The sequence below is a fragment of the Salinisphaera orenii subsp. halophila YIM 95161 genome (genome assembly GCF_003732545.1).
Lineage (GTDB): Bacteria > Pseudomonadota > Gammaproteobacteria > Nevskiales > Salinisphaeraceae > Salinisphaera > Salinisphaera orenii_A.
Window position 1 is genome coordinate 1 of sequence record NZ_AYKF01000076.1, and the last position, 45,266, is coordinate 45,266.

Consider the following 45,266-nt stretch of genomic DNA (forward strand, 5'->3'; position numbering starts at 1 on the left):
CGGTGAAGATGTCGAAGACCCGATATCCGCTCAATCGGCAAGCCGCGCCGCTTAAGTGAACGGCATTACGCCGGTGGCGGGCTTTGAAGGCGATCGTGAACGACCGCTCAGGTCATGGTCAGCACGACGCGGAAACGGGCGTCGTTGTTGATCATGCGGGCGTAGGCGTCGTTGACCTCGGACAGCGGATAGGTCTCGATCCGCGTCTGGATATCGCGCAGCGCCGAGAAGTCCAGCGTGTCCTCGGAGTCCCGCGGGGTGCCGCTCGGGTGGCCGGCCACGCTGCGGCGGGCCATCAGCAGCTGGAACGGCGAGACCTCGATGGGCTCGGGCGAAGCCCCCAGCACCAGCAGCCGGCCATTGACGCCCAGCCCGTCGACCACCGAGCTCATCAGCTTCGGATTGGGCGCGGTGGCCACGATCACGCGGGCGCCGCCCAGCGCCTGCAGGGCCTCGACCGCATCCTGGGCCTCGGTGTCGATGTAGGTGTCGGCACCGAGCTCCTCGGCCAGGGCCTTCTTGTCCGTGCCGCGCGACATGGCCACGGTGTGAAAGCCCATGGCGTGGGCGTACTGGATGGCCAGATGACCGAGCCCGCCGATGCCCTGGATCGCGACCACGTCGCCGGCCACCGCGCCGGTGTTGCGCATGCCGTTGTAGGTGGTCACGCCGGCACACAGCAGCGGCGCCGCGTCCACCGACGACAGGGTGTCCGGGATCGCGACCAGCGCCTCGGCCGGGGCGATCATGTATTCGGCGTAGCCGCCGTCATAGGAGATACCGCAGATCTGCTCGTTGGCGCAGGTGACGAAGTCGCCGCGGCGGCAGGACTCGCAGGAAAAGCAGTGCCCCCCGTGCCAGCCGACACCGACCCGCTGACCGGGCTGCCAGTGATCGACGTCATCGCCGAGCGCGTCCACGGTACCGGCGACCTCGTGGCCCGGCACGCGCGGGTACTCGAGCCCCGGGAAGCCGCCGTCCTTGACGAAGGCATCGGAGTGACAGATGCCGCAGGCCTCGATCTTCACCCGCACCTGATCGGGTCCGGGCTCGGGGATGTTGCGTTCGACCAGTTCGAAATCGGCGCCGGCGGCGCTGAGCTGTGCGACTTGCATGCGCGACATGACCGTTCTCCTTGTGCTGCATGACTGCGCGGTCCCGAGCCTAACACCGCGGTCCCGCCCGCGCGGCGCGCGGCCGGGTTACGCGCTACTACTGATGCCGGCCCGCGTCGGCGGCTGTTAGCGTTCTGCGTCCGAGGCATCCAAGCGAGAGCAACCATGGAACTGATGCACGAACAGGCCTATGTCGGCGGTCGCTGGATCGTGGCCGACGACCGTTCGACCACGGCCGTGGACGACCCCGCCACGGGCGAGACGCTCGGCCAGGTGCCCGCCCTGTCGGCGACCTACATGGACGGCGCGATCGACGCCGCGCATGCGGCCTTCGACGCCTGGCGGCAGCGCCCCGTGCTCGAACGCGCCGACGTCCTGCTGACCTGGTATCAGGGCATGATCGACCACCGCGAGGCGCTCGCGCGGCTGATGACCCGCGAACAGGGCAAGCCCATCGCCGAGGCGCGCGGCGAAGTCGACTATGCGGCGAGTTTCCTGCGCTGGTTCGCCGAAGAGGCCCGCCGCACGACCGGCGCCACCATCCCGCCGGAGGACCCGACGGTGGCCATCGGCACTCTGCGCGAACCGGTCGGCGTGGCGGCGGTGATCACGCCCTGGAACTTCCCGCTGGCCATGATCACCCGCAAGGTGGGCGCGGCCCTGGCGGCCGGCTGCACGACGCTGGTCAACCCGGCCAACGAAACCCCGTTCTCTGCGCTGGCGCTGGCTGCGCTGGCGGCCGAGGCGGGCCTGGACCGCGGCGAATTCAACGTCGTCACCGGCCCGGGCCGAACGTTTGCCGAACGCGTGTGCGCCGACGCCCGCGTCCGGGCGCTGTCGTTCACGGGCTCGACCGAGGTCGGCAAGTCGCTGATCCGTCAGAGCGCGGACACGGTCAAGTGCATGGCCATGGAACTCGGCGGCAACGCGCCGCTGATCGTCTGCGACGATGTCGACGTGGAGACCGCGGTCGATACCGCGATCGCCGCCAAGTTCCAGACCTCCGGTCAGGACTGCATCGCCGCCAATCGCATCTTCGTCCACCGCGCCCTCTACGACGACTTCCTCGATCGCTTCGTCGAACGGACGAACGCCCTGGCCGTGGGCAACGGCCTCGACGAGGCCAACGCCATCGGTCCGCTGATCCACGAAGGCGCGGTCGACAAGGCGCAGGGGCTGGTCGACGACGCCCGTCAGCAAGGCGCGCGCATCCTCGGCCGCGATCAGGCCGAGGCGCCCGGGCCGCGCTTTTTCATGCCCACGGTCGTCGCCGATTTCACCCCCGGGATGCGGGTATTCTCGGAGGAGGCCTTCGCCCCGGTCGCCCCGATCTGTGCCTTCGACGATGACGACGCCGTGATCGCCGCGGCCAACGACACCGTCTTCGGCCTGGCCGCCTATGTGCTCACGCACGCCGACGCCCGCATCCGCCGCTTCCTCCGCGGGCTCGACTACGGCATGGTCGGCGTCAACACCATGGACATCACCGGCCCGCACGTGCCCTTCGGCGGCGTGAAGCAGTCCGGTCTCGGCCGCGAGGGCGCCCATGTCGGCATCGAGGAGTATCTCGAGACCAAGTACTACTGCATCGGCGGCCTGCCGCAGGGATAACCGCGACGCAGGCGGATGCCGCGGCGCGCCATGGCCGCTGAACCCCGCGTGATCGGCGTCGACGGCTGCCGCGCCGGCTGGATCGCGGCGACGCCCGCCGGCCTGGCCGTCGGCCCGACGCTGGCCGGCCTGCTGGACACGCTCGGTGCGGATCCGGCACGCAGCGTGGTCGCCGTCGACATGCCGATCGGCCTGCCCGTCTGCGGCAGCCGCGACTGCGACCGGGTCGCGCGGGAACAGCTCGGCGGACCGCGCCGTGCCAGCGTGTTCGACACGCCGACGCGGGCGGCCGTGCACGGCGCCGCCTCCCAGGCCGAGGCCACCCGCATCAACCGCGCGCACGGCGGCGCCGGGGTCTCCGCCCAGGCCTACAATCTATTCGACAAGCTGCGCGAGGTGGATCGGCTGCTGCACGACGATCCGCGCTGGCGGGCGTCGATGGTCGAGGCCCATCCGGAGCTGTCGTTCGCGGCCTGGAATGGCGGCGAGAGCACGCGCCTGCAGCCGATGCCGCATCCCAAGACCGCCGCCCTGGGCGCCTTCGATCGCCTGACACTGGTCCTGGCACGCCACGACCGCCGCCTGCTCGAAGCCGTGCGCGCAGCCCATCCACGCAAAGCCCTGGCCGACGACGATATCGCCGATGCCCTCGCCTGTCTGTTCACCGCCGAGCGGGTGGCCGCCGGCCGCCATCAGGTGCTGCCGGGTCGCCCGGCGTACGACACCGAGGGCCTGCCGATGCGGATCTGTATCTGAGCGCGGCGCGCTCAGCCGACCAGCTGACCGAAGATGCGAAAACCGGCGATATAGGTGCCGGCCGCCGAGCCGATGGTCGAGAACACGAACACCAGCAGCGTGCGCGAGACGCGGTTGCGCCACCACCCGGCCGGCCGGGTGACGTCCGTCTTGAGGGTGGAGAAATCCCCCACCCGCGGCTTGCGCAGCCACAGCTCCGCGGCCGCCGTGACCATGCCGGCGCCGATGGTCGGGTTGAGGGAGGTCAGCGGCGCGGCGACGAAGGCGGTGAGCACGGTCAGCGGATGCGCCAGCGCGACCGCCGCCCCGAGCGCGGACAGGGCGCCGTTGATGAGCACCCATTCCACGACCATCTGCTGGCCGAGCCCGGTGTCGCGGGAGAAACCCAGGGCGAAACCGCAGACCACGAGCGCCACCACCACCCACGGGATCCACTTCACCCAGCGCGCCCCCGGCGGCACCCGGTCCAGTGCGGCGACGGTGGCCGCCGGGTCGTCCATGCCCGCTTCGAGATAGCCCGCCAGGCCCTTGAGGTGGCCGGCGCCGACGACGACCAGCGTGCGCGAAGCGCCGGTCTGCTGGAGCAGGCGCGCGGCCATGTAGCGATCGCGCTCGTCGATGAGCGCCTCGTGCAGGTCGGCGGACTCCTGCGCGAACTCGTTGAAGGTGGATTCGAGCATGTCGCCGCGCTTGAGCTTCTCGATGTCCGACTCCTCGATCTTCTCGCGCGAGAGCAGGCTCGCGAACAGGGCGCCAAGGGTGCTCAGCCGTTGCCACCAGGGGATGCGACGGTAGACGCGCTTGAGCGTGATGCCGATGTTGCGATCGACCAGCTGCAGCGGCAGGCCGGCCCGGGTGCTGGACTCGATCGCTGCGCGCATCTCGGCGCCGGGCTCGATGCCGAACTGGTCGGCCAGCCGCTGCTGATAGGCGCCCAGCGCCAGATTGGCGGCGACCATGCCGGCCTTGCCCTGGCGCAGCACCTGAAACAGGTCCATCTGTTCGAGTTCGCCCGAGCGGGTGAGGGCGGCGTGGCGCGCATCGCAGAGCTCGATGGCCACGGCGTCGTAGTCGCCGGACTCGATCTCTTGCCGGACCTCGTCCGCGCTGGCCCGGGAGACGTGGGCGGTGCCCAGCAGCAGATAGTCGCCCTCGGCGCGCGTCACGCGGCGACGGGGTCCGGCCTCCGCGCCGGCTTCTATGTCGTGGTCGCCTGGGCTATCGGTTTCAGCCATGCCTGTCCTTGCGCGCCGCACGGGCGCCGCGGCCGGTCGCGGCCCGCGGCCGCACCGGCGTGTCAGAAGTTGTTCGGGTTGCCCTCGACGATCGTGCCCCGGCCTTCGGTCTCGCCATCGCGCCGCCAGCTGACGCTGTCACCGTCGATGCGCACGTCGTAGCAGTCCGCCTGTGGGGCCTCGTCGTAATCGAAGCACATCCGGTCGCCGTCGATCCGCCATTCGGCCTCGTAGCCGGGGCCATGGATGGTGCCGTCCTCGGCGTAGTACTCAGTGTAGCTGCTGTCCGGCGACATGGTGCCGCCGACCGTGTTGCCGATGATGCGCGCGCGGATCCGCTCGGCGCTCGCGGTGCCGGCGCCGGACGACGCGCCGTCCTCGGTCGTTGCATCGGCGCCGGCGCTCTCGTCGTCGCTGTCGCAGCCACTCACGAGACCGACGGCCGACAGGGCCAGCAGCATCGCCGCAACCTGGGCGGCGCGCGAACGGACCGGATATCCGGGAAAGCTCATGCCATGTTCCAAAGGGCGTGGGAGCGCCGATGGTATCGGTTTCCGGCCGAAACCGTCAGGCCCGCGTGGCCGGGCTCCTGTACAGGACGATGGTTTGCCAAATATAATTAAGAATCGTTCTCATTCATATACAGCCGCGGTTCACTATCGCGGTCAGGGGGATTCACGTGCGACCGTTTTCGTCCAACGCTCATCCGCACCGCACCGCGCTGGCGTCGGCGCTGGCCGTCGGCCTCGCCATGGCGCCGCCGCCCGGACTCGCCCAGAACAGCGCAACCGCATCGGAGACGCTGTCGGAGATCAGCGTCGAGGGCGACAGCGACGTGCCCTCGGCCACAGCGCCGGTCGACGGCTACAGCGCCGAGCGCACGCGCTCGGCCACCAAGACCGACGCACCGCTGGCCGAAACCCCGCAGGCGGTATCGGTGATCGCCGCCGACCAGATCGACGCCCAGGGCGCACGCGATCTCCGCCAGGTCATGCGCTACGTCTCGGGCGTGGTCCCCGAACTGCGGGGCAATGTGGCCAGCCGTTATGACCAGCTCACGCTGCGCGGTTTTCAGCCGGATCTCTATCTCGACGGCCTCAAGCAGCTCAGCTACTTCTACACGATTCCCAAGACCGATCCGTTCCTGCTCGAGCGCGTGGAAGTCGTCAAGGGCCCTGCGTCCGTGCTCTACGGACAGACGCCCCCGGGCGGCCTGATCAATCTGGTCTCCAAGCGCCCCGTCGAGGACCAGGAGAACCGCTTCTATCTGGAGACGGGCAACGACAGCCGCCTGGGCGCCGGTTTCGATATCGGCGGCGCGCTCGACGAGGACGGCGACGCGCTCTACCGCGTGGTGGCCACCGGCAGCCGGCGAGACGGGCCCCAGGAGACCGTCGAGACGTCGAACTTCTCCATCGCGCCGTCGCTGCGGCTGCGACTGTCCGAGGACACGGAGTTCACGCTGCTGGGCAAGTACCGCAACGACCCGGACTCCGGCTCCTACGGCGCCCTGCCCTATCGCGGCACCGTCGACCCGCTGGGCGACGGCTCGAAGCTGGATCGCGATTTCTACGACGGCGACGAGAGTTTCGAGAGCTTCGACCGCAAGACGGTCCAGATCGGCTACGAATTCTCGCACTGGTTCAACGACAGCCTCGAGTTCCGTCAGAACTTCCGTTTCCGTGACGCCGAGGTCGACTATCGCAGCGTCTACGGCGCCGGCCTGGTCGACGACGAGACGCTCGCACGGGGGACCGCGGCTTCGCAGGAGAGCGTCAACGGCATCCTCGTCGACAACCAGCTGCTGGGCTACGCCGACACCGGCCCGGTCGAACATACGCTGCTGGCCGGTTTCGATTACCAGAACCTCGACGCGGACCGCTACTACGGCCTGGGCGCGGCGCCGTCCCTGTCGATCGCCGATCCGAACAACGATCAGGCGATCACGCCGCCGGCCCGCAGCAGCTACGACTTCGATCAGGACCAGATCGGCTTCTATCTCCAGGATCAGGCCAAGCTGGGCCGCCTGACGATGCTGGCCGGCGGGCGCTACGACGTCATCGACACGACCGCCGTCGGCCCGGACGGCACCAATCGCGACACGCGTACGGACCGCGCCTTCACCGGCCGGCTCGGCGCGCTCTACGCGTTCGACAACGGCATCGCGCCGTATGTCAGCTACGCCGAGTCGTTCCAGTCGCCGGCGACGAGCAACACCGCCGCCGGTATTCTTGACCCGACCGAGGGCGAGCAGTACGAGGCCGGGCTGAAGTATCAGCCGCCGGGCAGCGACGCCCTGTTCACCGCCTCCGCCTTCGAGCTGACGCGCACCAACGTGCCCACGACGGACCCGGCCACGCAGATCACCACCCAGACCGGCGAAGTCCGCATTCGCGGCTTCGAGATCGACGGCAAGGCCAGCCTGGCCAGCGGTCTCGACCTGTCGCTGGCCGCGGCCTATCTCGACTCCGAGATCACCAGCGCCGACGACGGCACCGAGGGCAACGAGTTCTCGCAGACGCCCGACTACACCGCCTCGCTGTGGCTCGACTACACGCAGCCGGGCGGTGCCTGGAAGGGCGCCGGCGCCGGAGTGGGCCTACGCTACGTCGGCGAACAGCAGGTCACCAACGACAACGACCTGCAGGTGCCGGACTACACCGTCGCCGACGCCGCCCTGCACTACGAGCTCGGCGGCATCAAGCCCGCCTGGGATGGCTGGCGTGTAGCCCTGAACGTGCAGAACGTGTTCGACAAGAAGTACGTCTCCTCCTGCGCGAGCCCGAATTTCTGCTACTACGGCTACGGTCGCGAAACCACGGCCACGGTGAGCTATCGCTGGCGTTGAGGATTCCGTCCACCCGTCACCACAACGCGGCCTTCGGGCCGCGTTTTTTTTGCCCGCGAGGGCCCAGACCACAGGAGAGCGAACGCCGCTTGCAGCTTCCGATCTTTTGTATATAATGCGAATTATTCGCATTCGCGAATGCGTCTTCGTTCGCCAGCCGGCGCGAGGCACCGCGCTCGCGAATGCGATTTGGGGAAACCTCCCACTCGGTGGATTGCGCGGCCTTCGGGCCGCGCTCTTTTAAGCGTGGGATGACGGTAGCACCGGCCGGCGGCCGCGCCGGCCAACAGGGGGACAGGATGACGTCGAACGAGGCCCACGCCCGCGGACTGCGCGCAGATCGCCTGTCGACGCCCGCGCCGTCACCACGGCTGGCGCAGCACTGGACGGCTCGAGCCGGCGCGGCGCCAAGGAGTATCCGATGACGCTTCGGGACCGACTGCGGGCACTCCATCCGATCTTTCAGCTCCACTGGCTGCTCGGCATCACGGCCGGCTCGGTGCTGGTGGTCGTCGGCGTGACCGGCGGCCTGATGTCGTTCCAGCAGGACATCCTGGAATGGCTCAATCCCGCCACCGTCGAACGCCTGCGTGCCGACACACCGCGCCTGTCGCCGCCCGAGCTCGTGGCGCGCTATCATGAGGCTCACCCGGAGCACCGGGTGTCATCACTGTTCTGGCGCCAGGACCGGCCGTATCCGCTGCTGATCGGCTATGACACGCCCGAGAGCACGGACCAGCGCGGCGGGCGCGCGCTCCTCGACCCCTACACCGCCGAACCGATGGCCCAGCCACGCGGGCAGTGGACATTCGGCCTCATCCGCCAGCTCCACGAGCGCCTGGCCGCCGGGCGCACGGGCCAGATCATCGTCGGCATCTCGACGATCACGCTCGTGGTGCTCTCGATCAGCGGGCTGTACCTGCGCTGGCAGCGACGGCCGCGTCAGGGCTGGCGCTGGCTCTGGCCGCGCGCGCTCGGCGGCAAGCTCGCCGGCGAATGGCATGCGGTGCTCGGCGTCTGGGCGCTCGTCGCCTATCTGCTGGCTTCGCTCACCGGGCTGATCTGGTCGTTCGACTGGTACCGCGACGGCGCAAACGCCCTGTTCGCCTCCGGCGAGACCGCCGCGCACCCCAGCCTCGAGGCGCCGGTCGCCGACCCCGACCTCGAACGGATCTGGGCAGGCATCGCCCCCGAGATGGCCGACGCGCTCTCGGTGTTCATCCGCCTGCCGGACGAACCCTCGGCCACGGTCGACGTGCACTATGTCCCGGGCGACGCCCAGCACCGTTTCGCCGACAGCGAGCTGTTCGTCCACCCCGGCACGGGCGAGATTCTCGGTCGCGAAAGCTTCGCCGAACTCGGCTTCGGCGACAAACTGCTGGCCAGCGCCTACGCCCTGCACATGGGCGCCTTCTTCGGCACGCCGGGCGTGGTGTTCATGATGCTCGCCAGCCTGGCCATGCCCGTGTTCTTCGTCACCGGCTGGCTGCTGTATCTGCGCCGACGCCGCATGAAAAGACAGGTGGCCGCGCCGACGCGGCGGGCCGTCGACGCCGCGCCGGGCGAGCAGACGGTGCTGGTGGCCTATGCCAGCCAGAGCGGGCTGGCCCAGCGTATCGCCACCCAGACCGCGAACACGCTGCAGCAGGGCGGCCGCGCCGTGCGCATGGCCGATCTGGGCGCGTTGACGCCGACCTGTCTGCGCGCACACCGACGCGCCCTGTTCGTGGTCAGCACCCACGGCGAAGGCGATGCGCCCGTGGCCGCGCGCCACTTCGACCGCCGTTTCTGTCACGCCGGCGAGCCGCGTCTCGAACAGCTCGACTATGCCCTGCTGTGCCTGGGCGACAGCGACTACGCCGACAGCTACTGCGCCTTCGGCCGGCGACTGGACCGCAGCCTGCGCGAACGCGGGGCCCGCACGCTGCTCACGCCGATCGAGGTCGACAAGGCCGATCAGCACGCGCTCGCCCGCTGGCACGCCGCGCTGGCCGGGCTGTTCGGCGTCGCCGCGGCCCGGGCCGAGCCGGCGTTCTCGCGCTGGCGGCTGGCCGAACGCGCGGTACTCAACCCCGCCAGTCTCGGCACGCCGACGGCCTGGCTGCGCCTGACCTGCGACGAGGCGCCACCCGGCGAGTGGCGCGCCGGCGACATCGCCGAGATCCGGCCGCATCATGCAGGCGCGCGGGTCGCCGCATGGCTGGACCGCCACGGGCTCGACCCCTGCGCGATGGTCGTGCGCGGCCACGTCGCGATGAATCTGCAGGATGCGCTCGCCGACCGGCAATTGCCCGAGACGGCCGACGCCGACGCCCGCGCCGATCTGCAGGCCTGGTACGACGGCCTGCCGCCCCTGGCCGCACGCGATTACTCCATCGCCAACATCGACGCCGGCCGCGGCATCGAGCTGGTCGTCCGTCTGGCATGCCACGACGGCGGCACCGGCGTGGCCTCGGGCTGGCTCATCGAACACGCGGCCCTCGGCGCGGCCGTCGACGTCCGTCTGCGGGCCAACCCCGGCTTTCGCGCCGATGCGGACGCGCTCGCCCGACCCGCCCTGCTGATCGGCAACGGCACCGGCATCGCCGGCCTGCGCGCCCATCTGCAAGCCCGCATCGCCGCCGGCCGCCACGACAGCTGGCTGATATTCGGCGAGCGCCAGCGTGCCCGTGATTTCTACTTCGCCGAGGAACTCACGGCCCGGGAGCGCGAGGGCCGGCTGCGGCTGGATCCGGTGTTCTCGCGCGACGGCGAGACGCGGCGTCATGTGCAGCACTGGCTCGCCGAACGGGCGGACGTCGTTCGCGAGTGGCTGGCCGCGGGCGCCATCGTCTATGTCTGCGGCAGCCACGAGGGCATGGCGCCGGGCGTGACCGCGGCGCTGGCCGAGATCGTCGGCGACGCCGGGCTGGACCGTCTGCATGCCGAAGGCCGGATCCGCATGGATGTGTACTGACGCCGCCGCCATACCGGCGGCCCGGCCAGCCGATGCTTCAGGAAACGACCGAACCACAACCCAGCACGCCAAGGGGGACCTCATGCCCACACCAACCGCACCCAACACCTCGCGACGACCGGCTCAGCGACCGTCGACGACCCTGCGAAAAGCGCTGACCACCCTGCCGCTGGTACTGTTCGCCGCCGGCGCGGCCGCCCAGAGCGAATCCGGCGAGACGCGGCTGGCGCCGATCAATGTCGAAGGCGCCGGCGTCGACAGTGCTTACGCGCCGGTCGACGGCTACGTCGCCGAGCGCAGTGCCACCGCCACCAAGACCGACATCCCGCTGATCGAGTCGCCCCAGGCGGTGAGCGTGATCGGCCGCGAGCAGCTCGAGGATCGCGATGCGGATACGCTGACCGAGGCGGTGGAATACAGCCCCGGCATCGCGGTGCTCAATCGCTTCAACAACAACATCATCGATTCGATCGGGATCAACATCCGCGGCTTTCAGGCCTCGGACGCCACCTATCGCGACGGCACCCGCCTGTTCGCCGGCCTGCCCTACGACGCGCCGATCGAGCCCTACGGCCTGGAGCGTATCGAAGTGCTGCGCGGGCCGGCCTCGGTGCTCTACGGCCAGGGCCAGCCGGGCGGCATAATCAACCTGGTGACCAAGCGCCCGACCGCCACGCCGCTGCGCGAGATCGGCCTGGAGATGGGCAGCGACCACCACAAGCAGCTCAAGGGCGACGTGAGCGGACCCATCGACGAGGACGGCCACTGGCGGTATCGCCTGACCGGGCTCATGCAGGACGCCGAGTCGCCGATCAACTTCATCGAGGACGATCGCGTCTATATCGCCCCGGCGCTGACCTGGGCGCCGAGCGCGCGCACCGAGCTGACCGTCCTCGCCGACTATCAGAAGAACGAATCCGACTACTACTGGACCGGCTTTCCGCGCGCAGGCACCGCCTACGACAGCGACAACGGCCGCATCCCCGAGGACCGCTATATCGGCATCCCGGGCCTCGGCGGCTACGAGTCGGAAGTCTATTCCGTGGGCTATCTGTTCGAGCAGCTCATCGGCGATCGCATCACCTTCCGCCAGAACGCCCGCTATCGCCATATCGACTACGACGTGGTCGACGTCTTCCGCGACTATTTCGCCAACCCCGACGACCCGGACGATCCGCTCTACCCACTGAACGAGGACCTCACCCAACTGTCTCGCGACGCGCGTCTGCGCTTCGACGAGGGCGATACCCTAACCGTCGACAACCAGCTCGTCACCGAGCTGTCGCACGGCAACTTCGACCACAGCGTTCTGGTCGGCTTCGACTACAAGACGCTGGACTACGAGGCCCGCAACAGCGGCTTTCGCAACCCGACCACCGACATTCCGCCGCTGGATCTCTACGATCCCGACTACAGTCAGGACTACGCCCTGCCGACCACCTTCACCCGCAGCCGCACCGAAGCCGACCAGTACGGCCTCTACGTGCAGGATCACGTCAAGTACGGCGACCACTGGGCGTTCACCGCCGGCGCGCGCCAGGACTGGGTCAAGGAAGAATCGCTGGGCGCCGACGAGAACGATCAGAACAACCTGAGCTGGCGCGCCGGGCTGGTCTATCTCGCCGACAACGGCCTGGCGCCGTATGCCAGCTATAGCGAATCGTTCACGCCACAGTACGGTGTGAACGAGGCCACCGGTGCCAGCTACGAGCCGATCAGCGGCGAGCAGTACGAGATCGGCCTGCGTTATCGGCCGATCGGCTGGAACGCCTCCTTCGAGATCGCGGCCTTCGATATCAGCCGCGAAAACGAACTGGTCGCCCTGCCCAGCAACCCGACCGTACAGGACCAGATCGGCGAAACGCGCTCGCGCGGCGTCGAACTGGGCGCGGAAATCGATCTCACGCGCGGGCTGTCGGCGATCGCCAGCTATACCTGGAACGAGGTCGAGGTCGTGGAAGCCGGCGGCGCCCAGGCCACCAACGGCAAGCGCGTTGTCGATCGCCCCGAGCATATCGCCAAGCTCTGGCTCGACTATGAATTCCAACGCCCCGTGCTCGACGGCCTGGGCATGGGCGCGGGCGTGCGCCATCGCGGCTCGGCGTTCAGCAACGCCGACAACACCGCACGCTACCCCTCGGCGACACTCGTCGATGCTGCCGTGCGCTACACGTTCGACAACGTGCGCCTGCAGGTCTCGGCCCGCAACGTCTTCGACGACGTGAAGGTCTATTGCACCGGCAACGAGCCGAGTTCGTTCTGTGATTACGGCGTCGGACGCAACGTTCTGGGCAGCATCACCTACCGCTGGGATTAGAGCAGTCGGGCCCCACGCCCGCCCGGACCGCGATATCGCGGCCCGGGCGGGCGTGACGGCCGGCGCCCTGCCAGCGCGGATCGCGTTGCGGCGCGGATTGCAATCAGCCGGGCGCCGCGACCGGCCACGGCGACTCCCGCACGCGGCGGCACGGCACGTCCGGGCGACTAATCGATCGGCCAGGAACGCACGATCGAGTCCTTCGACAGCGGTTACCGCCTCGACCGGGCCGCGCCGGCGGTTTGCGCCCCGCGCCGGTTGACACGTCTCCCGAGTGCCGCCGGCCACCGCACCTCGGGCGTGCAACCCCAAGGCGCCGATCGCAGCGCGCCACGATGACGACACGTGCCGCGTCGCAGGGCGCCTGGGGTCAAGGACTTCTGGGCGGTCCGAGTCGTCGGGCAGAACGCGCGTATACGAACAACGTGCCGCAATCCAGCGTTGCTACATGCCGGCGCGGCGCGGCTGCGCGACCCGTAAGACCTCTCGCCCTGCCACACAACAGCGCGCGGCCCGAGCTCGCATGACGGCGTGGTGGCCCCTAGCCGAAACGCTCGAGCTGGAAATCCAGATTCTGGCGTACCGCCGGCCACTCGATATCGATGATCGAGAACACCACCGTGTCGCGGTAGATCCCCTCGGCACTGACCTGGTGGTTGCGCAGCACACCGTCCTGCTTGGCCCCGAGGCGCGTGATCCCAGCCCGCGAAGCGCGGTTGTGCCAGTGGGTGCGAAACTCGACGGCGATCGCGCCGAGCGTATCGAAGGCATGGCCCAGCATCAGCCGCTTGCACTCGCTGTTGATCGCGGTGCGCTGAAAGCGCGCGGCGTACCAGGTGTAGCCGATCTCGGCGCGTCGATTGGCGGCGTCGACGTGACAGAAGCGGGTCGACCCGATCACCGAGCCGCCGGCGCGCTCGCGCACCGCGAACGCGAGCCCGCCCTGCGCGCGCTCGGCCGTCGCGGTCTCGATATAGGCCTCGACCGCATCGGGCTCGGGTACGAAGGTGTACCACAGTCGCCAGAGCTCGCCGTCGCGGGCCGCATCGGCGAGCGCCGGCGAATGCGCGGGCGCCAGCGGCTCGAGCGAGACATGTCGACCGGCCAGCGTGGTCGGCTCTATCCAGTGCGTCATCGGGCCATCCGTTGAATCATCGGCAGCCGAGAGCTTAATGCAGCGGTGCTGCGAGATGAAATTCACGCGCCGCGTTCGGGCGTGTCAGCCGGGCGTCGGCAGATTGCCATAGGTCCGCCGATGACAACGAGCGCTCGCCGACACCCGCATCGAAGCGACGCCGCGCCGCACCGAACCGCGCGGGGTCGTGGCCGTACCAGGCGTGGCGGCCGCCGCCACGGGCCGTGCCGCCGGCGGTCGCGGCGAGCGCCATTTGACGCGGACGCGGCCACCGCCTACAACAGCGCCATGCGATTCGGCGTCATCGGTGACATACACGGCTTCTGGGACGAACGCGACACCGCGTTCTTCAACGCCGCCGGCTACGACATGCTGCTGTTCGTGGGCGATTTCGCCCACGTGACCGGCAGCCGGCCGGTCGCGCGTCGACTGGCCGGCCTGACCACCCCGGCCTGGGCCATCCCCGGCAATCATGACGGCGTGACCCTGCCCCAGCTGCTCGCCGAGATCCGCGATCGGCCGTCAATGGCGCGTCTGGGCGCCATCGGCATGGGCCGACGCGTCCGGCGCATGGCGCAGGCCATGGCCCCCGTACGACTCGGCGGCTACACGCTGGAGACGCTGAGCGACGATCTGGGGCTGCTGATCGCGCGCCCGCACGCCATGGGCCCCGACCGGTTCTACTACCGCAGCTATCTGCAGCGCCGCTTCGGCGTATCCGACTTCGAATCGAGCGCGGCCCGCCTGGCACGCCTGATCGACGCCGCGCCGCGGGACCTGATCGTCCTCGCCCACAACGGGCCGTCGGGGCTGGGCGACGAAGCCACCGCCCCGTTCGGCTGCGACTTCAAGCCGGATCTCGGCGACTTCGGCGATCCGGACCTGCGCGCCGCCATCGCGCACGCCCGCGCGAGCGGACGCCGTGTGCGCACGGTGCTCGCCGGCCACATGCATCATCGCAGCAAGCACAGCGGCGCCTGGCGCCGGACCCACCTCCGCGAGGCGGAGACGCTGATGCTCAACTGCGCCCGCGTGCCCCGCATCGAGGCCGATGGCGCCCGGCGCCATCATGTCGCGCTCACGGTGACACCGGAGGCACTCGAGGCCGAGACCGTGTTCGTCGACGCCGCCGGCGATGTCGTCGAACGCACACCGATCGAGCCGCCGGCGGCCAGTAACGACGCGTCGCCGCTCTAGCCGCCCTGGCCGCCTGCGGCGAAAGCGCGACCCCGGGCGCTGTCATCGACCGCCCCGGGCGGGGCCGGGCACTAGCCCCGCTCGCGCACCGCCAGCCAGCGCAGTGGCACCGCCATGAGCAGGATCGAGGCCGCGACCGCGCCGTAGGCCGGGCCGTAGCCGAACAGCCGGCCCAGCTCGAGGCCGGCGGCCGGACCGAACGCGCCGCCGAGATCGCTGGACCACTGGTAGACCGACAGCGCCCGCCCGTGCAGGTGCCGCGGCGCAACATCGCCGAGCAGGGTCAGCATCGGGATGGTCAGCCCGCCGGAGCCCACGCCGATGACCAGCAGTGCGGCGACCGCGGTGGCCACCGATCCGGCCTGGCCCAGGGCGACCAGACCCGCAGCCACCAGCAGCATGGCCGGGAGCAGCAGCCGGGTGCGCGAGGACGCCCGGTCGAGATAGCGCCCGGCGGCCAGCGACGCGCTCGCCCGCGCGCCCATCAGCACGGCCATGAACAATCCCGCGCTGCCCTCGGCCCCGAAGCCGAACAGATACAGGGCCCGCTGGCCGACCAACACCGCGATGGTCGCCAGCAGCACCCCGGACACGGCGAAGAACAGCAGCGCGTTGGCGCCCCAGATGATGCGCAGCGTCGGCATCGCCAGCAGCGCGCGCCACTCCGCGCGACGCTCGGCCCGGCCGGCCGTGCGGCTGGACGGCGGCGCGCGCCGATCGACCCGGGCCGGCAGCACGCGGAGCGCGGCCAGCGCCGCCACCAGACTCAGGCCGGTGGCCGCGAGAAAGGCGGCATTGGCCGAGACCCCGTCGGCGACCAGGCCGCCGATGACCAGTCCGGCCGGCAGCCCCAGGCTGATGGCCGTGCGCACCCGTGCCGTCAGGCTGCCGCGACGTTCGACCGGGGCGATCGCCATCACTGCGGCCAGCGTGCCGACCAGCAGCAGCGACGAGCCGATGCCCCAGATCACGCGCCCGGCCAGAAACCACACCGCCGGAGAATCGGCGACGAGCGCGGCCGAAAAGGCCAGCGTGCCCAACGCCTCGATGGCGAGCCCGGCCGCGACCGGCCAGCGCGCGCCGAAGCGATCCAGCAGGCTGCCCGTGATCGGATTGAAACCCAGCCGCGTGATGCGGTTGGCCGACAGGATCAGCCCGACCATGAACCCGGAGATGCCCAGGTCCAGTCCGACGACCGGCAGGATCGGAAACACCACGCCGCCACCGACCCCGCCGAGGAAGGCGATCGCGGCGATGCCCCAGGCACGCGGGGCGACGGCGGAGCCGGCGCCGGCGGCGCTCAGGAGCCGCTGCCCGCCGACGGCTGCGGCCCGCTCGTGGCCCGGTCCGCGGCGCGGCCGTAGCGGCGGGCGATGACCGCGCACACGATCAGCTGGATCTGGTGGAAGATCATCAACGGCAGCACCACGGCGCCCAGCGCACCGCCGGCGAACAGCACCTTGGCGATCGGGATGCCGCTGGCCAGGCTCTTCTTGGAGCCGCAGAACAGCAGCACGATCTCGTCCTCGCGCGCGAAGAAGCGCCGGCCGACGGCGAAGGTCACCCCGAGCACGATCGCGAGCAGCACCGCCGAAACCAAGAGCAGCAGCAGCAGCGCCTGGAGGGGCAATTCCTGCCACAGCCCTTCGTTGACCGAGGCGCTGAACGCACCGTAGACCACCAGCACGATCGCGCCCTGATCGACGAACTTGACCAGCTTCGGATGCGCGCTCACCCAAGCACCGACCCAGCGCCGGGCGATCTGGCCGACCCCGAACGGCAGCAGGATCTCGAGCACGATGGAGGCGACCGCATCCAGCGAGAAGCCGGCGCTGCCCTGGCTGCTGATCAGCCAGCCGGCCAGCAACGGCGTGACCAGCACGCCCAGCAGGTTGGAGGCGCTCGCGCTGCAGACCGCCGCGGGCACGTTGCCACGCGCCATGGAAGTGAAGGCGATCGAGGACTGCACCGTCGACGGCAGCACGCACAGAAACAGCAGGCCGGTGTAGAGTTCCGGCGTCAGCCAGTCCGACAGCAGCGGCCCGCCGGCCAGACCGAGCACCGGAAACAGCACGAAGGTGGCCGCGAGCACGCACAGATGCAGCCGCCAGTTGGTCGCGCCCGCATACACCGCCTCGCGCGAGAGCTTGGCCCCGTGCAGAAAGAACAGCAACGCGATCGCGGCCGTGGTGATGTGGCCGTAGACCGCCGCCGGCGCACCGGATATCGGCAGCACCGTGGCCAGCACGATCGCGCCCACGAGCGCCAGAATGAAGTTATCCGGGAGAAAAACGGGTCGTTTCATGATGCAATTGTAGCGTTGCCGCAGGTCGCGTGTCGCGCTGCAGCATAGGCGAGCCCGGGCACCGATGACAGCCGCGCCCCTCCATGCGGCTTATACGACGGTGGAAACGATCAGCGCCCGCGTCCAGCCACAGCCGCGCGTACGGCGCCTACGGCGGCCGATGTCCCACGCGTCCTGACGTTGATACTGGCACCCGCCGCAAAAGCTGACGCATACCCGTTCCGGCTCTACGGACCGCGCGGGCCGGCACCGCACGCACCGGCGCGAGCTCGCTGCGTCACGACGCCGGTGTTCGCCAGGGCGACAGGCGTCGCCGCCCCGACGCTCGGCGACCTCGCTCGCGGGGCGACCGACGGCGACATCAGTCCGCGGCGTCGCGCTCCCGGGCGAGCAGCGCCCGCTTGCGCTCGACGCCCCAGCGATAGCCTGACAACCCGCCGTCGCTGCGCACCACGCGATGACAGGGCACGGCCAGCGCCAGCGGATTGGCACCGCAGGCCGCGGCCACAGCGCGAGCCGACCCCGGCGCGCCGATGGCGCGGGCGATCTCCGCGTAACTGGCCGTATCCCCGAGCGGGATCTCCGACAGCGCCCGCCAGACGCGGCGCTGGAACACCGTGCCGCGGATGTCCAGCGGCAGATCCAGCCCCAGCGACGGCGTTTCGACGAAACCCACCACGCGGGCGACATGCGCCGCGAATCCGTCCTCGTCCGCCACCAGCGAAGCGCGCGGGAAACGCGCCTGCAGCCCGCGTACCAAGGCGTCGGGATCGTCGCCGAGGGCGATGGCACAGACACCGCGCTCGGCGCCGGCGACGAGCACGGCACCCAGCGTCGCCTGGCCGACAGCGAAACGGATCGTGCTGCCCGCCCCGCCGCGGCGATAGCGCGACGGCGGCATGCCCAGGGCGCCGGTGGCCCGGGCGTGCCCGGTCCCGCCGGCATCATGACCGGCTTCGCCCAGCGCTCGGGCGACCGGCGCGCCGTCCGCCAACGCGCACCGCAGACGTTCATCGCGCTGGGCGCGCTCGTACTGATGCGGCGTCAGCCCGGTGTGTTCGCGAAACAGACGATGAAAATGGCCGCGACTGAGCCCGGCCGCCGTCGCCAGATCCGCCAGCGATACGCGGCCCGGCCCGGCGTCGATCCGCCGGCAGGCGCGCACGACCAACTCGCGGTGGCGCTCGGCGCGGCTTCGGCCGCTCGGCAGACAGCGCTTGCAGGGTCGATAGCCGGCCTCCGCGGCGGCCGTGCCGGTGTCGAAGAAGACCACGTTCGCGCGCCGCGGCTGGCGGGAGACACAGCCCGGGCGACAGTACACACCGGTCGTGCGCACGGCATAGACGAAGCACCCGTTCGCGCGCCTGTCGTTGGCGCAGACCGCCCGCCAGCGCGCGGCATCGCCATCGAAATTCGTCGACACCGCAGCCTCGCTCTCCTCGCTCATCGGACACGCTCCGTCACCGATCGCATGCCGTCAGTCTGAACCGGCGCCCCGCGGGTTGCACGTCCGATGTTGCGCGTTCATTCGTGCGGCGAGCGGCCGCTCGCCCGAAGGCACATCGGCTCCGGCCTCGGCGACCCCGTGTCGCCTGCTACGCAGGGCGCGGAGGCAAGACCGGCCGATACGTTCGCGCGTTCGCCTCGAACGCGATTCCGCCGACTTCGCCAACACCAGGGCATGCGCCGCGCGGCCATCTCCCCAACACACGGGCCGGCGATCCGCCGCGTGATTCGCGACACGGCAAGCCGACGCGCGATGCGCTCGCGTCGAACCTCCAATAAGCGGGCCGCAGCGGCGTTGCGGGCCCGCTCACGAACTCGACGGCCGAACGCCGCGAGCGCCCACGGACGCAGCAACCGACCCGGCCGCGCGGGCCCGCCGCGACGCGGGATCGGCTGGCCCATCGAACGGCCTGCGCTCCCTGCAGAGCCGGCCCTGATCGCCGCCTGCGCTCGCGGGCATCAGCCGCTGGTCCGTCGCGACCCGGCCTGCCGAAACGGCCCGAGTGTCGACCGCTCGCGCCGCACGCGGATGCCGCACCCGCGGCTCGGGTCAGCGTCGGGCGCGTTCGTACTGCGGTGGCCAATCGGCCTCGGCGTGGCGCAGTTCGGCGGCCGCGCGCAGCGGAAAGTGAGGATCGCGCAGGAATTCGCGGGCGAGCAGCACGCAGTCGGCCTGGCCCGAGTGCACAATGTGTTCGGCCTGCACCGGCTCGGTGATCAGCCCGACCGCGCCGGTGGCGATGCCAACCTCGTGACGGATGCGCGCGGCGAACGGGGTCTGATAGCCGGGCCCGGTCGGAATCACGGCATCCGGGGTGCTGCCGCCGGCCGAGCAGTCGACGAGGTCCACGCCCTCGGCCTTGAGCCAGTGCGCCAGCCGCACGGACTGCTCGATGTCCCAGCCGCCGTCGACCCAGTCGGTGGCCGAGATGCGCACGAACAGCGGCAACGCCTTCGGCCAGACCGCGCGCACGGCGCGCACGACCTCGAGCGGAAACCGGGCGCGGTTTTCCAGCGCGCCGCCGTAGTCGTCGTCGCGTTCGTTCGACAGCGGCGACAGGAACTCGTGCAGGAGATAGCCGTGGGCCATGTGGATCTCGAGCACGCGGATGCCGGCATCCCGGGCGCGCCGGGCCGCGTCGGCGAAAGCGGTCACGGTCTCGGCGATGTCGTCGGCGCTCATCGCTCGGGGCACGGGATGCCCCTCGGCGAAGGCCAGCGCACTCGGGGCCACGGGCGTCCAGCCGCGTTCGTCCGGGCCCAGCGGCCGACCGCCGCGCCAGGGGGCGTCGGTCGAGGCCTTGCGCCCGGCATGGGCGATCTGCATGCCGGCGACCGTCCCCTGGGCGTGCATGAAATCGACGATGCGACGGAACGAGTCGATATGCGCCTCGTCCCAGATGCCCGAGTCGTCCGGGGTGATCCGGCCATCCGGCGTCACCGCGGTGGCCTCGATCATCACCAGGCCAGCGCCGCCGACCGCCCGACTGCCCAGATGCACGAAGTGCCAGTCGGTCGGGTGCCCGTCCGCGCTGGAGTACTGGCACATCGGGGCGACGAAGATGCGGTTGCGGAAAGTGACTTCGCCCAGGGTCCAGGGGGAGAAGAGATCGCTCAAGAGCAGCTCCGGTCTGGGGTGACGTGTCGACGCCGGACGGCGTCTTTCCATGCATTCTACATCGGCCGCGGCGGGGGTGTATCGCCCTCCGTCTCACGACGCCGCGAAGCGCCGCTCGCGCCAGCGCAGCACGCCGGTGAGCATGGCGGGCAGGAACGTCACGGTCGTGAACATCGTGAACAGCAGGCCGAACATGACGATCGCCCCGAGGCCGCGATACAGCTCGGTGCCCGCGCCCGGCAGGAAAACGAGCGGGGCGAGGCCGAACGTGGTCGTGATGGTGGTCATCAGGATCGGCCGCAGCCGCACCTGCACGGCCTCGACCACGGCATCCGCGGCGGCCATGCCCCCGGCGGCGTTGGCCCGCGCCCGTTCCACGATCAGAATCGGGTTGTTCACCACTGTGCCCACCAGGATCAGGAAACCCAGCATGGTGATGAGATCGAAGGGCTGGGAGAGCGCGCCGATGCCGATCGCGGGCAGCCAGCTTCCGAGGGCATTCAGCAGCCAGAGTCCGACGATGCCACCGGCGATGCCCAGCGGCACGCTCGTCAGGATCAGCAGCGGATACCCCCAGTGGGAGAAGATCGCCACCAGCAGCAGGTAGCAGACCAGCAGGGCCACGATGTAGTTGCCGGTGAGCGCGTTGCGCGTCACCTCCAGTTCGTCCGAGGCACCGGAGATGTCGATGTCGACCGAGGACGGGATCTCGCCGGCGTCGCGCATCTCGCCGATGATGTCGCTCATCACGCGATCGACCCCGGCCTCCAGCGGCACATCCTCCGGCGGAATGATGCGCAGCGTCACCGTGCGCCGGCTGTCCAGTCGACGGATCACGTCGGTGTCCACGGTGGGCTCGACCCGCGCCAGCGCGGTCAGCGGCAGCACCCCGGCCTCGGGCGTGTAGATCGGCAGCCGCGAGAGCGCGTCGACGGCGTCGGGCTTGCCGCCGCCGTCATAGAGGTACATGTCGACCTTGTCGTCCGCGAAGAAATATTCGTCGACATAGGCGCCGTCGACCAGCGCCGAGACCGCATAGCCGATGGACTCCGCGTCCAGCCCCAGTTCGGCGATGCGCGGATAATCCGGCTCGACCCGCAGCAGCGGCTGGGCGAGGGTCAGCGTGGACGGCTCGGCGAGCAGCTGCGGATCGTCGAAGACGGTCTCGGCGCGGTCGTAGGCGGTCTCGGCCACGGCGTAGATGTCGGCGAGCTCCGGCGCCGAGATGTCGAGATTGATCGCCCGCGTGCCGCCGTCGTTGGAGGAGATGATCGAGCCGCGCGTGGAGAACGCCCGCATGCCCGGATAGGCCTCGAAACGCTCGTTGAAGGCCCGCATCAGCGCGGCCAGATCGCCGTCGTCGACCGGCTCCGAGATGATGCGCAGCTCGTTGGTCGACACGCTCATGTTCATGTAGGCGATCGGCGGCACCGCGTTGTCGTCGGCGGCGATGTCGCCGTCCTCGTCGACCACGTAATCGAGGAGCTCGGCCCGCAGTTCCTCGGCGATGCCCGCCATTTCGGTGAGGTTGTAGCCCGGCGGCGGCAGCATGGTCGAGAAGGTCTTGGCCTCCTCGCCGTCGGGCAGATACTCGGCCGGCGGCGTGAGCGCGTAGACGCCGAGGCCCAGCGCGCCGGCGATCGAGAGCATCGTGCCCCAGCGCCGCATCCGGCGCGCCACGATCCAGCCGGCCAGCGCCAGCACGCCCCGCGAGAAGCGCCCGGGCGCGGCGTCCACATCGGAGACCTGACGCGGCAGCACGCGCGCGGCCGCCGCCGGCACGACCATGATCGCGACCACCATGGAGGTCAGGATCGCCGCCGCAATGGCAATCGAAATGTCCGAATAGAGCTGGCCGGCCTTCTCGGTGATGAACAGCACCGGCGCGAAGACCATCACCGTGGTCAGCGTCGAGGCCAGCACCGCCGGCCAGACCTCGCGCACCCCGGCCACCGCCGCATCCCATCGCGAGCGCCCGCGGCGGCGCTCGCGCTCGATGTTCTCCAGCACGACGATGGTGTTGTCCAGGGTCATGCCGATCGCGAAGGCGATGCCGGCCAGCGAGATCACGTTGATCGTGCGGCCGAAGATCAGCAGGCCGATGAAGGCGGCGATCGCGCATACCGGGATGCCGAGCACGGTGATCAGCGTGGCCGGCAGCGACCGCAGGAAGAGAAACATCACGATGGCGGCCAGCACTGCGCCCAGCGCCAGATTGCGCCAGACACTGGCGATCGAGGCCTCGACATAGCGCACGTCGTCCGAGGTCAGCGCCAGGCGCATGCCGGCCGGCTCGGCGATGCGGGCGTTGATGTCCTCGACCGCGGCGGCCATGTCGTTCTTGATGTCGATCACGTTGAAGCCCGGCTGACGCCGGACCTGGAGGTTGATCACCTCCTCGTCGTTGAAGAACGACAGCTGGCGCTGCTCGGCGTGATCCAGCCGGATGCGGGCGACGTCGCCGAGCGTGGTCACGGCGTCGCCCTCGCGCTCGAGCACGACGTCGGACAGTCCCGAGATATCCTCGAAGCGGCCGACGGTGCGGATCAGGTAGCGCCGCTTGCCGGCGTCCATGTCGCCGCCGGAGAAATCCTGGTTGCGCTCGCGGATGGCGTCGCGCACATCCGCCAGGCCGATGCCCAGCGCGGCCAGCTGCGACGGGTCCACCGCGATGCGGATCTGGCGTTCGGCGCCGCCGCCGACCTCGACGTCGGCCACGCCCGGCACCCGTTCCATCCGTCGTCGGATCGAGTCGTCGACGAAATCGCGCATGAAGGCCATGTCCAGGCCCGCGGGATTGCCCTCCAGTGGCGCGACGTTGAAGTACATGAACGAGTTCTGGGAGAACGAGGCCGCGATGACCTCCGGCTCGTCAACGTCCCCGGGGTAGCTCGGCACCTGCATCAGCGCGTTGGTCACGCGGATGAGGGCTTCGTTGATGTCGGTCGAGAAGGGGAACTCGAGCTCGATCTCGGCCTCGCCGGTCTTGGCCTCGGCGGTCATCCGCTGCAGGCCGATGATGTTGGCGAGATACTCCTCCTGCTCGATCAGGATCTCGTTCTCGATATCCTGCGGCGTCGCCCCGGCCCAGCTGGTGTTGACCGTGATCGTGCGCACGGCCAGATCGGGGATCATCTGCACCGGGATGCGCATCGCCGCGAGCACCCCGAACAGACAGATCAGCAGCACGGTGATCGTGATCAGCGTGCCGCGCCGCATCAGCGCCTCGAACATGGGCTAGCCGCTCGTGCCGTCGGACAGTCGCAGCGACCGGTCGGTGGCGGTCGCGGGCCGGTCCGGACCGGCGCGCGGCTCGGCCAGGCGTACGCGCTGGCCGCGGGACAGGCTCTCGTTGCCGCGCACGATCACCCGGTCACCCGCCGACAGCCCCGACAGCACCTCGACCCGGTTGTCGGCGCTCCGACCGAGGCTGACCTGACGTTCCACGGCGCGCAGGCCCTCGTCGCCGGATTCGACGATCCAGACGCGCGTGCCGCCACGGGGCTCGCGCACCAGCGCGTCGCGCGGGATTACCAGCACTTCCTCCGGCGAGGTGATCTCGAAGAGCACCTTCGCCGACATTCCCGGCGTGAGGCGCCCTGCGGCGTTGTCCACGAAGATGCGGGCGAGAAAGGTCCGTGCCAGCGCGTCCGAGGCCGCGACCTTCACGTCCACCTTGGCCTCGAGTGTCTCGCCGTGCAGCGCTTCGGGCTGGATGCGCACCGGCATGCCGGCCTCGATCGCGGAGAAATACTGCTGGGGCGCGGCCACATCCATGCGCAGCCGCTCGGTCGCCACCAGGCCCACCACCGGCGTGGATTCGGCGACGTACTCGCCCGGCTCGACCAGGCGCTCGCGCACCGTGCCCGCGAACGGGGCGACGATCTCGTGGCGGTCGAGCACCTCGCGCTGGCGCGCCGCCTCTGCCCGCAGCCGATCCAGCGCCGCGGCCTGCACATCCACTTCGGAACGCCGGCTGGCCAGCTCCGTCTGCGAGATGGCGCTGCGCGCGGCCAGACGCTCGGCCTCGGAGGCCAGGCGCTCGGCCTCGGCCAGCTGCGCCCGGGCCTCGGCGACCGACGCCTCGAGCGTGTTCAGGGTGAGACGCGCCAGCGACCGGTCCAGGGTGATCAGGGTCTCGCCCGCGTCCACGCGATCGCCGGCGTCGACATCCACCCGCTCGACCAGGCCCGCGACCCGCGGCGTGAGCTCGGCGTCGCGCGGCGACGTCAGCGTGCCGTAGAGCGGCAGGGTCTGGCGCCAGCGCTGCTGTTCCACATCGACCGTCTCGACCATGGTCGGCGCCGCCAGCGCCGTGCTGCCGACGAACAGCATGACCAGCCAGACGGCGGCCCGACCCGTACTGAATGCGGCTTTCGGGCCGCAGACGTTTCCTGCGCCGAGCAATCGACGAATCACGTTTCCCCCATGCGAATGGTCCGGCGGCCCGCGATATGCGGGCCCGTCTCCTGGGCCTACGCATATAGAACCCGCAGCGACGCACAAGGTTCCGGATGGGCACGAAATTTCCTGCAACCCGCATCTTCGGGGGCCACGGTCGCCCGCGGAAACCGCTCGCCATGCGCGCTCATGCCGACGGCCGCTGCGCGCCGCCGGCCGGGCATATCGGCCTGCGCTCCCCGGAACGTCGTCACGCAGCGGCTGCGGCAGCCCGGGGACGCGCGCTGGCCGGCGCGGCGGTTTCATGCGTAAGCTGGTGACAACCCTTTCCGGCCCGCCTAGATCATGACCCGCACCCCAACCACGCTCGCCGCGCTATTCATCGGTCTGCTGACGGCGCTGGCCGCTCCGGCGGCCTTCGCCGCCGACGACGAGTCCGACGTCCGGGCCCTGGGCGCGAACCTCGAACACTACGACTATCCCTGGCCGGTCGAGCGTCACACGCTCGAGGCGCCGCAGGGCGAGGTGTCGATGGCCTATATGGACATCGCGCCGGACGACGACATCAGCGACCCGCCGGTGGTGGTGCTGCTGCACGGCAAGAACTTCTTCGGCGCCTACTGGGAGGATACGGCGCGCGCGCTGGCCGCCAACGGCTATCGGGTGATCGTTCCCGACCAGATCGGCTTCGGCAAGTCCGACAAGCCGGCCGCCTACAGCTACACCTTCCACCATCTGGCCGAGAACACGCGCACGCTGCTGGACGATCTCGATATCGACACCGCGACCGTCGTCGGCCACTCCATGGGCGGCATGCTCGCGGCCCGCTATGCGCTGATGTATCCGCAAGCGGTCGAGCGGCTGGTGCTGGTCGATCCGATCGGGCTGGAGGACTGGAAGGCCAAGGGCGTGCCCTATCGCGGCATGAACGCCTGGTATGCGCGGGAGATGAAAAAGGACTATGCCGCGATCAAGGCCTATCAGAAGAAAAGCTACTACGACGGCGAATGGAACGAGGACTACGCCGAGTGGGCTAAGGCGCTGGCCGGCATGTACGCCGGCGAGGACCGGGCGCGCGTGGCCTGGGCCCAGGCCGCGACCTACGACATGGTCTACACCCAGCCGGTGGTGCACGAATTCGGCCAGCTGACGGTGCCCACCACGCTGATGATCGGTACCCGCGACCGCACCGCACTCGGCAAGGACCTGGTCTCCGACGAACTGCGCGCCCGGCTCGGCGACTATCCCCGGCTCGGCCGGCAGACCGTGGCCGCGATACCGGAGGCGGAACTGGTGACCTTCGAGGGGATCGGCCACCTGCCGCCCATCGAAGCGCCCGAGCGCTTCCGCCAGGCCCTGTTCGACGCTCTCGGCACGCCCCACGACTAGTACCCGACGACCGTGCGGGTCGCATTCCCGCCCATCGTCGTGATCCGGCTCGGCGTCGGCGCTTGCAGTGCCCGGAGCCGGCGCCGTGCGACACCGGCCGGCGCGGCTTAGTGGGCGCCGCGATCCGGCACGGCGACTCGACGAGAGAGGGCCGGCCCCGAGGCGGCTCGGCGCCGAGCGCCCCGTCGCTTGCCGGCGAGTTGCGGATCGGCGTGCGATCCGCATCGACCCGCGCGCGCCGGTCGAAGGGCCGGAACACACGGCCCGGCGCATGGACGGCTGCACGCCGCGCGCAGTCGGTGCGGACGCCGCCACCGCCCCTGCCGATCATGCGCTGTAGGCTCAACGGCTTCGGCCATCCGACGCGCCGTGGTCGATGACCGATCGCGGGTCGCGGCTTTCGAAACGTGGATGCATTCCCAACGCCCGCGCCACTGGCGATTCCTCGCGTCGGGGCGGCCCGGCTGTCGCGGATGTCGGCTGGTCAGCCGTACTCACAGTCTCGTCGAGCGACTCGGGCGACCGTGCATGCGCTGTGGACGGCCTGTCGGGGCCGTCGACATACCCGACGACCGACCGCCGGAGCCGCCACGACGCGCGTCGGTCACGCCGGGCCGCGGCAATCCGTCGACTCCTTCGTCCCGGCGCACCGCCGATCCGCGCTATCCGCCGTCCCGCCAGGGCACGGCGCACGCCGGCGCGGCGACGCCGGCTAGAATGACACGCTGTCCGCGAACCGATACGCCATGACCATGACCGAACTCCATCAGCTGTCCGCCCGCGCGCTGGCGCGCGCGATCGCTACCGGCGAGACCGGCAGCCGCGCCGCGCTCGATCATTATCTCGAACGCATCGAACGCCTGGGCTCGCCGATCAACGCCGTGATCGCGCTCGACGCCGAGGGCGCGCGCGAACGCGCCGACGCCGCCGATGCGGCGATCGCCCGCGGCGAATCGTGGGGGCCGCTGCACGGCGTGCCCATGACCGTGAAGGACACCTACGAGGTGCGCGGCCTGCCGACGGTCGTCGGCGAACCCAAGCTGCGGGACTATGTCAGCGACCGGGACGCCGTGGCGGTGGCGCGTCTGCGCGCGGCGGGCGCGGTGATCTTCGGCAAGACCAACACCCCGCGGCTGGCCCAGGACGTGCAGACCAGCAACCCCGTCCACGGGACGACCCACAACCCCTGGAACCACGACCGCACCCCGGGCGGCTCCTCCGGCGGCGCCGCGGCCGCCCTGGCCGCGGGTCTGTCCGCCCTGGAGATCGGCTCGGATCTGGCCGGCTCGATCCGCACCCCCGCAAGCTGGTGCGGCGTCTACGGCCACAAGGCCAGCTACGGGCTGATCCCGATGCGCGGCCATGTGCCCGGGCCGCCGGGCACGCGGGCCGAACCGGATCTGTGCGTGGCCGGACCGCTGGCGCGCAGCGCCGACGATCTCGGGCTCGCACTGGAGGTGCTCGCCGGCCCGGATGCCGTGGATGCCACGGTGTGGTCGGCGCGCCTGCCGGCCCCCGGCCCGACCACCTTCGGCGACTTCCGCGTCGCCCACTGCTTCGACCACGCCTTCTGCCCGGTCGCGTCGGCCGTACGGCAACGACTCGAGGACGCGCTGGAGACGGCCCGCCGCGCCGGCGCCCGCGTGGCGGCGATCGACGATCTACCGGGCGGTTTCGAGACCGGCTACGACACCTACGACCGGCTGCTCAACGGGATGGTTGGTGCGGCCATCCCCGACAAGCTCTACGCCAAGGCGCGCCGCGGCGCACGCTTTCTGGGCCTGGCCGGCCGCGACAAGGGCCCCGGCACGCTCGCCAGCTTCACCCGCCGGGCCACCACCAGCCATCGCGACTGGATGGTCGCCAACGAAGCGCGCCACCGGCTGCGCGAGACCTGGCACGAATTCTTCCGGGACTGCGACGTGCTGCTACTGCCGAGCGTCTGTGTCCCCGCCATCGCCCACGACCACAGCGGCAACGTGCTCTCGCGGCGTATCGACGTGGACGGCCGCAGCCGCGGCTACACCGATCTGTTCCGCTGGATCGCACCGGCCACCGTGGCCGGACTGCCCGCCACCAGCGCGCCGGTGGGCGTCACCGCGGCCGGGCTGCCGGTCGGCCTGCAGATCGTGGCCGACTACGGCCGCGACACCACGGCCATCGCCTTCGCCCAGCATCTGGCCGCGGCCATGGGCGGCTTCAGCGCGCCGCCGACGTTTGCCTGACCTTCGTCACCAGCGGCTCCAGCGCCGGCCAGACGTGCTCGAGCAACGCCGGCTGGGCCGCGGCATCGGGGTGCACGCCGTCGTCCTGGAAAGCGCTGCGGTCGCGGGCGATCGGCGCCAGGAAGAACGGCACGTAGGCCACGTCATGACGCTCGGCCAGGGTCTCGAAACTCGCGTGGAAGCGTTCGCCGTAGTCGCGGCCGTAGTTGGTCGGGATGCGCATGCCCAGCAGCAACACCTCGGCCCCGGCCTCGCGGCTGGCCTCGATCATGGCCGCGAGGTTGGCCTGCATGGCCTCGAGCGACAGCGCCCGCAGGCCGTCGTTGGCGCCCAGCTCGAGCACGACGATATCCGGCTCGGTGCGGGCCAGCGCCTCGGGCAGGCGCTCGCGGCCGCCCGCGGTGGTCTCGCCGCTGACGCTGGCGTTGTGCACGGCCAGCGATGCATCGGCGGCGGCCAGACGCTCGCGCAGCAGGGCCACCCAGCCGGCGCTGCGATCGATGCCGTAGGCCGCGCTCAGGCTGTCGCCGAAAACCAGAATCCCGCCGGCTGCGTATACCGGCACCGTCGCGCCCAGCAACAGGGCGCACACGAGCAGGCGCCAGCCGCGCCCGCGCATCCGTGAATCATTCGTCCGGGGAAAACCGTTCAATGGCCTCTCCTGCATTGGTGGCCCGCGGCGTGGCCAAGACCGTCGCCAGCGGTGAGCGTACGCTCACGATACTCGACGACATCGAACTGACGCTGACTGGCGGCGACACGCTGTCGATCGTGGGGACGTCCGGCTCCGGCAAATCGACGCTGCTGGCCCTGCTCGCCGGGCTCGACGCCCCCAGCCGCGGCCGCATCGAGCTGCTCGGGCGCGACCTCACCGAGCTGGACGAGGACGCCCGCGCGGCCTGGCGTGCCGCGCGCGTGGGTTTCGTTTTCCAGTCCTTTCAACTGCTGGCCGGCCTGTCGGCGCTGGACAACGTGATCCTGCCGCTGGAACTGGCCGGTACGGATCTGACGACGGCCCGGGCCACCGCCCGCGACCTGCTCGACCAGGTGGGCCTGGGCGATCGCCTGACGCACACGCCGCGCCAGCTCTCCGGCGGCGAACAGCAGCGCGTGGCCATCGCCCGCGCCTTCGCCTGCCGGCCGCGGATCCTGTTCGCCGACGAACCGACCGGCAATCTCGACGGCGCCACCGGCGCGCATGTGGCCGACCTGCTGTTCGCCCTGAACGCCGAGCAGGCGACCACGCTGGTCCTGGTCACCCACGACGACACCCTCGCCGGACGCTGCAGCCGCAGCGCCCGGCTGGCGGACGGCCGGCTGCATGTCTGAGCGCGGCAACGAGGCGTCCGCCCTCGGTCTGGCCTGGCGCCATGGCCGGCGCTCCGCCGGGCGCGGCGAATGGCTGATTCTGCTCGTCGCGCTGGCGGTCGCGGTGGCGGCCGTGACCGCGGTCAGCCTGCTGACCGACCGCGTGCGCTCGGCCATGGTGCGTCAGGGCGCGACCACGCTGGCCGCGGATCTGCGGCTGTCGACGCGGGCGCCGCTGGAGGCCGATCGCGCCCGCGCGCTGGCGGCCACCGGCGTGGAGACCGCGGGAGTCACGGTCTTTCCGAGCACGCTCTCCGATGACGACGCGGTGACGCTGGTCTCGGTCAAGGCGGTCGAGCGGGCCTATCCGCTGCGCGGCACGCTCACTCTGCGGCGGGGACCGCCGGGCACGGCCACCGAGACCGTGGCCCACGGCCCGCCGCCGGGCCGCGTCTGGGTCGCCCAGCGCGTGCTCGACGAACAGAACCGCGGCGTCGGCGACCGGCTGCAGCTGGGCGATGCCGAGCTCACGATCGACGCCGTGCTGGTGACCGAACCCGACCGCGATCCGGGCTTTGCCGGCCTCGCGCCGCGGGTGATGATCGCCGCGGCCGACATCGAGGCCACCGGGCTGCTCGGCTTCGGCAGCCGGGCCGAGTACGCCACGCTGATCGCCGGCGACGCCCCGGCAGTGGCCGCGGCGCGGGCCGCGCTCGATGACGACCTGGCCGCCGGCGAACGCCTGCAGACGCCGGCGGAGTCGAACCGGGCCCTGTCGCGGGCGCTCTCGCGGGCGGATGTCTTCCTCGACCTCGCCGCCCTCGTGGCGGTGGTGCTGGCGGGCGTGGCCATCGCCCTGACCGCACGGCGCCACGCCGAGTCGCGGCTCGACGAGATCGCATTGCTCAAGACGCTCGGCGCCCGCCGCGGGCTGATCGCCCGGGTGCTGGCCTGGCAGCTGGTCCTGATCGGCGTGCTGGGCATCGCCGGCGGGTTGATTCTGGGCGCCGCGGCGCAGGCGGGCATCGGCCGCGTCATCGCCGGCGCCTTCGAGATCGCGCTGCCCGGCCCGGCCTGGAGCGGGCTCTGGCCGGGGCCGATCGCCGGCGCCCTGCTGCTGGCCGGCTTCGCCTGGCCGGCACTGGCGCGCGCCCGCCGGACACCGCCGGCGCGCGTGCTGGCCCGCGCCCTGGCCGACGACGATCGCCGGGCGTGGCGGATGCACGCCGGCGCGATCGCGAGCGTGGCCGTGCTCGCGGCGCTCGCGACCCGGGATGCAATGCTTACGGCCTGGGTGCTCGGCGGCGCGCTCGCCGGCGCCGCGGCGCTGGCGCTCGGCGCGCTCGGCCTGCTCTGGTGCGTCGAGCGGGCGCGCACCGGCCTGGGTGGACGGCTCGGGCCCGGCATCCGGCTGGGGCTGGCCGCGCTGTCGCGTCGACGCGCGGCCAGCGTGCTGCAGATCGTCGCCTTCGGCGTCGGTCTGATCATACTGTTCCTGCTGGTGATCGTGCGCGGCGATCTGCTGGCCGGCTGGCGTGCGGATATCGCCGCCGACGCGCCCAATCGCTTTCTGATCAACATCACGCCGGATCAGCAGCCGCGGGTGGCCGATTTTCTGGCCGAGCACGGCATCGAGGCGCCCGCCTTCTTTCCGCTCGTGCGGGCACGCCTGACCACGGTCGACGGCCGGGCGATCGAATCCGATCCGGCGCTGGCCGAGTCCGCCGGCGAGCTCGCCCGGCGCGAGCTGAATCTGTCGTGGACGGACACTCTCAAGGCCGACAACCGTCTGCTCGAGGGCCGCTGGTGGCAGCCGGCCGATCGCGGCGAGCCGCATGTGTCGATCGACGAATCGGTCGCCGAACGGCTCGGTGTCGGCATCGGCGACACGCTCGGCTTCGACCTCGCCGGGCGGACGTTCACCACCGAGATCCGGAGCATCCGCAGCATCGACTGGTCGAGCCTGGAGGCCAATTTCTATGTGCTCTTCCCGCCCGGCTTTCTCGACGATTATCCGAGCACCTACATCACCAGTTTCCATCTGCCCGACGACCGGCGGGCGGTGCTGGGCGATCTGGTCCGCGAGTTCAACAACGTCAGCGTCATCGATATCGCCGCGATCCTCGACCAGCTGACCACGCTGATCGACCGCGTGAGCCTGGCGGTCGAGCTGGTCTTCGGTTTCACCCTGGCCGCGGGTCTGGTCGTGCTGCTGGCGGCGATGCAGGCCAGCCGCAGCGCCCGCCGGCGCGAGGCGGCCCTGCTGCGCGCCCTCGGCACGCGCGCCCGCTGGCTGCGCCAGGCGGTGGTCGTGGAATGCCTGCTGCTCGGCGCCTGCGCCGCGGTGCTGGCGGCTGTCGTCGCCCAGATCGCGGCCGTCGTGCTGGCCACCCAGGTGCTGGACCTCGGCTACACCTGGCGGCCCGGCGTGTGGCTGGTCGCGGTGACCTCGGCGACGATCGCCATCGCGCTGGCCGGGCTGGCGTCGCTGGGCGATGTGCTGCGCCAGCCGGCCTGGACGAGCCTGCGCGCCGAAGACTGACGTCGCCGCACGAAAAAGGCGGAGCCCGTCGGACTCCGCCTGATGAGCGGCCACGCGACGCCCGCGCGGGGCGTCGCGGTCGCAGCCGTCTGCGACAGGCCTGCGGCGCGCTAGCCCTTGACCTCGATCCGCCGCGGCTCGCTCTGCGGCTTCTTGGCGATCGACAGGCGCAGCACGCCGTTCTCGGCAGTGGCCTCGACGTTGTCCTCGTCGGCGGTCTCCGGCAGCGAGAAGCGGCGCACGAAACGGCCGTAACTGCGCTCGATGTGGCGTGTCTGCTCGCCGCGACCGCCGTCGTTGTCGCCGGCCGCTTCCGCGGCCTTCTCGTGCGTGCTGCGACGCTCGCCCTTGAGCGTGAGCACGCCCTTGTCGAGGGTGACCTCGATGTCGGCCGGGTCGATGCCGGGGATCTCGGCGTCGATCAGATAGGCGTCGGCGTTCTCGTGTATGTCGACCGCGGGGCGCCAGCTGCCCCCGGCGAACGCCGGCACGGCGTCGGTCTCGCCGAGAAACATGCGGTTGATCTCGTCGTTGAACTGCTGCAGCAGGCTGCTGGTCGGCTGAAAGCGCTGGATTGCCATGTCGAACTCCTCCTGTGTGAATGGGCCTTGTTGCCTGTCCAGAACGATGGGCACGGCGCGACACGTTTCAACGGTTGTTTTATCGTTTTTCCGTAACGTCTTTGCTTCGTCCCGGGGGAACTGCTACAACCGCTGCATATTCCCTAACCCGCAATATGATTATGCGACCCACTATTCTCAGACTCCTCGCCGGCTCGGCCGCCATGGCCGGCGGCGTACTGGCCGCCCCGGCGGCGCTGGCCCAATCCTGCGACACCGCCGGGCTGGACCTGCCCGACGGCTTCTGCGCCACCGAGTTCGCCACCGACGCCCACCAGCCGCGTCATCTGGCCGTCGCCGACAACGGCACGGTCTACGTCAATCTCGCCAGCGAGGGCGACGACGGCGGCCTGATGGCGCTGCGCGACAGCAACGACGACGGCAAGGCCGACGAGCGCGCGACCTTCGGCAAGGGCGGCGGCACCGGGCTGGCCATCCATGATGGCTGGCTCTATGCCGCGACAGTGACCGACATCTACCGCTACCGACTGGGCGATTCGCTCACCCCGGAAGGCGAACCGGAACACCTCGTGACCGGCATGCCGGAGCAGGACTCGCACGCCGCCCGCGGCCTGGCGGTCGGCGACGACGACATGATCTACGTCAACAACGGCGCGCCGTCCAACGCCTGTCAGGAAGAGGATCGCTCGCCGGGCTCCAAGGGTCAGGACCCCTGTCCGCTGCTGGAGAATCACGGCGGCATCTGGCAGTTCTCGGCCACCGAGACGGGCCAGGAATTCTCGCCGGATGCGCGCTTCGCCACCGGTCTGCGCAACATGTTCGCGCTCGCCTTCCACGACGGCCAGCTCTACGGCGTGCAGCACGGCCGCGACCAGCTGCACTCGAACTGGCCGGATGAATTCACCCAGAAGCAGAGCGCACACCTGCCGGCCGAGGAGATGTTCGCCGTTTCCGAGGGCGACGACTTCGGCTGGCCCTACTGCTACTACGATCCGGATCAGGACAAGAAGGTGCTCGGGCCGGAATACGGCGGCGACGGCGAGAAGGTCGGCCGCTGCGACCAGTTCAAGGATCCCATCGCCACCTTCCCCGCGCACTGGGCGCCGATGGACATCGCGTTCTACAGCGGCGACGCCTTCCCGAAGGACTATCGCGGCGGCGCGTTCATCGCCTTCCACGGCTCCTGGAACCGGGCACCGAGCCCGCAGGCGGGCTATCGCGTAGTCTATCTGCCGTTCGAGAACGGCAAGCCGGCAGACGACCATCGTACGTTCGCCGAGGCGAAAGGCTTCACCGGATCGGACACGATCCGCTCGCCCGGCAGCGCCGAGCATCGCCCGGCCGGCCTGGCGACCTCCGCCGACGGCGCGCTCTATATCAGCGACGATCAGGGCAGCACGATCTTCCGTGTGACCCACGGCGGCGACTGAGCGCGCGCCCACGCGCGCGAATGCAAAAGGCCGGCACGTGCGGTGCCGGCCTTTTTTCGTGCGCCATCTTCCGGACCGCCGGCGAAATGTCGGACTACGCCGCTCGCGCCGAATGCCCTCGGCCCGCCGAAGCGTCGCGACCGACCTCCTCGTAGTCCCCCGGGGCGAAGCGCCACAGCCGCAGGCGATACTCCCAGTTGAAGCCGGGATAGAGCGTGGTGTTCTTGCCGGAGTCGGTGAGATACCAGCTGTTGCAACCCGAGGTCCAGGACGTGTGTTTCATCCGCCACTGGATGCCGCGGTTGAATCGATCCTGCACCCGCTGCTTGACGTCGACGAACTTCAGCCCGCGGCGCGCGACGTGCGCGATGGCCTGCAGGGCATAGTCCATCTGCTGCTCGGTGAAGGCCAGCACCGAGGTATGGCTCGGCCCGGTGTTTGGCCCCATCAGGAAGAACAGGTTGGGAAAGCCCGACACCGTCACGCCCTTGTAGGCCTCCGCGCCGTCGGCCCAGACGCGGTTGAGATCGACGCCGCTGCGGCCGGTCACCTCGAAGGGCGAGGCCGTGCTCGGCACCCGGAAGCCGGTCGCGCAGACGATCGCGTCGACCTCGATCTCGCGGCCGTCGCGGGTGACGATTCCGTGCTCGGTGATGCGCTCGGGCCCGTCGCCGATCAGCTCGACGTTGTCCTGCTGCAGGGCCGGATACCAGTCGTTGGAGATGAGAATGCGCTTGCAGCCGATCTGATAGTCCGGCGTGACCCGCCGGCGCATGGCCGGGTCGGCGACCTGCTTGCGGATGTGGCGCCGGGCGATCGCCTCGGCCTGCTTCTTGAACAGCCCGACATCCGAGATGATGAACGGCGCGAACAATTCGTTGAGCCAGTAGATGCGCAGCCGGCGTGCACGCAGCTTCAGCGGCGATTCGCTGTATTTTTCCTGTTCCGAATCCGGAATCGGCCGGTCCGGCTTGGGCATGATCCAGCTCGGCGTGCGCTGGAACACGGTCAACTGCGCGGCCTGGCCTGCGATCTCCGGCACCACCTGGATCGCGCTGGCGCCCGAGCCGATCACCGCCACGCGCTTGCCGGCGAGGTCGTAGTCGTCGTCCCACTGTGCGGTATGCATCAGCTTGCCGCGGAAGCCGTCCAGGCCGGCGATGCGCGGATAGGCCGGATCGGCGAGCGCGCCGACCGCGGAGATCACGAAGTTCGCGGTCAGGGTGTCGCCGTCGGCGGTGGTCACCGTCCAGATGCCGCTCTGCTCGTCGAACGTCGCCGAGACCACGGCCGTGTTGAAGCGGATGTAGCGACGCAGGTCGTATTTCTCCGTGCAGCGGCGGATGTAGTCGAAGATCTCCGGCTGCCGGCCGAAGGCACGCGACCAGTTCGGGTTCTGCTCGAAGGAGAACGAATACAGATGCGAGGCGACGTCGCAGGCCGCACCCGGATAATGGTTGTCCCGCCAGGTGCCGCCGACGTCGTCCGCGCGCTCGAGGAGAGTGAAGTCGTCGAGGCCGGCCTCCTTGAGGCGGATGGCCATGCCGAGGCCGGAGAAACCGGCGCCGATGATGACGACGTTCATGTCGGTGTCGACCGTGGTGTCGGTCGACAGCGGATTGAAGCGTGAAAGCAGGGAGGAGACGCCCATGATGCGTGCCACCGTTGGTCGAATGGATCGGCCGGTCTCGGGCCCCGGCGGATCTGAAAATACCAAGTTTCATTATTTCTGACAAGACACGATGTCACATTAAACGACTGGCGCCGCCAGCAGTCGCGGGTTACCGTATTGATAATGATTCTCATCATCTCACGCCGCGCGGACGCGCCCCGGCCGCCTCGTTCGACGCCGCCGTTCTAGGCGCGGATCCATGTACGCCGAGCACTTCCAGGGCCTGTTGACCGGTTTCGCCGACGCGCTCGTCGCCCGCCTGCCCGCGGCGCCGATCGTGCTCGACGGCAACCAGTTGCGCGAGCCGGATCACCTCGACGCACTCCTGGATCGCTACGCCGAATCCGCCGGCTGTCGCGAACGCCGCGCGACCGCCTCCCAGTGGTCGAAGTATTTCTTCAGCCGGCTGGGCATCGCGGTCACCGTGGTCCAGCTCGCCACCGACCGCGCGCTCGACGTCGATCTGGAGCGGCTGCGCATCGCCTTCGACGCCGACGGATTGCCGCAGCATTTCAGCGGCGTGCGCCCGCGCCCGGCACCCGGCGACAATTTCGACGGCCTGCTCGACGGCGCCTTCGCGCCGGTGATCGCCACACTGCACGAGCGCTCGGGCCTGGCGCCGCGGATCTTCGCCAGCAACGCCTCGATCTATTTCGAATGGGCGCTCGGCCAGCTGCGCGCCCAGGGTCGGGTGCCGGCGCCGCGCCTGGCCCGGGCCGAGAAGCTGATGGAGGTACGGCGGCGCAACGGGCACCGCAACATCCTCCACGCCCCCTACAAGCGCTTGCCGCCCGGCGCGCGCGACGGCGAGGGCGAACCCGTGAGCCACTGCCGCCGCCTGTGCTGCGTGCGCGACCTGGATGCACAATGGGGGCTGTGCGCGAACTGCCCGCGGGCGATCACGCTCGCGACCGGCACCCACGGCTGATCCGATGACCCTGCTCCGCCTCGTGCTGCGCGACTACCGCGCGGCATTCATCGCCGTCATGGCCGCGAGCATCGCCAGCGCGGCGCTCGGCATCGGCGTGATCGCCTTCATCAACGCCCGCCTGATCGAGACCGGCGACCACGCGCTGAGCGCCCTGCCCCAGTTCTTCGGCCTGATCGCGCTGCTGCTGGCGGTATCGCTGGCCGCCCAGCTGGGGCTGACCTGGCTGGGCCACCGCTTTGTGCTCGACCTGCGCACGCGCCTGGTCAAGCGCATCCTCGACACCGACATCGAGCGCATCGAGGCCCTGGGCAGCGCCTCGCTGCTGGCGAGCCTGTCGGCGGACATCCGCAACGTCACCATCGCCTTCGTGCGCCTGCCGGAGCTGGTCCAGGGCACCATCCTGACGGTCGCCAGCATCGCCTATCTGGCCTGGCTGTCGCCCTCGATCCTGGTCGTCACCGCGCTCTGGATCGGCCTGACCATGGGAGTCGGCGCCTGGCTGGTCGCGCGGGTCTATCACCATCTGCATCACGTGCGAGAGGCCGAGGACGCCCTCTACCGCGACTACGAGACCGTGATCGACGGCCGCAAGGAGCTGGGTCTGAACCGGGCGCGCGCCCGCCGGGTCTTCGAGGACGTCTTCCGCGCCAACGCCCGGCGCTATCGGCACCACATCGTGCGCTCGGACACCTTCCATCTGAGTGCGAACAACTGGGCGAACATCATGATGCTGGGCGCCATCGGGGTGGTGTTCTTCCTGGCCAACGGCCTGGGCTGGGCGAGCACCTCGGTGGCGGCGACCTATGCCCTGACGATCCTGTTCCTGCGCACGCCCATGATCCAGGCGATCGGCGCCCTGCCGACGCTGATCAACGCCCAGGTCGCCTTCGACAAGCTCGCGACGCTGGCCCTGGCCGAGCACGACCCCGCCTTCGACACCCCCGCGCCGCTCGACACCGACTGGCAGACCATCGAGCTCCGTGGCGTGACCTTCGCCTACGACCGCGAGGACGGCTTCGGCATCGGCCCCATCGACCTCACGATCGAACGCGGCGAGCTGATCTTTCTCATCGGCGGCAACGGCAGCGGCAAGACCACGCTGGCCCGGCTGCTGACCGGGCTCTACCGCCCCACCGGCGGCACCATCCGGGTCGACGGCCGGCCGGTCGCCGAAGCCGAGCGCGGCGCCTATCGGCGCCTGTTCACGGCGGTGTTCACCGACTTCCACCTGTTCGACACGCTGCTGGACGGCGCCGGCAATCCGGCCGATGCGGCATTCGTCGACGACTGGCGACACCGCCTCGGGCTGGACGCCAAGCTGAGTGTCGACGCCGATGCCCGCATCGCCGACACGGCGCTGTCCCAGGGCCAGCGCAAGCGTCTGGCCCTGATGCTGGCGCTGGCGGAGTCGCGCGACGTGCTGCTGCTCGACGAATGGGCGGCCGATCAGGACCCGGGCTTTCGCCGTGTGTTCTACCGCGACCTGCTGCCGATCTTCCGCGAACGCGGGCACACGGTCTTCGCCATCAGCCACGACGACAGCTATTTCGAGCACGCCGACCGCCTGCTCGAGATGCGCGCCGGCCGGCTGACCGAGCTGACCGGCGAGATGCGCCGCGCGGCGAGTGCGGATGCCGTGGCCCGGACCGGCGAACGCTAGAGTCTGTTGACGTGTCCTGCGAGCGCTCTGTTTCCGACCGCACATCCTGTCCGGCAAGGCGCGAACCGCCGGCTCTGGGCGTGTCACGACCCAGGCCCGCAACGCCGGCCCCCTGGTCGTTTTTCATGGGCGGCCCGACCCATCGGAACAAACGCCCGGAAAATCAGCGATACGACGGCAATCCAGCGTTCTAGCGTGCTTGTGCAGAATGACTGCACGGCGCGCTACTAAGCCTCGTCTTGCCGCACAACAGCGTTTGGCGCGGACGCGTACGAAACGTCAAAAGGCCCTAGCCGTCCGACGCGGCGGCGCGGTCGGCGGCACCCGCGGCCGATACCGGATCGTTCACCGCCCCGCGCGGTATGCGTCTCAATGCCCGGCTAGAGCCGCCGGAGTCGCCACATGAAATAGCTGCCGCCGACCAGCGTGGCCACCAGCCCGGCCGGTATTTCATTGGGAAACAGCAGCATGCGGCCGAGCCAGTCGGCGGCGATCATCAGCAGCCCGCCGAGCAGCGCCGCACCGACGAACTGCTCGCGCGCCCGGGCCAGTCCGAGCAGACGGGCCATGTGCGGCGCCAGCAGGCCGACAAAGCTGAGTGGGCCGACCACCAGCGTCGCTCCGGCGGTCAGCACCGCCATGACCAGGAGCAGGATCAGGCGGCTCCAGGTGACGTTGACCCCGAGCGCGCGCGCCGTGGGCGCGCCCAGCGGCAGCAGATCCAGCCACACCACCAGCGGCCGGACCACCAGGAGCAGCAGCGCGGCGAGCACCGACACGGTCAGCGCCAGCGACAGATCGACGTAATAGGTGGTCCCCGACATCCAGGCCAGCAGCTGCTGGGTGCGCGGATCGCTGCCGGCGAGCACGATCTTGGAGATGGCGTCGAACAGAAACAGCACGCTGATGCCGGTCAACAGCACGCGCTCCGGCTCGAAGCCGCTGCGGGCGTTGAGTGCGACCAGCAGCGCCAGCGTGAGCAGCGCCCCGACCACCCCGGCGCCCAGCATCGCGGGCGTGCCGGCCGTCGGCCAGACCAGCACCAGACCGAGCACGCCGATGGCGGTGCCGGCGCTGATGCCCAGCACTTCGGGACTCGCCATGGGGTTGGCCGAGACGCGCTGCACGATGGTGCCGGCCACCGCCAGCATCACGCCAGCCGCGCCCGCCGCGAGCACCCGCGCGCCCCGCCACGCCCCGGTCTCGGCCCAGGGCAGCTCGAACGGCCAGTTCCAGCCGTGCACGCCCTGACCGACGAGCAGCGCCACCACCACCATGGCCGCCATCGCCGCCAGCAGGCCAAGCAGGAGGCCGCCCGTGGCGGAACGGCGCGGCGCCGGGGCACCGGCGACCGCGGTCGGCGCCTCACGATGCATGTTCAGACGCGGGATCAGCCACAGCAGCAGCGGCGCACCCAGCGCCGCAGTGGTCGCCCCGGTCGGGATCAGCGCCGCGCCGTCCGCAGTCCACAGCTGGAGCAGCTGGTCGGTGACCGCCAGCAGCAGGGCGCCGAGCACCGGCGCCCAGACCAGCCGCGCCAGCAATCGGCGCGCGCCGGCCAGGCGCACGATCGACGGCGCCGCCAGACCGATGAAACCGATGACGCCCAGCTCCACGACCACCGCCGTGCTGGTGAACACGGCCACGCCCAGGCTCGCCGCGCGCAGCCAGGCCAGCGACACGCCCAGATTGCGGGCGTTGGTGTCATCCAGATCCAGCAGGGCCAGGGCGCGCGCCAGGGCGGCCGCGGCGACGCCGCCGATCAGCAGCCGCGGCAGCAGATAGCCGACGCCGCCCCAGTTGTTCTGGGCCAGTGAACCGGCGCCCCAGATCATCATGCCCCGCAGGGCCTCCTGGTTGAACAGCAGCAGCACGACCGCGAGCGAGCCGAGATAGAGGTTGACCACCAGCCCGGCGAGCACCACGACCGTCGGCGCCAGCGATCGTCGCCAGGCCAGCAGGAACACCAGCCCCATCGCCGCGGCGCCGCCGACGAACCCGACCACGCCGCGGGCGTGCAACATGAGCGCGGGGGCGAAAAGCGTGCCGAGCAGCAGGAACAGATGCACGCCGCTGACCACGCCGAGCGTGGTCGGCGCGGCCAGCGGGTTGCGCAGCGTCTGCTGCATGAGCACGCCGGCCAGGGCCAGCCCCGCACCGCCGAGCAGCGACGCCGCCAGCCGCGGCAGCCAGACGTGGCGGGCGAGAATGCCGGACAGCGATTCCCCGGGCGCCCAGAGCGCGGCCAGACCCGCCGGCGCGCTCTCGCGCAGCGTCAACACCGCGAGCACCGCGAGCACGACGGCGAACAGGCCGCACAGCCGGCCGGGGGTGAGCGCGGGCCGCGGCATCAGGAGTCGGGCGTCCCGGCCACCTGCGGCGCGCTCAGCGCGTCGGCGAGCGCCCGCGCAAAGCGCGCCGCCGAGGGCAGCCCGCCGAAACTCCATACCGCCGGCAGGTCCAGCACCGGCCCCTGCCTCACGGCCGGCAGATGGTTCCAGAGCACGCTGCCATCGATCTCCTCGGCCACGCCGACCGGCATCGGATCGAGCACGGCCATGCGCGCGTCGTCGACCTCGGCCAGCCGCTCGAGCGAGACGAGCGCAAAGCCCCAGAAGGTGGTCGAGCCGGTCCAGGCATTGTCGAGACCCATGCGCGTCATCACGTCGTCGAGCAGGCTGCCCTCGCCGTAGACGCGCACGTGACGCGCGTCGATGAACTGCACCACCAGCAGCCGCGGCGCCTCGGCCGGGACACGTTCGGCCGCCGTCTCGACGGTCCGACGCGTGTCCGCCACCAGCCGCTCGGCCGCGTCCGCGCGACCGACCAGCGCCCCCAGGCGGCGGGTCGACTCGACGGTGTTATCCCAGGCGCTGCCCTCGTGGTAGTAGACGTCGATGGTCTCCACCGGAGCGATCGCCTCGAGCCGCGCGCGCGAACTGGCATACATCGGCGTGATCGTGATCAAGTCGAGATCCAGCTGCGACATCAGCTCCATGTTCGGCTGCACCCGCAGGCCGAGTTCGCGCACCGAGTCGGGCACCGGCGGCACGCCCACCCAGTCCTGATAGGCATCGATCTGGGCCATGGCCACCGGCGGCGCGCCGAGCGCGATCAGCGTCTGCGCCTGCCCCCAGTCGATGGCGGCCACCCGCGGGCGGTCCCCGCCGTCGGTCGCGGCCGCCACGGCGCCGCAAAAAAACAGGGCCAGCCCGACGAGCCAGCCCGAAGTCCACGCGCGCCGCCGCCCGGCGGCGCTGCGAGCGCCTGCCCGCCGCGTCACTGGACGACGGCGATGGGGTGGTTGTCCGCGGGGTGGGCCATCACGCTCATGCGGATGCCGTAGATGGCCTCGAGCGTCGTGTCCCGCATGAGTTCGTGCGGCGTGCCCCGGGCCAGCAGACGGCCGCCGCGCAGGGCCACGAGCTGATCGCAGTAGCGCGAGACCATGTTCACGTCGTGCAGCACGATGATCACGCCCAGCCCCAGCGAACCGGCGAGCTCGCGGATCAGCGCCAGCGTGTCGACCTGATGCGCGATATCCAGCGCCGACAGCGGCTCGTCGAGCAGCAGGAAACGGCTGCCCTGGGCCAGCAGCATCGCCAGCCAGACGCGCTGCTTCTCGCCGCCGGAGAGCGTGTCGACCATGCGCTCGGCGAGCGTGGCCGTGTGCGTCAGATCGAGCGCGCGATCGACCTGGCCCCGGTCTTCGGCGGTCATGCGCCCGAGCAGACCGCGCCAGGGATAGCGCCCGAAGGCGACCAGTTCACGCACGGTCAGGCTGGTCGCCCCGGGCAGATGCTGGGGCAGATAGGCCACGTTGCGCGCGAACTCGCGGTCGCCCCAGGCCTGCACCGATCGGCCGTTGAGACAGACCTCGCCGCAGCTGGCGCACTGCTGGCGCGCGAGCAGCTTGAGCAGCGTCGACTTGCCCGAGCCGTTGTGGCCGATCAGGCCGTAGACCAGTCCCTCGCGGAAACTCAGATCGTCGGCCTCCAGCAGACAGTGGCCGTTGACCTCGAAGCGGCAGGCGTTGAGTTCGAACATGGGCTTCTCCAGGGCGCCCGCCGCGAACGCCGTCCGGCGGCGGGGAGCGCGCCACGAGAATAAACTGAATACGAATGCGTATCAAAAAGAGCGGCGCTTCGGCAGGCGCCGCGTGAGACCGCGCTCGTGGTGCCTGACAACCGCACTGCAGGCCACACTGCGACGGTATCCGGCCCGCAGTGTGCGCCCCCGCGCGCCGGCGTGCGAGACATGGAACCCCGCCGGGCGATTAGTCGGTCGGCGGCGCCCGCGCGTTTCGGCGGCGTGGCCCGCCCCGCCGAAGCCGACGACATCCGATATCGTCTTGCGTATCGGTGGCTTATGCAGGTACCGAACGCAGCGGCTCGCACTCGTCGCCCGCCGCGCTTAAGCTGCTGCGATCGCGAGCGGCAAGGAGACGGGATGTCGATTCTGCACTGGACCCGATCACTGATCGACGGCGCAAAGGCGCCACCCGCCGACGACCCCACCGCCGTTTCCCTTGCCGGCGCCTACCGCGCCTATCGCGCGGGCGCGCGCTTCGTGGACGTGCGCCAGACGTTCGAATGGCGCGACGGCCATATTGCGGGATCGGTGCATCGGCCGGTCGACCAGATCGTGTCCGACCCGCGCCTGACGGTGACCGCGGACGCCCTGATCGTGACCTACTGCGCGGCCGGCGCACGCGCGGCCCGGGCGGCGGCCGCACTCCGGGCCAACGGCTACGCCCGGGTGCGGGCCCTGGCCGTCGGCTATGGCGACTGGCGCCGTGCCGGCTATCCGGTGGAACGGCCCGAGCGGCGCGACCCGTCCGCGCGCTGAACCGCGCAGCGGGCGCACGCGTGGCCCGTACTGGCGTTCGCCGACGGTCGGATGCGCCCCGCGCCCGAATCGCCGCCAGCCGCATGTCAACACGTGTTCACGCCGATTCACGGCCGCCGCGCGGGCCCCGCCATCGCGCCGCAACGTTGACGCTGGCGGTCTCGATACCGATATTGTCGCTTGACCCGCGCCGCGGGTGCACCGCCCGAGGCCGGGCGGCGACCGAAAGTTCAGGGAGAGCCGCGTTGACCCGTCTGCCGCCGGAAAAGGACTGGAGCTGATGCCCGCCGTCATCGACGCCATCGAATACATGCTGCCGGCGCGCACCGAATCGATCGAGGAGATCGCCGCACGCTTTCCCAACTGGCCGCTGGAGAAGATCGCCGAGAAGACCGGCATCCGCGCCCGCCACGTCGCCGCCGAAGACGAATGCGCCTCCGACTTCGGCGTGATCGCGGCCCGCCAGCTGTTCGAACGCACCGGCACCGATCCGGGCGAGATCGACTATCTGATCTTCTGCACCCAGACGCCGGACTATCTGGCCCCGACCACCGCCTGCCTGATCCAGGACCGGCTCGGCCTGGGCCGTCACGTCGGCGCGCTGGACATCAATCTCGGCTGCTCGGGCTACATCTACGCGCTGGGCGTGGCCAAGGCGCTGCTCGAGACCGGCCAGGCGAGCCGGCTGCTGCTGATCACCGCCGACACCTACAGCAAGTTCGTCCATCCGGGCGACAAGAGCGTGCGCGCGCTGTTCGGCGACGCGGCCGCGGCCACGCTGATGAGCAACCGCGGCGACGACGAGACCATCGGCCCATTCGTCTACGGCACCGACGGCTCGGGCGCCAACGATCTGATCGTGCCCACCAGCGGCATGCGCAAGCAGCCCTACAATCACAGCGCCGAGGAATACACCGATCGCCACGGCAACACCCGCAGCGATCATCACATCTACATGAACGGCCGCGCGGTGATCGAATTCACGCTGCGCGAGGTGCCGAAGTCCATTCTGACACTGTGCGAGCGCGCCGGCCTGTCGCTGGACCAGATCGACGCCGTCATACCCCACCAGGCCAGCGCCACCGTGCTCAACGGCGTGCGCAAGAAGCTGGGCCTGCCCCCGGAGCGCTTCATCGTGTGCATGGAGGACATCGGCAACACCGTCTCCTGCAGCGTCCCGATCGCTCTCAAGCGCGCGGCCACCGAGGGCCGCATCGGCCCGGGGGATCGCCTGCTGCTGGCCGGCTTCGGCGTCGGCCTGTCCTGGGGCGCGACCATCGTGCGCCTGCCGACGGACTTCCAGCGCTAGGGGCTGTTGAGGTTTCGTACGCGCGCTCTGTTTCCGACCGCCAATCGTAGCCGGTAAGGCGCGAGCTGCCGACTCTGGGCGTGCCACGACTCAGTCTCGCAACGCCGCCGGGCGCCCCTAGTCGATCTTTCATGGGCGGCCCAACCCTTCGGGACAAGCGCCCCAAAAATCAACGACACGACGGCAATCCAGCGTTGTCGCACGCTGGTGCAGAATGACTGCACGGCGCGCGCTACGCCTCGTTTTGCCGCCCATAGTTAATTTTTCAAGAAGCGCTTGGCGCGGCCACATACGGAACCTCAACAGGCCCTTGTGTCTTGCCAGCGGGGTTGTTTAGCTAGCAGCCCCAGTGCCCGGCCGGGTGAGCATCC

Annotated in this window: 32 protein-coding genes; 15 read left to right on the top strand and 17 right to left on the bottom strand. The window is 70.3% G+C overall.

The features are described from left to right. Positions 1-107: 107 nt before the first annotated feature. Entirely contained in the window at positions 108-1,124 is a 1,017-nt protein-coding gene (locus tag SAHL_RS07895) for an alcohol dehydrogenase (RefSeq protein ID WP_184947514.1), read from the bottom strand. Between the two features lie 156 nt (positions 1,125-1,280). Here SAHL_RS07895 and SAHL_RS07900 point away from each other — a divergent pair, with 156 nt between their 5' ends. Next, the gene (locus SAHL_RS07900) at positions 1,281-2,726 is read left to right on the top strand and encodes an NAD-dependent succinate-semialdehyde dehydrogenase (protein WP_123590866.1); all 1,446 of its coding nucleotides are present in this window, start codon (positions 1,281-1,283) and stop codon (positions 2,724-2,726) included. 30 nt (positions 2,727-2,756) lie between these two features. Further along, complete coding sequence (locus tag SAHL_RS07905; protein WP_184947515.1) at positions 2,757-3,482, top strand: DUF429 domain-containing protein; 726 nt, start codon at positions 2,757-2,759, stop codon at positions 3,480-3,482. 11 nt (positions 3,483-3,493) lie between these two features. Here the strand turns inward: SAHL_RS07905 and SAHL_RS07910 are convergent, their stop codons facing one another. Beyond that, the gene (locus SAHL_RS07910) at positions 3,494-4,717 is read right to left on the bottom strand and encodes a TraB/GumN family protein (RefSeq protein WP_123590868.1); all 1,224 of its coding nucleotides are present in this window, start codon (positions 4,715-4,717) and stop codon (positions 3,494-3,496) included. Positions 4,718-4,779: 62 nt separating this feature from the next. Continuing rightward, positions 4,780-5,229 (bottom strand): hypothetical protein, encoded by a 450-nt coding sequence (locus tag SAHL_RS07915; RefSeq protein ID WP_123590869.1) that lies wholly within the window; start codon positions 5,227-5,229, stop codon positions 4,780-4,782. 167 nt (positions 5,230-5,396) lie between these two features. Between SAHL_RS07915 and SAHL_RS07920 the strand changes: the two genes are divergently transcribed. From SAHL_RS07920 to SAHL_RS07930, 3 genes are all read left to right on the top strand, one after another. Next, the gene (locus SAHL_RS07920) at positions 5,397-7,565 is read left to right on the top strand and encodes a TonB-dependent siderophore receptor (protein ID WP_123590870.1); all 2,169 of its coding nucleotides are present in this window, start codon (positions 5,397-5,399) and stop codon (positions 7,563-7,565) included. A 421-nt stretch (positions 7,566-7,986) separates the two neighbouring features. Continuing rightward, positions 7,987-10,521, top strand: coding sequence for a sulfite reductase flavoprotein subunit alpha (locus SAHL_RS07925; RefSeq protein ID WP_123590871.1), 2,535 nt, complete (start codon positions 7,987-7,989; stop codon positions 10,519-10,521). Between the two features lie 82 nt (positions 10,522-10,603). After that, the gene (locus tag SAHL_RS07930) at positions 10,604-12,838 is read left to right on the top strand and encodes a TonB-dependent siderophore receptor (protein ID WP_184947517.1); all 2,235 of its coding nucleotides are present in this window, start codon (positions 10,604-10,606) and stop codon (positions 12,836-12,838) included. Positions 12,839-13,379: 541 nt separating this feature from the next. Here SAHL_RS07930 and SAHL_RS07935 read toward each other — a convergent pair. Further along, positions 13,380-13,973, bottom strand: coding sequence for a GNAT family N-acetyltransferase (locus SAHL_RS07935; RefSeq protein WP_123590873.1), 594 nt, complete (start codon positions 13,971-13,973; stop codon positions 13,380-13,382). Between the two features lie 34 nt (positions 13,974-14,007). Next, complete coding sequence (locus tag SAHL_RS17815) at positions 14,008-14,226, bottom strand: hypothetical protein (RefSeq protein WP_184947520.1); 219 nt, start codon at positions 14,224-14,226, stop codon at positions 14,008-14,010. 35 nt (positions 14,227-14,261) lie between these two features. Here SAHL_RS17815 and SAHL_RS07940 point away from each other — a divergent pair, with 35 nt between their 5' ends. Beyond that, complete coding sequence (locus tag SAHL_RS07940) at positions 14,262-15,170, top strand: metallophosphoesterase (RefSeq protein WP_184947522.1); 909 nt, start codon at positions 14,262-14,264, stop codon at positions 15,168-15,170. 71 nt (positions 15,171-15,241) lie between these two features. Here the strand turns inward: SAHL_RS07940 and SAHL_RS07945 are convergent, their stop codons facing one another. From SAHL_RS07945 to SAHL_RS07970, 6 genes are all read right to left on the bottom strand, one after another. After that, complete coding sequence (locus SAHL_RS07945; RefSeq protein WP_123590875.1) at positions 15,242-16,555, bottom strand: MFS transporter; 1,314 nt, start codon at positions 16,553-16,555, stop codon at positions 15,242-15,244. Continuing rightward, on the bottom strand, positions 16,471-17,475 hold the full coding sequence (locus SAHL_RS07950; RefSeq protein WP_123590876.1) for a bile acid:sodium symporter family protein: 1,005 nt from the start codon (positions 17,473-17,475) through the stop codon (positions 16,471-16,473). Before SAHL_RS07950 ends, SAHL_RS07945 begins: the two co-directional genes overlap by 85 nt. 361 nt (positions 17,476-17,836) lie before the next feature. Next, positions 17,837-18,922, bottom strand: coding sequence for a bifunctional DNA-binding transcriptional regulator/O6-methylguanine-DNA methyltransferase Ada (gene ada / locus SAHL_RS07955; protein WP_123590877.1), 1,086 nt, complete (start codon positions 18,920-18,922; stop codon positions 17,837-17,839). Between the two features lie 609 nt (positions 18,923-19,531). Next, positions 19,532-20,599, bottom strand: coding sequence for an NADH:flavin oxidoreductase/NADH oxidase (locus SAHL_RS07960; protein ID WP_123590878.1), 1,068 nt, complete (start codon positions 20,597-20,599; stop codon positions 19,532-19,534). Between the two features lie 93 nt (positions 20,600-20,692). Further along, a complete protein-coding gene (locus SAHL_RS07965) occupies positions 20,693-23,833 on the bottom strand; it encodes an efflux RND transporter permease subunit (RefSeq protein ID WP_123590879.1) in 3,141 nt (1,046 codons plus the stop codon). A 3-nt stretch (positions 23,834-23,836) separates the two neighbouring features. Further along, complete coding sequence (locus SAHL_RS07970; protein ID WP_184947526.1) at positions 23,837-25,018, bottom strand: efflux RND transporter periplasmic adaptor subunit; 1,182 nt, start codon at positions 25,016-25,018, stop codon at positions 23,837-23,839. A gap of 327 nt (positions 25,019-25,345) precedes the next feature. Here SAHL_RS07970 and SAHL_RS07975 point away from each other — a divergent pair, with 327 nt between their 5' ends. Both SAHL_RS07975 and SAHL_RS07980 read left to right on the top strand, forming a co-directional pair. Next, positions 25,346-26,389: an alpha/beta fold hydrolase gene (locus tag SAHL_RS07975; protein WP_123590881.1), complete on the top strand. Its 1,044-nt coding sequence runs from the start codon at positions 25,346-25,348 to the stop codon at positions 26,387-26,389. A gap of 752 nt (positions 26,390-27,141) precedes the next feature. Next, positions 27,142-28,614, top strand: coding sequence for an amidase (locus SAHL_RS07980; RefSeq protein WP_123590896.1), 1,473 nt, complete (start codon positions 27,142-27,144; stop codon positions 28,612-28,614). On the opposite strand, the gene SAHL_RS07985 is transcribed toward SAHL_RS07980, so the two are convergent. After that, on the bottom strand, positions 28,589-29,266 hold the full coding sequence (locus SAHL_RS07985; RefSeq protein WP_245968448.1) for an arylesterase: 678 nt from the start codon (positions 29,264-29,266) through the stop codon (positions 28,589-28,591). The genes SAHL_RS07980 and SAHL_RS07985 overlap by 26 nt on opposite strands. Between SAHL_RS07985 and SAHL_RS07990 the strand changes: the two genes are divergently transcribed. Next, positions 29,266-29,943: an ABC transporter ATP-binding protein gene (locus SAHL_RS07990; RefSeq protein WP_123590883.1), complete on the top strand. Its 678-nt coding sequence runs from the start codon at positions 29,266-29,268 to the stop codon at positions 29,941-29,943. The two genes, SAHL_RS07985 and SAHL_RS07990, sit on opposite strands and share 1 nt — an antisense overlap. Next, positions 29,936-32,464 carry an ABC transporter permease gene (locus tag SAHL_RS07995; RefSeq protein WP_123590884.1) on the top strand — a complete coding sequence of 843 codons (2,529 nt, stop codon included), beginning with the start codon at positions 29,936-29,938 and terminating at the stop codon, positions 32,462-32,464. Before SAHL_RS07990 ends, SAHL_RS07995 begins: the two co-directional genes overlap by 8 nt. A 110-nt stretch (positions 32,465-32,574) precedes the next feature. On the opposite strand, the gene SAHL_RS08000 is transcribed toward SAHL_RS07995, so the two are convergent. Further along, the gene (locus tag SAHL_RS08000; RefSeq protein WP_123590885.1) at positions 32,575-33,045 is read right to left on the bottom strand and encodes an Hsp20/alpha crystallin family protein; all 471 of its coding nucleotides are present in this window, start codon (positions 33,043-33,045) and stop codon (positions 32,575-32,577) included. 161 nt (positions 33,046-33,206) lie between these two features. Here SAHL_RS08000 and SAHL_RS08005 point away from each other — a divergent pair, with 161 nt between their 5' ends. Next, positions 33,207-34,475, top strand: coding sequence for a PQQ-dependent sugar dehydrogenase (locus tag SAHL_RS08005; RefSeq protein ID WP_123590886.1), 1,269 nt, complete (start codon positions 33,207-33,209; stop codon positions 34,473-34,475). 94 nt (positions 34,476-34,569) lie between these two features. Here the strand turns inward: SAHL_RS08005 and SAHL_RS08010 are convergent, their stop codons facing one another. Beyond that, entirely contained in the window at positions 34,570-36,126 is a 1,557-nt protein-coding gene (locus tag SAHL_RS08010; protein WP_123590887.1) for a flavin-containing monooxygenase, read from the bottom strand. Between the two features lie 220 nt (positions 36,127-36,346). Between SAHL_RS08010 and fhuF the strand changes: the two genes are divergently transcribed. After that, complete coding sequence (gene fhuF, locus SAHL_RS08015) at positions 36,347-37,075, top strand: siderophore-iron reductase FhuF (protein ID WP_123590888.1); 729 nt, start codon at positions 36,347-36,349, stop codon at positions 37,073-37,075. Positions 37,076-37,079: 4 nt separating this feature from the next. Beyond that, positions 37,080-38,738 (top strand): multidrug ABC transporter permease/ATP-binding protein, encoded by a 1,659-nt coding sequence (locus tag SAHL_RS08020; protein WP_123590889.1) that lies wholly within the window; start codon positions 37,080-37,082, stop codon positions 38,736-38,738. 380 nt (positions 38,739-39,118) lie between these two features. Here SAHL_RS08020 and fhuB read toward each other — a convergent pair whose 3' ends face one another. The 3 genes from fhuB to SAHL_RS08035 all read right to left on the bottom strand — a co-directional run bounded on the left by fhuB (position 39,119) and on the right by SAHL_RS08035 (position 42,785). Further along, complete coding sequence (gene fhuB, locus SAHL_RS08025; RefSeq protein ID WP_123590890.1) at positions 39,119-41,089, bottom strand: Fe(3+)-hydroxamate ABC transporter permease FhuB; 1,971 nt, start codon at positions 41,087-41,089, stop codon at positions 39,119-39,121. Then, positions 41,089-41,925, bottom strand: a complete 837-nt coding sequence (locus SAHL_RS08030) for an ABC transporter substrate-binding protein (protein WP_184947528.1) — start codon at positions 41,923-41,925, stop codon at positions 41,089-41,091. The genes fhuB and SAHL_RS08030 overlap by 1 nt, the downstream gene beginning before the upstream one ends. Before the next feature lie 92 nt (positions 41,926-42,017). Further along, positions 42,018-42,785, bottom strand: coding sequence for an ATP-binding cassette domain-containing protein (locus tag SAHL_RS08035; RefSeq protein ID WP_123590892.1), 768 nt, complete (start codon positions 42,783-42,785; stop codon positions 42,018-42,020). 402 nt (positions 42,786-43,187) lie between these two features. Here SAHL_RS08035 and SAHL_RS08040 point away from each other — a divergent pair, with 402 nt between their 5' ends. Both SAHL_RS08040 and SAHL_RS08045 read left to right on the top strand, forming a co-directional pair. After that, positions 43,188-43,586: a rhodanese-like domain-containing protein gene (locus SAHL_RS08040; protein WP_184947530.1), complete on the top strand. Its 399-nt coding sequence runs from the start codon at positions 43,188-43,190 to the stop codon at positions 43,584-43,586. Between the two features lie 280 nt (positions 43,587-43,866). Beyond that, entirely contained in the window at positions 43,867-44,895 is a 1,029-nt protein-coding gene (locus SAHL_RS08045) for a 3-oxoacyl-ACP synthase III family protein (RefSeq protein WP_123590894.1), read from the top strand. Positions 44,896-45,266: the final 371 nt, after the last annotated feature.

What these genes read in the sequence shown, in the direction of transcription:
- SAHL_RS07895 (WP_184947514.1), bottom strand. Translation starts at nt 1,124, where the DNA reads ATGTCGCGCATGCAAGTCGCACAGCTCAGCGCCGCCGGCGCCGATTTC.
- SAHL_RS07900 (WP_123590866.1), top strand. Translation starts at nt 1,281, where the DNA reads ATGGAACTGATGCACGAACAGGCCTATGTCGGCGGTCGCTGGATCGTG.
- SAHL_RS07905 (WP_184947515.1), top strand. Translation starts at nt 2,757, where the DNA reads ATGGCCGCTGAACCCCGCGTGATCGGCGTCGACGGCTGCCGCGCCGGC.
- SAHL_RS07910 (WP_123590868.1), bottom strand. Translation starts at nt 4,717, where the DNA reads ATGGCTGAAACCGATAGCCCAGGCGACCACGACATAGAAGCCGGCGCG.
- SAHL_RS07915 (WP_123590869.1), bottom strand. Translation starts at nt 5,229, where the DNA reads ATGAGCTTTCCCGGATATCCGGTCCGTTCGCGCGCCGCCCAGGTTGCG.
- SAHL_RS07925 (WP_123590871.1), top strand. Translation starts at nt 7,987, where the DNA reads ATGACGCTTCGGGACCGACTGCGGGCACTCCATCCGATCTTTCAGCTC.
- SAHL_RS07930 (WP_184947517.1), top strand. Translation starts at nt 10,604, where the DNA reads ATGCCCACACCAACCGCACCCAACACCTCGCGACGACCGGCTCAGCGA.
- SAHL_RS07935 (WP_123590873.1), bottom strand. Translation starts at nt 13,973, where the DNA reads ATGACGCACTGGATAGAGCCGACCACGCTGGCCGGTCGACATGTCTCG.
- SAHL_RS17815 (WP_184947520.1), bottom strand. Translation starts at nt 14,226, where the DNA reads ATGGCGCTCGCCGCGACCGCCGGCGGCACGGCCCGTGGCGGCGGCCGC.
- SAHL_RS07940 (WP_184947522.1), top strand. Translation starts at nt 14,262, where the DNA reads ATGCGATTCGGCGTCATCGGTGACATACACGGCTTCTGGGACGAACGC.
- SAHL_RS07950 (WP_123590876.1), bottom strand. Translation starts at nt 17,475, where the DNA reads ATGAAACGACCCGTTTTTCTCCCGGATAACTTCATTCTGGCGCTCGTG.
- ada (WP_123590877.1), bottom strand. Translation starts at nt 18,922, where the DNA reads ATGAGCGAGGAGAGCGAGGCTGCGGTGTCGACGAATTTCGATGGCGAT.
- SAHL_RS07965 (WP_123590879.1), bottom strand. Translation starts at nt 23,833, where the DNA reads ATGTTCGAGGCGCTGATGCGGCGCGGCACGCTGATCACGATCACCGTG.
- SAHL_RS07975 (WP_123590881.1), top strand. Translation starts at nt 25,346, where the DNA reads ATGACCCGCACCCCAACCACGCTCGCCGCGCTATTCATCGGTCTGCTG.
- SAHL_RS07980 (WP_123590896.1), top strand. Translation starts at nt 27,142, where the DNA reads ATGACCGAACTCCATCAGCTGTCCGCCCGCGCGCTGGCGCGCGCGATC.
- SAHL_RS07990 (WP_123590883.1), top strand. Translation starts at nt 29,266, where the DNA reads ATGGCCTCTCCTGCATTGGTGGCCCGCGGCGTGGCCAAGACCGTCGCC.
- SAHL_RS07995 (WP_123590884.1), top strand. Translation starts at nt 29,936, where the DNA reads ATGTCTGAGCGCGGCAACGAGGCGTCCGCCCTCGGTCTGGCCTGGCGC.
- SAHL_RS08000 (WP_123590885.1), bottom strand. Translation starts at nt 33,045, where the DNA reads ATGGCAATCCAGCGCTTTCAGCCGACCAGCAGCCTGCTGCAGCAGTTC.
- SAHL_RS08005 (WP_123590886.1), top strand. Translation starts at nt 33,207, where the DNA reads ATGCGACCCACTATTCTCAGACTCCTCGCCGGCTCGGCCGCCATGGCC.
- SAHL_RS08010 (WP_123590887.1), bottom strand. Translation starts at nt 36,126, where the DNA reads ATGGGCGTCTCCTCCCTGCTTTCACGCTTCAATCCGCTGTCGACCGAC.
- fhuF (WP_123590888.1), top strand. Translation starts at nt 36,347, where the DNA reads ATGTACGCCGAGCACTTCCAGGGCCTGTTGACCGGTTTCGCCGACGCG.
- SAHL_RS08020 (WP_123590889.1), top strand. Translation starts at nt 37,080, where the DNA reads ATGACCCTGCTCCGCCTCGTGCTGCGCGACTACCGCGCGGCATTCATC.
- fhuB (WP_123590890.1), bottom strand. Translation starts at nt 41,089, where the DNA reads ATGCCGCGGCCCGCGCTCACCCCCGGCCGGCTGTGCGGCCTGTTCGCC.
- SAHL_RS08035 (WP_123590892.1), bottom strand. Translation starts at nt 42,785, where the DNA reads ATGTTCGAACTCAACGCCTGCCGCTTCGAGGTCAACGGCCACTGTCTG.
- SAHL_RS08040 (WP_184947530.1), top strand. Translation starts at nt 43,188, where the DNA reads ATGTCGATTCTGCACTGGACCCGATCACTGATCGACGGCGCAAAGGCG.
- SAHL_RS08045 (WP_123590894.1), top strand. Translation starts at nt 43,867, where the DNA reads ATGCCCGCCGTCATCGACGCCATCGAATACATGCTGCCGGCGCGCACC.